The sequence below is a fragment of the Pseudomonas sp. SWRI179 genome (assembly GCF_014268705.1).
Classification (GTDB): Bacteria; Pseudomonadota; Gammaproteobacteria; order Pseudomonadales; family Pseudomonadaceae; genus Aquipseudomonas; species Aquipseudomonas zanjanensis.
On sequence record NZ_JABWRA010000009.1, the window covers coordinates 57,672 to 113,828 of the forward strand.

The following is a 56,157-nucleotide window of genomic DNA, read 5'->3' on the forward strand; positions in this document are numbered from 1 at the left end:
GGCTGGATGGGCAGGAAGAGTTGGCCTTGGCGATTTCGGCGAAATCGGCGCCGGCTTCGATCTGGGCCTTGAGTTCGTTGCACTTGTCTTCGCTGGAAACCAGGATGTGGCGGGCAGTGGCTTTGGCCATGGGGCAAAATTCCTTTCAATGTATTTAAAGGTGTTGAGCCTACCGGATTCATCGACGGGGTGTTGTCAAAATTGCGTCAAAACCTTGGGCCCGGCGATCAAAGGCCGGCTTTGCGCAGGCGCTCGGCGTGGCTCAGGTAAAGCTCTGCGGGGTCTGTTCCCGAGCATGCCTTGCCGCTTCCAGGGTTGATGGCCTCCATGTGGTCCATGGGGTAGTCGGAGCGAATGACCCTGCCCAAGTGCGAACTGAAACGCCCGACCAGGCCGTCGTTCTGCCCGGCTTCGGTGATGAAGTATTCGGAAAAGGCGCGGCAGAAAGCCTGCAAAGGCGCCTGTTCTGTACCCATCGGTTCTTGCAACGTGCCGCTCCATGAGTAGTAGCGCACGCCATTGACCCGCTCCGGTCCGTTCCCGCCCCAGTGCTTCGGCAGGCCCTGGGGGTATTTGTCATTGAAGGCACCAACGCCCTCTGTGGTCATAGCCGCCAGCGCGGCGACGGCGGCCGGCGATAGCTGCGCCTGGCCGTCCAGCAACGAGATGAAGTCAGCGAACAGCGTGGCGACACCCCGTGCCACATGCCCAGGCAGTCGTCCGGGGGTAAGGGCCTTGCGCAGGAAGTCGGCCAGTTCGGAGCCATGGTTGGGGCCGCTGACCGAGGTGACTGAGGCCACTTTGTCAGGTGCCAGCGCGGCGGCATACCGGGCGGCCAGCGCGCCCTGGCTGTGGCCGATCAGGTTGACCCGAGTAGTACCGGTGCCGGCCAGGACCCGATCGATCTGCGCCAGCAATTGTTCGCCTCTGCCCTCGTTGGAGTGGGTGGCCGACAAGTACGGGATGAACACCCGGGCACCGCCTGCGCGTAGGGCCTGTTTGATGCCATGGAAAAGTTCGAAGCCGCCGATCTTGTCAAACCCGAACAACCCATGGACCAGCAGGATGGGAAATTGAGTGGTTGCATTCCGTTGCATGTTCGTACCTTTTTCGAAGAGGTTCACCTTGAATTTGCGACTTCACTCTAATGCAGGCTCATCCTGTGTGGTGTAGGAAGGAACCGCCCTGATCCAGGGAAATCGGAATAAAAAAAGTGGGAATAGTGGGAGGTAACCCGGTGGCGCTCAAAGGTGTAGGAGACCTCCGATAACCATTGTCGTTTGCAGCTACAGGTGCGAGCGCCAAGGACTCACTCCCGCTGTCGCCTTGTCTGGCTGTGGGTTCGCCGCGGGCGGGTTCTAATGGCTCCACCAGGCGCCGTTATCGGAACGGTGCCTTCGTCCAAGGACTGGAGCCTGCACATGATCACCTATCCATCGCTTCAACGAACCCGTTCAATGTCCGAAACCAGGTTGCCGCCACCGGTCCTGGCGGCGGCCAGGGACGGGGTGATCAACCCCGCCTGGCGCAAGGCTGTGATTACCGTCAAGCCGTATCCCATGATGACGTGCGGGGATGAGGTGCTGCTGCGTTGGCACGGCCTCAACAACGATGGCGAACCCTACCGGCATGAAGTGGCCGGGTTCGTCACCGAACGGCAAGTGGGGCGAGACGTCGTGTTCGTCGTACGCGAACCGCATATCGCCGAGCTGGACGGTGGCTCGCTGGAAATCTCCTACCAAGTGACGGGCAAACGGTTGCCGGGCACGCTGGCTTCGGAACACCTGCAACTGGGGATCGGCGATGCAGCGCCGCAACTGCTGCCCGTCATTGCCAACGATGCGGTGGGTAGCAGTCTCGATCCGAGCCGGGTGCCTGAAGGTACCTGGGTGAGCATTCGGCCCTACGCCAGGATGGCGGTCGGCGATCGCTTGATCCTGACGGCCAGCAAGGATTCCAACGTGCTGTGGCGCGATGTGCTGGACATAGAAGCCCACGCGGTGGGGCGTAAGGTATCGCTCTGGATCGATCATTCGTTGATCGCTCCCCATGAAGGGCACGACCTGGCCTTGGTCTATGTGGTCCGGCACGGGCATTCGGTGCGTCGTGCCGAGCCTTTGTCGCTGCACATCGGTCCGCTGCTGCGTCCTGCGCTGAAGGCGCTCCAGATTCTAGAAATGAACGCCGGATGGCTGGAGGTCGACGCCCTGCAAGAAGGGGTGACGATTGTCATCGATGACCCCGGGCTTGAGGCGGGAGAGTGGGTCTGGTTGCAGTGCAATGGCAACTCCGCTTATGTGCTTGAACGCGAAATCACCGAGGCCACGGCAGGTCAATCGCTCAAGTTTGAGATTCCTGCCAGTTATTGGCAGGAACAGCGCGACAGGTCAGTGAGCGTGTTTTATCAGGTCGAGCGTCTGGATGACGTCAGCCAGCGGTCCGAGTGGGTGACGGTCCAGGTCCGCTCCCGCGCGCCAGGCTGACTCAAGGCGTGCGCCGCCTTTGTGGGAGCGAGTTGACCATTAGTCCGGCAGTCGCCCAGGACCAGTTGTGGGAGCGGGCTTGCTCGCGAAGGCGGTCTATCTGTGACGATGATGTTGAATGTGCCACCGTCTTCGCGAGCAGGCTCGCTCCCACAGGGATTTGAGTTGACCACAAGGCCGGCAGTCCCCAGGACCAGTGGTGGGAGCGGGCTTGCTCGCGAAGGCGGTCTATCTGAGACGATGATGTTGAATGTGCCACCGTCTTCGCGAGCAGGCTCGCTCCCACAGGGATTTGAGTTGACCACCAGGCCGGCAGTCCCCAGGACCAGTGGTGGGAGCGGGCGGGCTCGCGCAGGCGGTCGATCTGAGACGATGTTGTTGAATGTGCCACCGTCTTCGCGAGCAAGCCCGCTCCCACAGAAGTTGCGCTCGTTCGCTATTCCATCGGCGTGCTGACAAACGCCTCCAGCCCTTCGGCATAGGCGGTGAACGCGCTGATCGACGGGAATGACTTACCCTGCACCTGGTCCGGTACCACCAGGTGGGTGAAGCTCCAGGCCACCGCCACGGTAATACCGGCCTGATCGAGTGTGCCATCGGTGACCAGTGGCTGTTTCCCCAGTTCCTGCTCTAGCAAGTCATAGGCTGCCGCCAGTTGGCCTTCCACGCGTTCAACCCAGGGGGCGTGTTGGATTTCCGTCGGGCGCAGGTTGCGTTCGTAGTAGATCTGCACCGATTTCTCGCACGCCGCCAGGGCCAGGCCAATCAGGCGCAGGGAGCGCAGCCGCTGCCCACTGTCGACCGGCATCAGGCTTTTACCCGGCGCGGCCAAGGCCTCGAGATAGTCGATGATCAACGTCGAGTCCATCAGCACGTTGCCATCGTCCAACACCAGGGTCGGAGCCTTGACCACCGGGTTGATGCGCTGGAACTGGTCGAAATGCCTGAACACCGAAACGGATTCGTGTTCCAGGGCAACCCCCAGGCACTTGGCGGAAATAGCGACGCGTCGCACATAGGGCGAGTCCAGCATGCCGATCAGTTTCATGACATCTCCTTCAGAAAGTCTTGTGGGTGTTAATCCTCGAACCCGACCTGTTCATGGATTTCATCGACCTTGAGTTCCAACCGGTAAGCCACGGCGATGAACAACGCCTGGCACAGGCACAACGTGGCGCTCAGCGAACGGAAGGCGAACGAGCTGCCTTCGTTCACCAGCAGCACCGCATTGGCCCGCTTGGCCAGGGGCGAGAGGTTGCTGTCGGTGATGATCAGGGTCTTGGCCTGGTGATGCTGGGCGATGCGCAGGCAGTGCTGGGTTTCCTTGCCGTAGGGCGTGAAGCTGATGGCGATGACCAGGTCGTTGGCCCTCACACTGCGCATCTGCTCGCGGTAACTGCCCCCCAAGCCGGACACCAGGTGAATGCGCTTGTTGGTGTGTTGCAGGTTGTAGACCAGGTAGTCGGCAACCGCGAACGAACGGCGTACACCCACCACATAGATGTTGTCGGCGTTGACCACCAGGTCCACGGCCTTTTCGAACGCCTGGTCGTCCAGCTCCAACCCCAGGCGCTCGATGCCCGACAAGGTTGCGTTGACGCATTCGCGGGCCAGGTCGCCACCGCTGGCCTTCTGCGACTTGTTGGCGATCATGCTGCGGATGCGCTGCTGGTAGTTCTGCACCGGGGTGGTCTTGTGGGTGTAGGCCTCGCGAAACAACGCCTGCATTTCGCTGAACCCGCTGAAGCCGAAGCGCTGGGAAAACCGGACGATGGCCGAGGGGTGCACTTCGCATTCCCGGGCGATGTCGCTGATGCGATCCACCATGATCCGGTCACTCTGCTGGCTCATGTAGCTGGCGATGCGTTTGAGCTGGCGCGGCAGGCTTTCGTATTCGTCGGTGATCAGTTGCAACAGGCGCTCGGCATTGATCGGTGGGCTCGGGAGGGCGGGTTCGGACGCGCTCTCGGACGGCGCCGGCAGATCATCGGGGCGGGTCATAGGAAATCCTTCTGGCTTGTTCTTATAGGGCGGCCCAAAAAAGACCGGCCCTCGACAATAGGTTGGCTGGTCGCAGTCTACAGCGTAGGCGCAGGGAAAATCATGGGCGGACAAATGTTGCAGCAGTGCTGAAACGATGCACTGTGCCTGGTTCGCTTGGGTCATAGCGTATTGGAAAAAATATTCCACGTAAAAAATTTATAGAATAATTATTGATTCTTGCCTGCGGCTCGTTTTAGTCTGCATTCACCAACAGCGTTGGCGCCGGTGTCGGCGACAAGCGCAGGCTGATAAAAATAACAGGAGCCAGCATGGGCCAGACTCGTTTTGCCAGTGGGCGTCAATTGGATGTGATCTGCCTGGGACGCCTGGGCGTCGACCTCTATGCGCAGCAAGTCGGCGCGCGCCTGGAAGATGTTTCGAGCTTCGCCAAGTACCTGGGCGGTTCCTCTGCCAACATCGCGTTCGGCACGGCGCGCCTGGGGCTTCGGTCGGCGATGCTGAGCCGGGTCGGGGACGACCACATGGGGCGTTTCCTGGTGGAGTCCCTGGCCCGCGAAGGCTGCGATGTCAGCGGCATCAAGGTCGATCCCGAGCGCCTGACGGCCATGGTCCTGCTGGGGATCAAGGACCGGGAAACCTTCCCTCTGGTGTTCTACCGGGAAAATTGCGCGGACATGGCGCTGCGCGCCGAAGACATCGACGAAACCTTCATTGCCTCCAGCAAGGCCCTGCTGATCACCGGCACGCATTTCTCCACCGATGGCGTCTACCAGGCCAGTATCCAGGCGCTGGACTATGCGCAAAAGCACCAGGTCAAGCGCGTCCTCGACATCGACTATCGGCCGGTGCTCTGGGGCCTGGCGGCCAAGGCTGACGGAGAAACCCGGTTTGTCGCCGACCAGAAGGTCAGCCAGCACGTGCAAGGCATCCTGCCGCGTTTCGACCTGATCGTTGGCACCGAAGAAGAATTCCTCATCGCCGGCGGCAGCGAAGACCTGCTGACCGCGCTGCGCACCGTACGCTCGCTGACGGCGGCGACCTTGGTGGTCAAGCTCGGCCCCCAGGGCTGCACGGTGATCCATGGCGCTATCCCGGCCCGGCTCGAAGACGGTGCGATTTACCCAGGTGTTCGCGTCGAAGTCTTGAACGTACTGGGCGCCGGTGATGCGTTCATGTCGGGCTTTCTTGCCGGCTGGCTGGAAGATGCCAGCGATGAACGCTGCTGTCAGTTGGCCAATGCCTGTGGCGGCCTGGTGGTGTCGCGCCATGCCTGCGCCCCGGCGATGCCGACCCGGGCCGAGCTCGACTATTTATTCCAGAGCCCGGTGCCGATCACCCGGCCCGACCAGGATGTCGTGTTGCAACGGCTGCACCAGGTCAGCGTACCCCGCAAGGCTTGGAAACAGTTGTTCATCTTTGCCTTCGACCATCGCGGACAATTGGTGGAACTGGCCCAGAAGGGCGGTCGCGAGTTGAGCAGCATCGGCGAACTCAAGCAGTTGTTTATCCAGGCCGTGGCGCGGGTCGAGGCCGACCTGCGGCGCCAGGGCATCGAGGCTGACGTCGGTCTGCTGGCCGACCAGCGCTTCGGCCAGGATTCGCTGAACGCTGCCACCGGGCGCGGCTGGTGGGTGGCGCGGCCGGTGGAGGTGCAAGGTTCGCGGCCGCTGGCCTTCGAACATGGGCGTTCCATTGGCAGCAACCTGATCGCTTGGCCACAGGAGCAGATCATCAAGTGCCTGGTGCAATTTCACCCTGACGACGAACCGCTGCTGCGCCTGGAGCAAGAGGCGCAGTTGATGGGGTTGTACAAGGCCTCCCAGGCCAGCGGCCATGAATTGCTGCTGGAAATCATACCGCCCAAGGATCACCCATCACCGCACCCGGACGTGCTCTATCGTGCCCTCAAGCGCCTCTACAACCTGGGTATCTTCCCGGCGTGGTGGAAGATCGAGGCCCAGGGCGCGCAGGAATGGCAGCAGCTCGACGAGCTGATCCAACAGCGCGACCCGTATTGCCGTGGCGTGGTCCTGCTGGGCCTCAATGCCCCGGCCGCCGCGTTGGCCGAAGGCTTTCGCCAGGCCCGTCGGAGCACCACCTGCCGTGGGTTTGCCGTGGGCCGTACGATCTTCCAGGAGCCGAGCCGGGCCTGGCTGGCCGGGGAAATCGACGACGAAACGCTGATCCGGGATGTGCAGGGCAGGTTTGTGGAATTGATCGAGGCGTGGCGCAGTGCTCGTGCTTGATGAGTTAACGCAGATCCAATGTGGGAGCGGGCTTGCTCGCGAAAGCGGTGTGTCAGGCAACATCAATGTTGAATATGCCGCCGCCTTCGCGAGCAAGCCCGCTCCCACAAGTGTTCAGCGTCGTTCTTACTGATTGTGAAAACAATAAAAGGTGCAGCCATGCCCGCTATTCGAATTGGCATCAACCCGATTTCCTGGAGCAACGATGACTTGCCGTCGTTGGGCGGCGAGACGCCGTTGAGTACGGCGCTGAGTGAAGGCAAGGCCATCGGCTACGAAGGTTTTGAGCTCAACGGCAAATTCCCCAAGGACGCCAAGGGCGTCGGCGATGTGCTGCGGCCTTATGACCTGGCGCTGGTTTCCGGTTGGTATTCCAGTCGGCTGGCCCGGCGTTCGGCGGCGGAAGAAATCGACGCCATCGCCAGCCACGTCGAGCTGCTGGCGCAGAACGGCGCGACGGTGCTGGTCTACGGCGAAGTGGCCGACTCCATCCAGGGCCAGCGGATTCCATTGGTCGAGCGGCCGCGTTTCCATACGGATGACGCCTGGCAAGCCTACGCCGACAAACTCACCGAACTGGCGCGCTTCACCCTGTCCCAAGGCGTGCGCCTGGCCTACCACCACCACATGGGCGCCTACGTCGAATCGCCCACGGACATCGACAAACTGATGGCCCTGACCGGCAGCGAAGTGGGCCTGTTGTTCGACTCGGGTCACTGCTACATGGGCGGTGGCGAGCCGTTGCAGGTGCTGCGCAAACACATCGAGCGGGTCTGCCACGTGCACTTCAAGGACGTGCGCAAACCGGTGGTGCAACTGGCCCGCAACAACCTCTGGAGCTTCCCCGACTGCATCATCAACGGCACCTTCACCGTGCCGGGGGATGGCGACATCGACTTCGCCGCATTGCTCGATGTGCTGCTGGCCGCCGACTACCAGGGCTGGCTGGTGGTGGAAGCCGAGCAGGACCCTGCCGTAGCCCCAAGTTATGCCTACGCCAAGAAGGGCTACGACACCCTGCGCGCCTTGCTGAACGAAAGGAGCCCGTCATGAGCCTGTTGATCAAGAGCCAATCCAGCGGCCGGACCATGGTCCAGTTGCCGGCGGGCGAGTTGGAATACGTCGGCTTCGCTGCCTACCGCCTGCGTCTCGGTGAAACCCTGCCAGTGGCCGCCGGGGACAAGGAATTGTGCCTGGTGCTGCTCAGTGGTCGCGCCAGCCTCAAGGGCGAAGCGCCGGGGCAGGGCGCCTTCGATTGGGACAACCTCGGTGATCGCCAGTCGGTGTTCGAGGACAAATCACCTTATGCCGCTTACCTGCCGCCCGGCAGCCAGGCCCAGGTCACCGCCCTGAGCGACGTGCAGATTGCCGTGTGCGCCGCACCGGGTTCGGCGCAAAACAGTCATGGCCCACGGCTGATCCGCCCGGACAGCATGAAGCGCAGCGTGCGCGGCAAAGGCGCCAATACCCGCTATGTCTGCGACATCCTGCCGGACAGCGAACCGGCGCACTCGCTGCTGGTGGTGGAGGTGCGCACGCCGTCTGGGCATTCCTCGAGCTACCCGCCCCACAAGCACGACACCGACGACCTGCCGCACCAGAGTTTCCTCGAAGAGACCTATTACCACCAGGTCAATCCGTCCCAAGGCTTCGTGTTCCAGCGGGTCTACACCGACGACCGCAGCATCGACCAGGCCATGGCGGTGGAGAACAACGACTTGGTGGTCGTCCCCAAGGGCTATCACCCAGTCAGCGTGCCCTACGGGTACGAGTCGTATTACCTGAACGTCATGGCCGGCCCGAAGCGGGTCTGGCAATTCCACAACGATCCGCAGCACAGCTGGCTGCTGGATCTCTGACCCCACACATACGCAGGGAGAACAAGCACGATGAGCGACGCCCCGGTAGTAGGCCATTACATCAACGGTCAGGTGCAGGACAGCGAAAGTCCGCGGTCCAGCAACGTCTTCAATCCGGCCACCGGTGCGGTGCAGGCGCGGGTGGCCCTGGCCGAACCGAGTACCGTCGACGCGGCGGTGGCCTCGGCGCTGGCGGCGTTCCCAGCCTGGTCCGAGCAGTCGTCATTGCGCCGTTCGCGGGTGATGTTCAAGTTCAAGGAACTGCTCGATCGTCACCACGACGAACTGGCCCAAATCATCAGCCGTGAACACGGCAAGGTGCTGTCCGATGCCCACGGCGAGGTCACCCGCGGCATCGAGATTGTCGAGTACGCCTGCGGTGCGCCAAACCTGCTCAAGACCGATTTCAGCGACAACATCGGTGGCGGCATCGACAACTGGAACCTGCGCCAGCCCCTGGGCGTTTGCGCCGGGGTCACGCCGTTCAATTTCCCGGTGATGGTGCCGCTGTGGATGATTCCCCTGGCGCTGGTTGCCGGCAACTGCTTCATCCTCAAGCCTTCGGAACGCGACCCGTCCGCCAGTTTGCTGATGGCCCGCTTGCTGACCGAAGCCGGCCTGCCGGACGGTGTGTTCAACGTGGTCCAGGGTGACAAAGTGGCGGTGGATGCGCTGTTGCAGCACCCGGACATCGAAGCGATTTCCTTTGTCGGCTCCACGCCCATCGCCGAGTACATCCACCAGCAGGGCACGGCCCACGGCAAGCGTGTGCAGGCCCTGGGCGGGGCCAAGAATCACATGATCGTCATGCCCGATGCCGACCTCGACCAGGCGGCGGACGCCTTGATCGGTGCCGCCTACGGCTCGGCCGGTGAACGCTGCATGGCCATTTCCATCGCCGTGGCAGTGGGCGACGTCGGCGACGAACTGATCGCTCGCCTGCTGCCGCGTATCGACCAGTTGAAAGTCGGCAACGGCCAGCAACCCGGCACCGACATGGGGCCCCTGGTCACCGCCGAGCACAAGGCCAAGGTCGAAGGTTTCATCGATGCCGGCGTGGCCGAGGGTGCCCGGCTGATTGTCGATGGCCGAGGCTTCAAAGTGCCGGGGGCGGAGCAGGGGTTCTTTGTCGGGGCGACGCTGTTCGATCAGGTCACTGCCGAGATGAGCATCTACCAGCAAGAGATTTTCGGCCCGGTGCTGGGGATCGTGCGTGTGCCGGACTTCGCCACGGCGGTGGCGTTGATCAACGCCCATGAGTTCGGCAACGGCGTGTCGTGCTTCACCCGCGACGGCGGCATCGCCCGGGCGTTCGCCCGCAGTATCAAGGTCGGCATGGTGGGCATCAACGTGCCGATTCCGGTGCCCATGGCCTGGCATTCCTTTGGCGGCTGGAAGCGCTCGTTGTTCGGCGACCACCATGCCTACGGCGAGGAAGGCCTACGCTTCTACAGCCGCTATAAGAGCGTGATGCAGCGTTGGCCCGACAGCATCGCCAAGGGCCCTGAATTCAGCATGCCGACTGCCCAATAACGCATTTTTCGAATGACTGCCGGAGGGAGAACAACAATGAACAAGCCCCTGCGTTTTGCCTTGAACCGAATGGTTGCCCCGCGCCTGTCACTGCCCGCGTTCATCGACTTGGCCCTGGCGTTGAAAACCGATGCCATCGAGATTCGCAACGACCTGAAGGGTGTCGAGATCGAAGACGGCATGCCGCCGGCTCGCGTCCGTGAATTGTGCGAGGCCCGCGGCATCAAGGTGCTGTCGATCAACGCCCTGTACCCCTTCGATGTGTGGAACGAAGAGCGCCGCGCCCAGGCCGTGCGGCTGGCCGACTACGCCCGCGAGTGCGGCGCCGAGGGGCTGGTGATGTGCCCACTCAATGACCGCGCCGACCCGCGCAGCGAAGCCGAGCGTGCGGCTGGGCTGCGTACTGCCCTCAGTGAATTGGCACCGATCCTGCGCGCCTTCGGCATCTACGGTTTCATCGAACCCCTGGGTTTCGAAGAGTGCTCGTTGCGCCGCAAGCGCACGGCGGTGGAAGCGATCAAGAGCATTGGCGGGCTGGATGTGTTCCGCCTGGTGCACGACACCTTCCACCATCATCTGGCCGGCGAGCAGGAGTTCTTCCCCGAACTGACCGGGCTGGTGCACATCTCCGGCGTCGAGGATGCCCAGGCACCTCTGGCGACGATTCGTGACGGCCACCGGGTGCTGGTGGGCGAGGCCGACATCCTCGGCAATGCCAAGCAGATCGAGGCGTTGCTCAGTGGCGGTTATGACGGTTACCTGTCTTTCGAGCCATTTGCCGAGAGCGTCCATGAGCTGGCCGACATTCGCCAGGCGTTGGGGGCGAGCATGAATCACCTGCAAAGCTCACGGGCCTGAGCCCGTTATCAACCTGATGAAGATCCCCCTTGTGGGAGCGAGCCTGCTCGCGAAGGCGGCAGTACATCCAACATTGATGTGGCCTGACATACCGCTTTCGCGAGCAAGCCCGCTCCCACAGGGGAGTGAGCAAACCGCCAGATTTGCATTCCAGACAAGGTGCAAGCATGACCACAACACGACTGACCATGGCCCAGGCCTTGGTGAAATTCCTCGATAACCAGTACATCGAAGTCGATGGCGTCCAGAGCAAGTTCGTCGCCGGGGTCTTTACCATTTTCGGCCACGGCAACGTGCTGGGCCTGGGCCAGGCGCTGGAGCAGGACAGCGGCGACCTGGTGGTCCATCAGGGCCGCAACGAGCAGGGCATGGCCCATGCCGCCATCGGGTTTGCCAAGCAGCATTTGCGGCGCAAGATCTACGCCTGCAGTTCCTCGGTCGGCCCCGGTGCGGCGAACATGCTGACCGCCGCGGCCACCGCCACGGCCAACCGCATTCCGCTGCTGCTGTTGCCCGGCGATGTCTACGCCAGTCGCCAGCCGGACCCGGTGCTGCAACAGATCGAGCAGTTCCACGACCTGAGCATCAGCACCAACGATGCCTTCAAGGCCGTGAGCAAATACTGGGACCGCATCAACCGCCCCGAGCAATTGATGACCGCCGCGATTCACGCGATGCGGGTGCTGACCGACCCGGCCGAAACCGGCGCGGTGACCCTGGCGCTGCCCCAGGACGTGCAAGCCGAAGCCTACGACTACCCGGATTACTTCCTGCAAAAACGCGTGCACCGCATCGACCGCCGGCCGGCCACCGAAGCGATGCTCGGCGATGCCCTGGCGTTGCTCAAGGGCAAGCGCAAGCCGTTGATCATCTGCGGTGGCGGCGTACGCTATTCCGGCGCCAACGCCGCGCTACAGGCGTTTGCCGAGCGCTTCGAGATTCCCTTTGCCGAGACCCAGGCCGGCAAGAGCGCGGTGGTGTCCAGCCATCCGCTGAACGTCGGCGGTGTCGGCGAAACCGGTTGCCTGGCGGCGAACCTGCTGGCCAAGAAAGCCGATCTGATCATCGGTATCGGCACCCGCTATAGCGACTTCACCACCGCGTCGAAATGGCTGTTCCAGCACCCGGATGTGCAGTTCCTCAACCTCAACATCAGCCCGTGCGATGCCTTGAAGCTCGACGGCGTGCAACTGTTGGCCGACGCCCGCTCGGGCCTGGAGGCCTTGTCGGCCGCGATGGGGGATTATCGTGCCGAATGGGGCGGGCAGGTTGCCGATGCGAAGGCCCAGCTCGACGCCGAAGTGGACCGTATCTACCAGGCGGATTACCAGGCCGAGGATTTCGTCCCGGAAATCAACGACCACATGGACCCGGCGGTGTTTCGCGAATTCATCGAGCTCACCGGTTCCTGCCTGACCCAGAGCCGCGTGCTCGGCACCCTCAACCAAGCCTTGGCGGATGACGCCATCATCGTCGCCGCCGCCGGCAGCCTGCCCGGCGATTTGCAGCGCAGCTGGCGCAGCAAGGGCGTCGACACTTATCACGTCGAGTACGGTTATTCGTGCATGGGCTACGAGGTCAATGCCGCCCTGGGCGTGAAGCTCGCCGAGCCGGACAAAGAGGTCTATGCGTTGGTGGGCGACGGCTCCTACATGATGCTGCATTCGGAACTGGCGACCTCGATCCAGGAGCGCCGCAAGATCAACGTGGTGCTGTTGGACAACATGACGTTCGGTTGCATCAACAACCTGCAAATGGAACACGGCATGGACAGCTTCGGTACCGAGTTCCGTTTCCGCAACCCCGAGACCGGCAAGCTCGACGGTGCCTTTGTGCCAGTGGATTTCGCCATGAGCGCGGCGGCCTACGGTTGCAAGACCTACAAGGTCAAGACGCTGGATGAGTTGCGCGCGGCCCTGGCCGATGCCCGGCGCCAGACGGTCTCGACGCTGATCGACATCAAGGTTCTGCCCAAGACCATGATCCACAAATACCTGTCGTGGTGGCGGGTTGGCGTGGCGCAAGTGTCCACCAGCGCCCGCACCGATGCCGTCGCCAAGACCCTCAACGAACGACTGGCCAAGGCCCGTCAATACTGATTGCCCCAACCCTACGAAAGGAGTTCCAAATGTCTTTGAAGCTGGGCGTCATCGGCACCGGGGCCATCGGCCAGGACCATATCCGTCGTTGCAGCCAGACCTTGCTCAACAGCCAGGTGGTGGCGGTGACCGACATCAACCTCGCCCAGGCGGCGAAGGTGGTGGCCGACTTGAAATTGACCGCCGAGGTCTATCCCGACGGTCATGCATTGATCAAGGCGCCGGACGTGGAGGCGATCCTCGTCACCTCCTGGGGCCCGAGCCATGAAGAGTTCGTGCTGGCGGCAATTGCGGCGGGCAAGCCGGTGTTCTGTGAAAAGCCCCTGGCGGTCACGGCCGAAGGCTGCCGCAAGATCGTCGACGCCGAAGTGGCCCATGGCAAGCGCCTGGTGCAGGTCGGTTTCATGCGTCCGTACGATGAAGGCTATCGCGCGCTCAAGGCGGTGATCGACAGTGGCCAGATCGGTGAACCGCTGATGCTGCACTGCGCCCACCGCAACCCGAGCGTGGGCGAGAACTACAAGACCGACATGGCGATCACCGACACCTTGATTCATGAATTGGATGTGTTGCGCTGGCTATTGGCCGATGACTACGTCTCGGTGCAAGTGGTGTTCCCCCGCAAGACCAGCAAGGCCCTGGCCCACCTGCGGGACCCGCAGATTGTCCTGCTGGAAACCGCCCGGGGCACGCGCATCGACGTCGAAGTGTTCGTCAACTGCCAGTACGGCTATGACATCCAATGCGAAGTGGTGGGGGAGACCGGCATCGCCAAGCTGCCGGAACCGTCCCAGGTGCAACTGCGCAGCGGCGCCAAGCTGTCCAATGCGATCCTGATGGATTGGAAGGACCGCTTCATCGCTGCCTACGACGTCGAGTTGCAGGCTTTCATCGATGGCGTGCGTGCCGGGCAAGTGGGCGGGCCGTCGGCCTGGGATGGGTTTGCCGCGGCGGTGGCGGCGGATGCTTGTGTCGAGGCGCAACAGAGTGGGCAGATCGTCAAGGTCGACTTGCCCGAGCGCCCACATTTTTACGGCTAGATTCATTCTCTGTGGGAGCGGGCTTGCTCGCGAAGGCGTAGTGTCAGTCGCCATCAATGCTGAATGTACCGCCGCCTTCGCGAGCAAGCCCGCTCCCACAAGGGATTTGTGATGAGCAGAGTTCCCGCAGTCATCCGGGAACAAACTGTGGGAGCAAGCCTGCTCGCGATAGCGGTGGGTCAGTCAACACAATGCTGGCTAATTCGCCGCCATCGCGAGCAAGCTCAGCTCCCACAAGGGATTTGTGGTGAGCAGAGTTCCCGCAGTCACCAGGGAACAAACTGTGGGAGCGAGCCTGCTCGCGATAGCGGTGGGTCAGTCAACGCAATGCTGGCTGATCCACCGCCATCGCGAGCAAGCTCAGCTCCCACAAGGGATTTGTGGTGAGCAGAGTTCCCGCAGTCACCAGGGAACAAACTGTGGGTGCGAGCCTGCTCGCGATAGCGGTGGGTCAGTCAACACAATGCTGGCTGATCCACCGCCATCGCGAGCAGGCTCGCTCCCACAGGGCCCGGCGTTATTTCCAGATAAGGAGCTTTCATGCGAATCGGACTAGTCGGCTACGGCAAGGGTGGGCGGTTCTTTCATGCGCCGCTGATCAGCAGCCTGCCAGGGGCTACGTTTGTCGGCGTGGTGACGCGGTCCGCCGAGCGCCGTCAACAATTGGCCAGCGATCACCCGGATGCCCAGGCCTTCGACACCCTCGAACAATTGGTGGCGGCCGGCGTCGATGCGGTGGTGGTGTCCACCCCTTTGGACGGTCGCCCGGCCATTGTGATGCAAGCCATCGAACTCGGCGTGGCGGTGGTCAGCGACAAACCATTCGCCCCTGACGCCGCCCAGGCCGAGGCCATGGTGTTGGCCGCCGAACAACGCGGCGTGCCGCTGAGCGTGTACCAGAACCGTCGCTGGGATTCGGATTTCCTGACCTTGCGCAAACTGCTGGCCTCTGGTGCCCTCGGGCAAATCATCCGTTTTGAATCCAGCGTCGAGCGTTATTCGCCAACGTCGGTGGGCAAAGGCAGCGGCGGCGGGTTTCTGCGCGACCTCGGCAGCCATCTGGTGGACCAGGCGCTGCAATTGTTCGGCCCGGTGGTGCGGGTCTACGCCGAGCTGGATTATCGGCAGCCGGACCAGGTGTTCGACAACGGTTTCTTCATGTCCCTGACCCATGCCAGCGGCGTGATTTCCCACTTGAGCGGCAATTGCGTGCAAAACGCAGCGCGCCCGCGTTTTCGGGTCAACGGCACCCAGGGCTGCTACACCGTCGAAGGTCTGGATGGGCAAGAGGCCCAGGCGCTGGCCGGCTTGAGCCCGGCGACCGAGGGCGAACGCTGGGGGGCGGAAGAACATCGACGCTGGGGCTGGTTCGAACACGGCACCGAGCGCGAGCGAGTGACTTCCGAACGTGGCTGCTGGCTGGCGTTCTACCAACAACTGCAAAGCGCGTTACAGGACGCTGGCCCGCTGCCGGTGGAGGCCCGTGACGCGTTGGCCACCACGCGCCTCCTTGATGCGGCCAGGCAGAGTGCCGAGCAGGGCGAAGTGGTGTGTTTATCCGCGCCTGTGGGGCATGGAATAAAAAACGAATAAAATTCTAAAATCAGTTGATATGGAAAATATTTTCCAATAAAGTCGATTCCAGGTTACCGACAACCCTGTCTGCCTCCCGCCAAGCCAGCCTTGAACGGACGACAGACGAAACAAAAACAAGAAACACAGCTAGGTACCGTCGATGAAAACCTTCAGCCGCTCTGCGTTTCACCTGCCGCATCTGCTGCGCCTGTCCGCAGTCCTCCCCCTGTTCGAATCCCTGTGTATCCAGCGCAAGGGCGCCATGGTCTGTTGCATGCCCGGCGCGCCTATCGTGCGCTTGCCCCGTTCCTGATCCGTCACGCCTTATCCATAAAACCAACAAAAAAGTGGAGAAAGACCGTCCATGAAGACCAAGACCCGTATCGCCTCGCTGGCCCTGTCGTTGATGCTCACCAGCGGCGCTGCCCTGGCGGACCTGAAGATCGGCGTCAGCATGTCCCAGTTCGATGACACCTGGTTGACCTACCTGCGCGAGTCCATGGACAAGAAAGCCAAGTCCTTGCCCGATGGCGTCACCCTGCAGTTCGAAGATGCGCGCAGTGACGTGGTCAAGCAACTGAGCCAGGTGGAAAGCTTCATCAGCCAGAAGGTCGATGCGCTCATCGTCAACCCGGTGGACACCGCCGCGACCCAGCGCATCACCAAGGCCGCGGTGGCTGCCGGTATCCCACTGGTGTACGTCAACCGCCGCCCGGACGATCCGAAATTGCCGGAAGGGGTGGTCACCGTGGCCTCCGATGACCTCGAAGCCGGGCGCATGCAGATGCAATACCTGGCCGACAAGATGGGCGGCAAGGGCGACATCGTGATCCTGCTGGGTGACCTGGCGAACAACTCCACCACTAACCGCACCAAGGGCGTCAAGGAAGTGCTGGCCAAGTACCCGGGCATCAAGATCGAACAGGAGCAGACCGGTACCTGGTCGCGGGACAAGGGTATGACCCTGGTTAATGACTGGCTGACCCAAGGTCGCGAGTTCAACGCGGTGGTGTCCAACAACGACGAAATGGCCATCGGCGCGGCCATGGCCCTCAAGCAAGCGGGTAAAGAGAAAGGCAGCGTATTGATTGCCGGGGTCGATGGCACGCCGGACGGTTTGAATGCCATCAAGAAAGGCCAAATGGCGGTCTCGGTGTTCCAGGACGCCAAGGGCCAGGCCGATGGCTCCATCGACACAGCGGTGAAAATGGCCAAGGGCGAGAAAATGGCGTCCGTCGTGGTGCCGTACCGCTTGATCACGCCGGACAACGTCGATCAGTTCAAGTGACGTTCAACCCGGTCCCACCAAAACAATAAGCAGGCAAGGTTGCAACGCCACCTTGCCGAGGGAGTACCTGATCATGTTCGCTTCAGCGACTGCTTCGAGCGCCCCGGCCATGACTTTCCAGCCGGACGTATTACTTGATGAGCCGTACCTGCTGGAAGTCGTCAATGTCAGCAAGGGCTTTCCCGGTGTGGTGGCCTTGTCCGATGTTCAACTGCGGGTGCGCCCCGGCTCCGTGCTGGCCCTGATGGGGGAAAACGGTGCGGGCAAATCCACCTTGATGAAGATCATCGCCGGCATCTACCAGCCGGACGCCGGCGAACTGCGCCTGCGCGGCAAACCGGTGACCTTCGACACGCCGCTGGCGGCGTTGCAGGCCGGCATCGCGATGATCCATCAGGAACTGAACCTGATGCCCCACATGAGCATCGCCGAAAACATCTGGATCGGCCGCGAGCAGCTCAACGGCCTGCACATGGTCGACCATGGCGAAATGCACCGCTGCACCGCCCGGCTGCTGGAGCGCCTGCGCATCAAGCTCGACCCCGAGGAGCAGGTGGGCAACCTGAGCATTGCCGAGCGGCAGATGGTGGAGATTGCCAAGGCTGTCTCGTATGACTCCGACATCCTGATCATGGACGAGCCGACTTCGGCCATCACCGAAACCGAAGTCGCCCACCTGTTCTCGATCATTGCCGACCTCAAGTCCCAGGGCAAAGGCATCATCTACATCACCCATAAGATGAACGAAGTGTTTGCCATCGCCGATGAAGTGGCGGTGTTTCGCGACGGCGCCTATATCGGCCTGCAACGGGCCGACAGCATGGACGGCGACAGCCTGATCTCGATGATGGTCGGGCGTGAGCTGAGCCAGTTGTTCCCGGTGCGCGAGCAACCCATCGGTGAGTTGGTGCTGTCGGTGCGCGACCTGAGCCTGGACGGCATCTTCAAAGGCGTGTCCTTCGACCTGCATGCCGGGGAGATCCTGGGGATCGCCGGGTTGATGGGCTCGGGCCGGACCAACGTGGCCGAAGCGATTTTCGGCGTGACCCCGAGCACCGGCGGCGAAATCCTCCTGGACGGCCAACCGGTGCGCATCACCGACCCGCACATGGCCATCGAAAAAGGCTTCGCGCTGTTGACCGAGGACCGCAAGCTCAGTGGCCTGTTCCCGTGCCTGTCGGTGCTGGAAAACATGGAGATGGCCGTGCTGCCCCATTACGTCGGCAACGGCTTCATCCAACAGAAAGCCCTGCGCGCCTTGTGCGAGGACATGTGCAAGAAGCTGCGGGTCAAGACCCCGTCGCTGGAACAGTGCATCGACACCTTGTCCGGCGGCAACCAGCAGAAAGCCTTGCTGGCGCGCTGGTTGATGACCAATCCACGCATCCTGATCCTCGACGAGCCGACCCGCGGCATCGATGTCGGCGCCAAGGCCGAGATCTACCGGCTCATCGCCTATCTCGCCAGCGAAGGCATGGCGGTGATCATGATTTCCTCGGAACTGCCGGAAGTATTGGGCATGAGCGACCGGGTCATGGTGATGCACGAAGGCGACCTGATGGGCACGCTCGACCGCAGCGAAGCGACCCAGGAACGCGTGATGCAACTGGCCTCGGGCCTGTCCTGATGCCTTTTGGCTCAGGTAAATAAAGTCGAGCAAAAATGTGGCGAGGGAGCTTGCTCCCGCTGGGGCGCGAAGCGGCCCTGTGTCGGCTCGCAATACGGCCCAGCGGAGCAAGTTCCCTGGCCACGGATCAAAAAAGGTGATTGGCTATGAACGCGATACTGGAAAACAAACCCGCGGCAGCACCGAACAGGACCCGGCGGCGGTTGCCGACGGAACTGAGCATCTTCCTGGTGCTGATCGGCATCGGCCTGGTGTTCGAAATGTTCGGCTGGATCATGCGTGACCAGAGCTTCCTGATGAACTCCCAGCGCCTGGTGCTGATGATCCTGCAAGTGTCGATCATCGGCCTGCTGGCCATCGGCGTGACCCAGGTGATCATTACCACCGGCATCGACCTGTCGTCCGGCTCGGTGCTGGCGCTGTCGGCGATGATCGCCGCCAGCCTGGCCCAGACCTCGGACTTCGCCCGGGCGGTGTTTCCCTCGCTGACGGACTTGCCGGTGTGGATACCCGTGGTGGCGGGGCTTGGGGTCGGGCTGCTGGCCGGGGCGATCAATGGCAGCATCATCGCCATTACCGGCATCCCGCCGTTCATCGCCACCCTCGGCATGATGGTCTCTGCCCGTGGCCTGGCACGCTACTACACCGAAGGCCAGCCGGTGAGCATGCTGTCCGATTCCTATACCGCCATTGGCCATGGCGCGATGCCGGTGATCATCTTCCTGGTGGTGGCGGTGATCTTCCACATTGCCCTGCGCTACACCAAGTACGGCAAGTACACCTACGCCATTGGCGGCAACATGCAGGCGGCGCGCACATCGGGCATCAACGTCAAGCGCCACTTGGTGATCGTCTACAGCATTGCCGGGTTGCTGGCGGGGTTGGCCGGCGTGGTGGCCTCGGCGCGGGCGGCGACCGGGCAGGCGGGCATGGGCATGTCCTATGAGCTGGACGCGATTGCGGCGGCGGTGATCGGCGGCACCAGCCTGGCGGGTGGGGTGGGGCGCATCACCGGGACGGTGATCGGGGCGCTGATCCTCGGGGTGATGGCCAGCGGTTTTACCTTCGTCGGGGTCGATGCCTACATCCAGGACATCATCAAGGGCTTGATCATCGTGGTGGCGGTGGTCATCGACCAGTACCGCAACAAGCGCAAACTCAAGCGCTGATCCGCAAAAGTTGCGACAAAGCGCCACGCCTGACCCGCGTGGCGTTGCCATTTGTCTTCTTAATACAGCAATTGCACCGAATTTCTTGTTATAAACGCACTCCGATGACTGCTAAAAGCCTGTCAGAGAACATTTGAGGGGGTTGTCGGACATTTTCCCTATGTTTTCAGTTGCTGAGGCCTCGACTCGGCCTTAGACTGCCGCCCCTCGTAAATTGAGTGCCGGGTGGCGCTTGCAATAGACGGCGCCTTTCCCGATGAGCGTGGCAGCTGCGCTGCGGGACGCTCCATAATTCGCCTTAATGCACGTTTTTTTATAGAGAAATCAATGACAAAGGAAAAGTTGCTGGCCATGCCGGCGGATGACTACATGAATGCCGAGCAGCTGGCTTTCTTCACCAAGCTGTTGCAGAACATGAAAGTCGAAACCCACGAGCGCATCGAACAGAACCGAATCGCCATTGAGAGCCTGGACACCCCGGCCGACCCGGCGGACGCTGCTTCCGTAGAAGAAGAGCGTACCTGGCTGGTCAACGCCATCGATCGCGACCAGCGCATGCTGCCTCAACTGGAGCAGGCCCTGGACCGTATCAACGACGACAGCTTCGGCTGGTGCGACGACAGCGGCGAGCCGATCGGCCTCAAGCGCCTGCTGATCAGCCCGACCACCAAGTACTGCATCGAAGCCCAGGAACGTCACGAACAGATCGACAAGCACCAGCGTCAGGCCTGATTCGCGTTGTTCAAAAAGATCGCGACCTTTTGACGAAGGCCGCGATCTTTTGCTTTCGCCGGTACCTGTTCGTCTACTCCCGTTGACCTGCTGCAAGAACACGACTAATGGACCATGGATAATGGCTCGGTAGTGGCGTTTAATGCGGTCATAACAACGAGAATGTGGGTGACGAACATGGCGACAGACGGAACGCTGGCGGGTGCGGTGCCGGCCTCGGTAGCCGAAACGAAAGGCGCGGCGCGCTGGCTGACGCCGACCTTGCAGAGCCTGGCCCTGGCCTTGCTGCTGTGCGGCATGGCCTTGGGCGGCTGGTCGCTGTACCTGGGCCTGCCGCTGGTGATGCTGATCGTCTGGTTGCCGCGCCTGCGTTCACGCGTGGCCGCGGCAGCCGCACCCAGCACTGACACCCTGGCCGAGTTGACCCGCGACTTGTCCTACACCACCAGCCATAACGCCCTGTCGGCCGCCGGTGTTGCCTATTCGGTCAAGCAACTGGCCGGCAAGGTCCAGTCCCAACTCGATGCGGCGGCGCAGATCGTCAGCAATGCCGAATCGATGATCGCCACTGAACAGGCCACTTCACAACTCAGCCAGCAAGCCCTGGGCGCCGCCAGCGAGGCCCATCGCAGCAGCGTGGCCGGGCGCAGCGAACTGGTGGAGTCCATCAGCCGCATGCACCAGCTCAGCCAGCGGGCGAATGACAGCCGGGAATTGATCGAAGCCCTGAGCGTACGCAGCGATGAAATCCAGCGGGTCAGCCTGGTGATCCAATCGATCGCCAGCCAGACCAACCTGCTGGCGCTGAACGCGGCCATCGAGGCGGCCCGGGCCGGTGAGCATGGCCGTGGGTTCGCGGTGGTGGCCGATGAAGTTCGCGGCCTGGCCGGGCGTACCGCCGCGGCAACCGGCGAAGTCGGGGTGATGGTGGCCGACATCCAGCAGCGCACCGCCCAGGTGGTGGAGCAGATCCGCCAACTGGCCGCCGACCTGGACAGTGGTGTGCAGCAGGTCGAGCACACCGGCCAGCACCTGGAGAACATCGCCCGCCTTGCAGAAGGGGTTGAAACCCAGGTCGGTGCCATTGCCCAGGGCACTGACACCAATCGCGAACAACTCGACAGCCTGTTCCACGCCATCGAGCAGATGCGCAGCGACCTGTCCATCAGCGACCAGCAGACCCAGCGCCTGGCCGAGGCGGCGGTGCAGATGGAAGGCCAGGCCGAAACCATCAGCGAACGCCTGGCCGAGGTGGGCCTCGACGATTATCACCAGCGGGTCTACGACCTCGCGCGGGAAGGGGCAAGCCAGATCGCCGCGCAGTTCGAGGCCGATATCGACCAGGGCCGTGTCAGCCTCGAGGATTTGTTCGACCGTAACTATCAACCGATCCCCAATACCCAGCCGGCCAAATACCAGACCCGCTTCGACCGCTACACCGACCAGGTCCTGCCAGCGATCCAGGAACCGCTGCTGGCCCGTCACGAGGGCCTGGTGTTTGCGATTGCCTGCACCCAGCAGGGTTATGTGCCGACCCACAATAAGGTCTTCAGCCAGCCGCTGACCGGCGATCCCCAGGTGGACACGCTGAATAACCGCACCAAGCGCAAGTTTTCCGATCGCACCGGGATCCGCTGCGGCAGCCACCAGCAACCGGTGCTGTTGCAGACCTACACCCGGGACACGGGGGAGTTGATGCATGACCTGTCCGTGCCAATCATGCTCAAGGGGCGTCATTGGGGCGGCTTGCGCTTGGGCTACAAACCCGAGAAGCCGCGCTAGGTTTCAATGCTATCGATGTGGCAAGGAAGCTTTTGTGGCGAGGGAGCTTGCTCCCGCTGGGCTGCGCAGCAGTCCCAAAGGCTGACCCCCATCAATCTGCCCCACCGAGGCGGCAGGTCCAAGGGCTGCTGCGCACCCCAGCGGGAGCAAGCTCCCTCGCCACAAGAGCGGTGGTGAATGCTATTAATGGGTCTTGCCGCTACTTGCCGTCGTGCAGGCGCACATTCAGTTGGTCCACCAGCACCGCTTCTTCGCCGTCGGCGAGCAGCCATTCCTGGAGCAGCTCTTTCTGCTGGTCCGACCAGAAATCAGCCTCCACCAGCTTGATTTCCGCGGGCAGTGGGTGGGCCACGATAAAATCGTCAATGGCCTGGCCATCGGAGGGCAGGCCGAGTTGGTCGAACAGGGTCTTGAGGTCGTGGGAAGGCTGTTCCATGGAAGTCTCCTCTGGTCGGCGCCGTCATGGCGCGTCGGTGCTTCCTTTATCTGAGGCAAGCGCTTATCAGGAGTTCGATTGGAATCAGGCTTTCAAGGCGCCTTCGTCCACGGCGGCCTTCAGCGCCCTGGCTGCTTCCCTGGCGGCCTCGGCGGCGACTTGCGAAGTCTTGAACCAGCGATCCTTTTCCACCTGGTGGCAAGTGACAGTGGTCAACGGTGGTTTGGCACGCATTACAATGACCGCTTGGAACTCGCCTTCGACTTCCCTGGCCTCGCCCCGGATAAAAAATTCGCCAATATCAAATTCCGTCACGTCGCGCCTGCTCCTCAAAATCATTATGGGTGCGCGATCCGCCATTGGACGACGATCTTCGCTGGACGGGCAGTATGGCAGCAGTTGCCCGTCGGCGGCTGAGTTAAGTCATGGACGAAGGCATTCAGGCGCTCTGTTCGAGACGCCTGGCCAGGTGACAGGCCTCGTTATGGTCGGTTCGGAATCCTCTTACACGTCCAGTCGATGTTTCTTCTATATGAAAAAAACACTTGCCGGCCAGGACTACCCGGTAACGCGGTTGAATCAACGAAATTGACAGGCGATCGACACCGTCAAAGCTGTTGGCTGCTCCAGCGATGCATGGGGCGAAGGGGTGGGTCAGGGGAGGGAAAGCGATCATTATGAATTCCTTTTCATGATTTACCGACGAATTGCCGGCGACTTCGAGTAGTCTCCACGCCTTGAGCTGCTCTAGAATCGGCAGAGCCGTGTGGACGGTTGCGCCTATCTAAAGCAATTTTTTTTGGGCTCGATGTCAGAAAAATGCTTTTTTAAGTGAGAAATTTCCCTAAAGTTAGTAGTCCCATCTTTTCCGATGCTCAGAGTGGCGTTTTCCTTCAGCCTCTGGCGACTCCCCGGGAAAGACGGCGAGAGCGGCAACCTTTAGTCTGCTCTTGGCCCGGGACAGGGCGCGCCGTTCATTTCGAATTTCAGTGACAGGTCCATTACGACATTACAGTCGGTACGGGTTCTCGTGGTCCGTCCTTTGCGCGGGGCGGGTCTTTTTCAAAGATGGGGATGTTTCCTTGGCAGTAAGTAATCTCGACATGCATGCGTTATTTGTACTTGGTGACCTGCGGGCAAAACTGGTCAAACAATTCCAGTCACGTTTCGTCTACATCACCGAGCAGACCGCCGAAGGTATTTATGTTGCCGAAATCGACACCGAATCGGCCCTGGTAGTCGATGACAAACCCAGGCTGGAGCTCAAGGTCGGTGATCATTTTCGCGCGGCGGTATTGCCCAGTCGCGAAGGCGGCAAGTTTGAAATCCGCTTTCGCGAAATCAAGCTGACGGTCTATGGCCTTGGCGATTACGCCTTCGTCACGACTCCCGGTGGCCAGGCCATCCTGTTCAAGGAAGGCCACAGCGTAGTGACCGTGTTCGCGGCCAATGAACAGCTGCAGGAAGGCTTGACCAAGACCTTGAAAGCGGTAACCGCCAAGGCCGCCAAGTGGCGCAAGGGCGAACTGGTCACTTTCAAGGCCAGTGAGTGACCGTTTCGGCGCCTGTGCACCCAAACCGCTGACAGTTTCGCAAGATCTCGCTGGAACCTCGGCTACAGTCAATTGACTGAACTATTCAGGGGCTTGCGTTTCGTTACGCAGGGCCGTTCAGGAATTGCTGTTATCTGGCACGAGGTGCAAAGCATGAGACGAGTTCGACAGTGGCTGGCTGCCTGGGCCACCTTCGCTGTGTTGGTTTCACCCCTTCCGGCGTCGGCCGCCACAGCGCCGATCCACTTTGCCGACTTGAACTGGGAAAGCGGCAGCCTGATCACCGATATCCTGCGGGTCATCGTCGAAAAGGGCTATGGATTGCAGACCGACACCTTGCCCGGCACCACCATCACCCTGGAAACCGCCCTGGCCAATAACGATATCCAGGTGATCGGCGAGGAGTGGGCCGGCCGCAGCCCGGTGTGGGTCAAGGCCGAGGCCGAAGGCAAGGTGGTCGCCTTGGGCGATACGGTCAAAGGCGCGACCGAAGGCTGGTGGGTGCCCGAGTATGTCATCAAGGGCGACCCGGCCAAGGGCATCAAGCCCCTGGCGCCAGACCTGCGCAGCGTCGAGGACCTGGCGCGCTACAAGCACGTGTTCAAGGACCCGGAAAGCCCCGACAAGGGCCGCTTTCTCAACAGCCCCATCGGTTGGACCTCCGAGGTGGTCAACAAGCAGAAACTCAAGGCCTATGGCCTGTCCGACAGCTACGTGAATTTTCGCAGCGGCTCGGGGGCGGCGCTGGATGCGGAAATCAGCTCGACGATCCGCCGGGGCAAGCCGATCCTGTTTTACTACTGGTCGCCCACGCCGCTGCTCGGGCGCTTCAAGCTGGTGCAGTTGCAAGAGCCGCCTTTCGATGCCGAGGCCTGGAAAACCCTGACCGACGCCGACAACCCCAACCCGAAGCCGACCCGCTCGCTGGCCTCGAAACTGTCGATTGGCGTCTCCGCACCGTTCCAGAAGCAATACCCGGACATTGCCGAGTTCTTCAGCAAGGTCGACTTGCCCATCGAGCCGTTGAACAAGGCCCTGGCCGACATGAGCGAGAAACGCACGCCACCCCGTGAAGCCGCCGAAGCGTTCCTCAAGGCGCATCCACAGGTCTGGCAGGCCTGGCTGCCCAAGGACGTCGCCGACAAGGTGTCCGCCGGTCTGTAGCGAGTACGTCAGTCAATTGAACAGTTGATCCTGGGCAAGTCGTCATTCGCTGAAAACTGGCAACCTGCGCCCGTCCAGCGAAATGCCAAATTCGAGCTAGGATGATTGTTCAACCTTTTTGAGGAGGCTGGCGAATGACGCTTTTATTGGCTCGGTCGCTGGTCGCAGTGTTTGCGACCATCAGCTTGATTCATTTGTATTGGGCCCTGGGCGGGCGGTGGGCGGCCCTGGCGGTGGTGCCCCAGGTGCCGGTGAAGCAGGGGGACGCGTTGCGACCGGCGTTCGACCCCTCGGGCTGGCTGACGTTGCTGGTGGCCCTGGCGCTGCTGATGATTGCGCTGCTGGTATGCCTGCGGGTCGGCCTGCTCGCCCAGCCGGTCACCCATCGGGCGTTGCAGTGGCTGATCAGCGCGATTGCCTTGCTGATGTTCGCCCGAGCCATTGGCGAGTCGGAGTTGGTGGGTTTCTTCAAGGAGGTCAAGGGCTCGACCTTCGCCAGGCTCGACACCTGGATCTATTCGCCGTTGTGCGTGGTGCTCGGGGCCGGGTTGTTGACGGTGGCGTGGGCCTGATTCAAGCCGTCACCCGGCCGAACACAGTTGTGGCGAGGGAGCTTGCTCCCGCTGGAGGGCGCAGCCCTCCTAAAAAGCTGAACACAAGTCAGCCTGACCCATCGAGGTGACAGGTCCAAGGGCTGCTGCGCACCCCAGCGGGAGCAAGCTCCCTCGCCACAAAAGCTGTACCGGCTCGAGATACCTGTCAGTCGGTTCGGCGGCTGCTCACTTCGGCCGGCACATCATCCCCCGCCATGCGCTTGCGGAACAGTGCCGCCCGGGCCAGCAGCAGGGTGGTCACCGGTACCGTGATCGATAGCAGGATCGGGATCAGCCAGGCGTGCAACACCGGCCCGGACTTGAGCGCCGAAAAATAGATGATCGAGGCCAATGCCACGCACCAGGCGCCCAATGTGGAGGCCAGGGCTGGTGGGTGCATGCGCTGGAAATAATCCTTCAAGCGCACCAGGCCGATCGCCCCGGCCAGGGCGAAAAAGCTGCTGAGTACCAGCAGGATCGCCACCGGGATTTCCACCCACATCGACAGTTCGCCGGTCATTCGATCACCTCGCCACGCAACAGGAACTTGGCCAGGGCAAACGAGCCGACAAAGCCGAACAGGGCGATCAGCAGCGCCGCCTCGAAATAGGTGTCACTGGCATATCGGATGCCCAGCACCAGCATCATCAGCATCGCCACGATGTACAGGTAGTCCAGGGCCAGTACCCGATCCTGGGCCGACGGGCCCTTGAACAGTCGCCACAGGGTCAACACCATCGCCAGGGAGAGCAGGAACAGGCTCAACAGGATCGCATTGGACAGCAACGGGCTCATTCGAAAATCTCCATCAAGGGGCGCTCGTAGGTGGCCTTGAAGTGCGCGATGAATGACGCCTCGTCCGGCAGGTCGAACACGTGCAGCAACAGGATGCTGCGATCCAGGGCCAGTTCCGACCAGACGGTCCCGGGAACCACCGTGGTGATCATCGACAGCGCGGCCAGGCCGTTGGCATCGCGCAGGTCCAGCGGCACCTTGATGAATCGCGAGCGAGGCGGGCGGCGGGCGGCGTTCAGCACCCCCCAGGCCACCGCCAGGTTGGACACCAGCACGTCGCGGCCCACCAGCAGGAACAGGCGCAACACCACCCACGGCCGGCGGATACGGATGGGCCGTGGGCGCAGCGGACGCATCAGCAACGGCGCCAGGAACCCCAATGCAGCACCCATCAGCAGATGGCCGGCGCTGACGGACACGTTCAGCACCAACCACAGCAGCCATAACGCCAGGGACAACCACGGGGCGGGAAACAGGCGCTTCATGGCTGTACCTCCCGCAACGCGGCGCGGGCTTCGGGGTTGGGCACGGCGCGGGTGGCGAGTACCGACATCACGTAATGTTCCGGAGTGTTCAGCGCGTCGGCGGCCGACTGGGTATAGCGCAGCAACGGCTCGGCCTTGAAGGTCAGGGCGATGCCCAGGCCCAGCAGTACGACGATCGGCAGGCATTCGAACGGCCGCAGCAACGGTGACGGGCGTTCCTGAGGTGTCCAGAAGCGTTGGATGCCCAGGCGCGAGAAGGCGATCAGTGAGGCCAGCCCCGACAGGATCAGCAGCGCCAACAAGCCCCACGCCTGGCTCGACACCGGCGCCCCGGCACTGGCGCCGAATCCTTGGGGATTGAGCAAGGCGCTCAACAGGCTCAGCTTGCCGATGAACCCCGAGAGCGGCGGCATGCCGATGATCAACAGCGCACAAAAGATAAAGCTCAAGCCGAGGAAGGCCATGGTCCAGGGAATCACTTGGCCGACCACGGCTTTCTGCTCGTCATCGAGGTTGATGCCCTTGGGCGGCTGCAAGGATTCCAGCGGCCGCGGCAAGGTGTCGAAGTCGTCGTCCAGGGACAGTTCATTGGCCGAGCGCGAACGTTCGATCAGCTCCGCCAGCAAGAACAGCGCGCAGAGCGCCAGGGTCGAGCTCACCAGGTAGAACAGCGCCGCGCCCACCAGGTTCGGTTGGGCGAAGCCGATGGCCGACAACAGGATCCCCGCCGAAACCAGGATGCTCAGGCTCGCCATGCGCTCCAGGCGTTGGGCCGCCAGAATCGCGATGGCGGCGCAGACGATGGTCGCCATGCCGCCATAGACCAGCCAGTCGGCGCCGAAATACGCCGAGGCGCCGGCCTGGCCGGAGAACAGCAGTGTCCACAGGCGCAGGATCGTGTAGACGCCGACCTTGGTCATGATTGCAAACAGCGCCGCCACCGGTGCGCTGGCGGCGCTGTAGGCCGGCACCAGCCAGAAGTTCAGCGGCCACATGCCGGCCTTGGCCAGGAACGCCACCGCGAGGATGCCGGCGCCGGCGTGCAACAAGCCGCGGTCGGCCTCCGGCACCAGCGGGATCTTCAGGGCCAGGTCGGCCATGTTCAACGTGCCGGTGACGCCGTAGATCAGCGCCGCGCCGATCAGGAACAACGACGAGGCCAGCAGATTGATGGAAATGTAATGCAGGCCCGAGGACACCCGCGCCCGGCCCGAACCGTGCAGCATCAAGCCATAGGAAGCCGCCAGCAGCACTTCGAAGAACACGAACAGGTTGAACAGATCCGCGGTCAGGAAGGCGCCGTAGAGGCCCATCAGCTGGATCTGGAACAACGCATGGAAACTGGCGCCGGCGCGGTCCCAGCGGGCCATGGCGAAGAGCAGGGCGCTGACGCCGATGATGCCGGTCAGGACCAGCATCAGCGCCGACAGGCGATCGACCACCAGGACGATGCCGAACGGCGCCTGCCAGTTGCCCGGCAGGTACACACCAATGGACGCGGGCAGGGCCTGGTCCTGGGTCCAGCGCAGCAACAGCACGGCGATGCCCAGGCCCAGCAGGCTGGACAACAGATTGATCCGGGCCTTGAGCGGGCGGTGCTTCTCGCCCAGCATCAGCATCAACGCGGCGGTCAGCAGCGGCAGCAGGATGGGCGCGGCGATCAGATGAGGCGTCAACATCATTCCTTGGGCTCCCGACCGTCCACGTGGTCGGTACCGGTCAGCCCCCGGGAGGCCAACAGCACCACCAGGAACAGCGCGGTCATGGCGAAGCTGATCACGATGGCGGTCAGCACCAGTGCCTGGGGCAGCGGGTCGGTGTAGTGCAGCAGATCCTGGGGCACGCCGTCCTTGATGATCGGCTCCTTGCCGATGAACAGGCTGCCCATGCTGAAGATGAACAGATTGACGCCGTAGGACAGCAGGCACAGGCCCATGACCACCTGGAAGGTCCGTGGCCGCAACACCAGCCAGACACCCGAGGCGGCCAGTACGCCGATTGCGATTGCGATGACTTCTTCCATCAGGCGGTGGCTCCTTTGACGGCGGCGACGGGTTTGGGTTGCAGGCCCGGTTTATGGGCCCGGACCGACTGGTGCGCCAGGGCGGTGAGGATCAACAGGGTGGAACCGACCACCACCGCGTACACGCCGATATCGAAGAACAGCGCGCTGGCCAGGTGGATATCCCCCAGCAGCGGCAGTTCGAAATGCCAGGTGTGGGTGGTCAGGAACGGATACCCCACGGCCATCGCCCCCAGGCCGGTGGCGGTGGCGAACAACAGCCCGGTGCCCATCCAGCGCAGCGGTCGCAGGCTCATTTGCGCCTCGACCCACTGAGTGCCGGCGACCATGTATTGGAGGATGAACGCGACGGACATCACCAGCCCGGCCACGAAGCCGCCACCGGGTTGATTGTGGCCGCGCATGAACAGGTAGAACGACACCACCAGGGCGATCGGCAGCAGCAGGCGCACCAGCACCGACGGCACCATCATGAAACCCAGGGCGGTATCGCTGGCATGGCGCGGGTTGACCAGGTCGGTGACCACGTCCGGCGCCAACAGGCGCTGTTGCGCCGGTAGCTGCATGCTTTCCTTCGGTGGACGGAAGCGTCGCAACAGGGCGAACACCGCCAGGGCCACCGCCACCAGCACGGTGATTTCCCCCAGGGTGTCGAAGCCCCGGAAATCCACCAGCATCACGTTGACCACGTTGCTGCCGCCGCCTTCGGGCAAGGCACGGCTCAAGTAGAACGACGAAATGTCGTTGGGCGTCTGCCGCGTGAGCATCGCATAGGACAACAGCGCCATGCCGCCGCCGACGGCGATGGACAGCAGCAAGTCCCGCACGCGCCGGATACGCGCCCGCCGCTCGCTGTTGGGCAGCGGCGAGACGTCCTCGATCCGCCGTGGCAGCCAGCGCAGGCCCAGCAGGATCAGCACCGTGGTGACCACCTCCACCACCAGTTGCGTCAAGGCCAGGTCAGGGGCGGAGAACCAGACGAAGGTCACGCAGGTCATCAGGCCGCAGACGCTGACCATGGTCAGGGCCGCGAGCCGGTGATACTTGGCCTGCCAGGCCGCGCCCAGGGCGCAGGCGATCGCCAGCAGCCACAGGGTCACGAAGACGATGGAGCCGGGAATCTTCGGCCGGTCGCCCCAGGCCAGCGTGCTGTGCAACATCGGGATAAGCCCGGCCAATACTGCCGCCAGCACCAGGAAAAACAGTTGGGCTTGCAGGCGCCGGGTGCTGATCCTGCGCTCCAGTCGCCGGCCCTGGCGCATCATCAACACCAGGCAACGCTCGAACAGCCGCTTGCCGCTGAGGCGACCGATCAACGGCGGCCGGTTGATGTGGCCTTGCTTGAATTGTTTGCGCAGCAGCAGGTACAAGACGATCCCCCCCGACATTGCCACAAGGCTCATGATCATCGGCGCGTTCAGGCCATGCCAGATCGCCAGGCTGTACTCCGGCAGCGGACCGCCCACCACGGGCAGCGCGGCGGCGGCCAGCAACGAACCCACCACCTGGGCGGGGAAAATCCCCACCAGCAGGCAGGTGAACACCAACAGCTCAACCGGTGCGCGCATCCAGCGTGGCGGTTCATGGGGCGTCAGGGGCAAGTCGGTGGCGGTGGGACCGAAGAACACGTCCACGGTGAAGCGCAGGGAGTAGGCGACGCTGAACGTCCCGGCGAGGGTGGCGATGATCGGCAGCGCCAGCTCGACCCAGGCCGTGGCGGAAATAAATACGGTCTCGGCGAAGAACATTTCCTTGGACAGGAAACCATTGAGCAGCGGCACCCCGGCCATCGCAGCGCTGGCCACCATCGCCAGGGTCGCGGTGAACGGAATCAGCCGCACCAGGCCGCTGAGCTTGCGAATGTCCCGGGTGCCGCTTTCGTGGTCGATGATCCCGGCGGCCATGAACAGCGACGCCTTGAACGTGGCATGGTTGAGGATATGGAACACCGCCGCCACGGCCGCCAGTGGACTGTTCAGGCCCAGCAGCAGGGTGATCAGCCCGAGGTGGCTGATGGTGGAGTAGGCCAAAAGACCCTTGAGGTCATTCTGGAACATCGCGCAGTAGGCGCCCAGCAGCAACGTACAGGCTCCCGCGCCGCTGACGATGTAGAACCATTCTTCACTGCCCGACAGCGACGGCCATAACCGCGCCAGCAGGAACACCCCGGCCTTGACCATGGTCGCCGAGTGCAAGTAAGCCGACACCGGCGTGGGGGCGGCCATGGCGTGGGGGAGCCAGAAATGAAAAGGGAACTGGGCGCTTTTGCTCAATGCGCCGATCAGGATCAACGGCAACAGGATGGGGTAGAGGGCATGGGCACGGATCAGGTCGCCGGCGGCCAGGACCTTGTCCAGGTCATAGCTGCCCACCACATGGCCGAGCAGCATCACCCCGGCCAACAGGCAAAGCCCGCCGGCGCCGGTCACCATCAAGGCCATATAGGCACCGCGTCGAGCGTCGGCGCGGTGATGCCAGTAGCCGATCAGCAGGAACGAAAACAAGCTGGTCAGTTCCCAGAAAAACACCATCTGGATCAGGTTGCCGGAGATCACCAACCCGAGCATGGCGCCCATGAACGCCAGGAAAAAGGCAAAGAAGCGTGGCACTGGATCGTCCGGCGACATGTAGTAGCGGGCGTACAGCGACACCAGCGTGCCGATGCCCAGCACCAGCAACGAAAACAGCCAAGCAAAACCGTCCAGGCGCAGCACGAAATCCAGGCCCAGGCTGGGCAGCCATGTGTAGCGCTCGGTGATCACGCCACCGTCGGCGATCTGCGGGTACAGCAAGGCCACCTGAACCGTGCCGGCCAGGGCGACGAGGCCGGCCAGCAGTGATTCGGCGTTACGGGCGTTATGCGGCAGCAGCGCCGCGACACAGCTGCCGATGAAGGGCAAAAGCAATAGAACTATCAGTGACATAGGCTTCTATTCGGCGGAAGGTTGTGAGGGATCATACGTGGCGTATTCCCGATCACCAACCGCGAGGGTGTCGCAGAATCCTACAGGGTAGGTGGAGTTTTCTGACTTTGCGTTGTTTGGGCAGGGGGCACCGCTCAGGAATCAGCGCGCGTATTGGAGTCGCTGGGGCGAGGTCCTGCGCAATGTCGCGCTTTATCCCTGTGGCGAGGGAGCTTGCTCCCGCTGGGCTACGCAGTAGCCCCGAAACCATTCACCCGGGTGTGTCAGGTTGATTGCATTCGGCTTCCTTGGGGCCGCTGCGCAACCCAGCGGGAGCAAGCTCCCTCGCCACAGGTCCAATCACCATCGCAGGTAACCGGCCTCACTGCTCGCGCTCAAGCCCCTCATCCACTTCGACAACACCTTTGCTGCGGGTCTTCAGCTCACTGACAATCACCGCCGCTACGATCAGCGCCGCGCCGAACAATGCGATCGCCGGCAGCCGCTCGCCCGCCAGGCGCCCGGCGATGCCGGCCCATACCGGCTCACCGGCATAGATCAGCGTGGCGCGGGTCGGCGAGACGCTTTTCTGCGCCCAGTTCATCGCCACCTGGATCGCGGCGCTGGCGGCCCCCAGGCCCACGGCGCTGGCCAGCAGCAGCATGGAGAAATCCGGGATCGCTTCCTGGGTCGGCACCACCATCAGGAACGCCAGCACCGCCGTGCTCGCCAGTTGCACCACGGTCACTCGGCGCACATCGACCTGGCCGGCGTAGGCGCTGATCAGGATGATTTCGGCGGCAATCGCGATGGCGCTGATCAGCGTGGCGATTTCACCGGGGCTGAAGTTCAGCGAGGCCCCGGCCGGACCGGACACCAGCATCAGCCCAGTGAACGCCAGCATGATACCGATGCTCGGCATCAAGCCTGGCCGCCGGCCCAGCACCAGCCATTGCAACAAGGGCACGAACGGCACGTAGAGTGCAGTGATGAACGCCGACTGGCTGCTGGGGATGGTTTGCAGGCCGACGGTCTGCAAACCGTAGCCGAGCATGATCGCCACGCCGATGAAGCACCCGGCCTTGAGTTCGAACAGCGTCAGTTCACGCAGATGCCGCCAGGAGAACAGCGCGACAAACGCGGCTGCGGCAGCGAAACGCAGGCCTACGAAAAACATCGGCCCGCTGACCGTCATGGCGTGCTGCACCAACAGGAAAGTCCCGCCCCAGATCATGGTAATCAGCACCAGCACGCATTCGGCCTTGCTGAACCTTGAGAAACGGGAGGAAGCTTGGGGGGAATTCACCGATGCCATGACCTTGCGCGCCACTTGAGGCGGACGCACAATGCGCCCGAAGTTGGGCAGTATAATGCGCAACCCTGCCATGTGAGCAATATAGTGCACAAAGAATCCGGCCAGCGGGCCTCCGTCCTGCAACACGTCAGCCAGAACGTCCGTCGTCTGCGGCATGCCGCCGAACTCAGCCAGGCGGCGCTGGCCGAGTTGTCGGGGGTCAGTCGGCGGATGCTGGTGGCCATCGAGGCCGGCGAAAAGAACGTCAGCCTGACGACCCTGGACCGGGTCGCCGAAGCCCTCGATGTCGCCTTCAGCGACTTGATCCAAGCCCCCGAAGCCCGCGACTCGAGCCGCATCAACGAACTGGTCTGGGCCGGTGTGATCCCGGGCAGCAAAGCTGTGTTGCTCGCCAAGGCCACCGCCAGCCGTGAGGTAGAACTCTGGGAATGGCGGCTGGAGCCAGGCGAGCATTACCATTCCGAGTGCGACGCAGATGGATGGAGCGAACAACTTTATGTATTCGAAGGCTGCCTGACGTTGCTGCTGGGCAGCGAAGAGCGTCGCATAGGCGTTGGAGAGTTCTTCATGTTCGCCAGCAACCAGCCCCATGCCTATCGCAACGATGGCTCGGTGGCGACGCGGTTTGTGCGCAATGTGGTGATTTGAGTCCGCCACTCATTTAGGCACCTGTCAACTCTGACAGTAGTTTCATGTGAATAGGATCCGTAGTCTTTTATTGGCGGTGGATGAAGTGATAGTCCGTCGCTTGTAAATTCTATTATCACCGAGGATCTAAAAATGAACGCTAAAGAAGAAATCAGAACTTATCGGATGTCCAAATTTCTTCCAAAACCAAGCATTGAGGGTGCGATAAATGGGACGGTGCCGCCCGAAATTGTTAGAGGTTTTACTGTTACTGCTGGCCTCCCTCCAAAAACCGGCTTAGGGGAAATGCTCGAATGTGACATGTTTTTCGAAGGGGGGATGTTTAGGTTCACAACGTGGATCAATAATGAGCACGTGGAGGCCGGCAAGGTGAGTTGGAGCTTAGGAAGTAGTATCAACCCCCTACCTGTGGGTTCGCAGGTGTCGTTGGTTTCCCGGATATCTCAAGATGACCCAATTAGCTCCGACATACAGACCTATAAGGTTGTTGCAAGCTGATTGGACGCGGCGATTGAGGCTGGTTAGAGCCCCTGGGGCAGTTGTCAGCTAGCAGAAAATTGGGCAGAGTCGTTACTGGCTTCGCTCAGCTATCGCCAATGTCTCGGCCCTCAGACCCTGCATGAAGTGAACTGCTTTATAACCAGCTTCCGAAAAATCAGGCAAGACAGTAAGGTGGCTCATCTCATTGGAACTCGCACCGTGCACGTGGCCGATGACGAGTAATCGATGAGGCGTTTACTGTTTTTATGGAAGCGTTCAATGAAAAATGACTCGACTGCGCTCGCGCCACCTCTCGCCGACATCCTCATCATCGGCGGGGGCCTGAGCGGTGCCATGCTGGCCGCGCAGCTGCTGCGCCTGCCGGGCCGGCGCGAGGTGCTGATCGTCGAGCCGCGTAGCGAGTTGGGACGGGGAGAGGCCTACAGCGCCGTAGAGCTGGGCCATACCTTGAATGGCAACGCGGCCCGCATGAGTGTCGATCCGGACAACGCCGATGACTTGACCCAATGGCTCACCGCGTTCATTGAGGCCGGCGGCTGGCCCGATTCGGATCAGCAGCACGTGCCCATCAGCGAGTTGTTTCCACCCCGGGGGATGTTTGGCCTCTATGTGCAACAACGCCTGGCCGAGGCTCGCGAGCTGGGCGCACGCAACGGCTCGACCGCCGAGCACGTGCGCGGCGAGGCCGTGGACCTGCGGCTTGCCGACGACGCCGTGATGGTGACGCTGGACGACGGCCAACGCTTGCGTGGCCGTCTAGCCGTGCTGGCCACCGGCATGTTTCCGGCGGCGCGCACCCCGCAGACCGAATCCAGCGGCTTGAACGCCGCAGCCCTCGATCCTTGGGACGTCGCTGCGATGCGCCAGCTCGATCCGCGGTCCACGGTGCTGATCATCGGCTCGGGACTGACCATGGTCGACGCCGTGGTGTCGCTGGAACAGGCCGGGCATCGCGGGCCGATCGAAGTGTTTTCCCGCCATGGCCTGCTGCCCCATGTGCGCCGCCAGCCACCCGCCTGGGTGGATTTCCTCGCCGAAGATCATAGCCTGCGTTCGCCACGCCAGTTGATGCGCGCCCTGCGCGAGCAATGCCGGCAGGCCCAAGCTCAAGGGATCGACTGGCAGGCGCCGCTGGACACCGTCCGCGCGCACATCGGGCGCTTGTGGAACCAGGCCAGCGATGTGCAGCGCCGGCAATTCGTGCGGCATGTGCGGCCATGGTGGGAGAGCCATCACCATCGCTCGCCGCCGTTGAGCGCGGAACTGGTGGCGCGCCTGCATGGGGAAGGGCGATTGCGGATTCAGGCGGCGTCGTTCAAGGGACTGGCAGCGTCTGGCGAAGGATCGGTAGCGATCAATATTCGTCGACGAGGCGAGGCTGGATTGGAAGTGGTGCAGGGCGCCGCGTTGATCAACTCCAGTGGCATTGAATATGACTGGCGTCGTGTTGCGCGACCGTTGCCGCAACAGTTGCTGGCTCGAGGATTGATCCAACCGGGGCCGTTGGCTTTGGGCATCGCCGCGCGTGCTGATGGTGCGGTGCTGGATGCCCAAGGCGAACCGGCCAGCCGCCTGTTCGCCATGGGCCCGCCGCTGCGGGGGATGTGGTGGGAAAGCACGGCGGTGACTGATGTGGCGAGCCAGGCCAAGGCGTTGGCGGGGCGATTGGTTGAACTGCAAACCCTTCTCTAGGTTGAACACAGTCCCTCTGTGGCGAGGGAGCTTGCTCCCGCTGGGCTACGAAGTAGCCCCAAAACCATTCACCCTGGTGTGTCAGATTGATTGCATTCAGCCTCTCTGGGGTTGCTGCGCAACCCAGCGGGAGCAAGCTCCCTCGCCACAGGAGCCGTTTACATGAGCGGTTTGCTCAGCAAGTTATAGCTCGTTGACCTTGACCCAGCGCTCCTCCCGTGCCGCAACGCGAATTGCCGCCGCCAATCGCTCCACTTCCCAGGCCTCTTCGAAATCCGTCCCGCCGGCGCCTTCGCCGGCCAGCGCCATGATCAGTTCCTGCACTTCCAATGTCTTCAATTCGTTGTAGCCCAACTGGTGCCCGGCAGCCGGGCTGAACGCGGCATAGCCGGGCAGATCCGGGCCGGCCAGCAAACGTTGGAAGCCGGGCTGGCCGGCGCGGCACAGGCGAAGTTCATTCAACCGTTCCTGATCGAACGCCAGGGTGCCAAGGGTGCCGCTGATCTCGAAACTCAGGTGATTCTTGTAGCCGTGCTTGAGCCAACTGCTGCTCACCGTGCCTCGGGCGCCATTGGCGAAACGCAGCAGCCCATGGACTTGATCATCCACGGCGATGGCCCGCTGTTCGGCATTGCCGGCGCTGGCAGGGCGTTGGTGGTGCACGGTCTGGCTGTCGGCACAGACGGCCTCGACATCGCCCAACAAGTGCCGGGCCATAGCGAGCAAGTGGCTGCCCAGGTCCGCCAGCGCGCCACCGGCATGGCTCGCTTCGCAGCGCCATGACCACGGTGAGGTCGGATCGGCCATGAAATCTTCGCTGAATTCACCCTGGAAACTGATGATCCGCCCCAGTTCGCCGCGCTGGATCATGTCCCGCGCCCATTGAATCATCGGGTTGTGCTGGTAGTTATAGCCGACCCGCGTCACCACCCCGGCGGCTTTGGCCGCCTGGCGCATCTGCCCGGCCTGTTCCAGGGACACCGCCAACGGCTTTTCACAATAGACTGGCTTGCCCGCCGCCAACGCGGCCATGGCCATCGGGAAGTGCAGGTGGTTGGGGGTGGTGATGGCGACCAGGTGAACCTTCGGGTCGTCGATCAGCTGTTGCCAGTCGCTGTGGGCCGTCTCGAACCCCCAGCTCTGGGCGCATTGCCGGGCACGCTGCGGATCGGCGTCGGCCAGGGCCGCCAGTTTCAGGTTCAAGGGGAGGTCGAACACCGCCTTGGCATTGTGGAACGCCAAGGCATGGGCGCGGCCCATGAAGCCGGTGCCAATCAGACCGATGCCGAGTTCACGCATGAGAAAGAGCCCTTTTTGAGTTTTTATTTTCAGAAGGGCTCTTTATGGAATAAATATTCGCTAATTGCAAATATTGGAATAAATATTCATTTCCGTGATTGCTGAAGATCCCTTTGTGGGAGCGGGCTTGCTCGCGAATGCGGTGTGTCAGTCGCAGCTGTATTCACTGATCCACCGCATTCGCGAGCAAGCCCGCTCCCACAGGGGATCTTCACGGGTCTGCCATGGGACTCACTGTCAGGACAGAAACCCACCATCCACATTCAACGCCACGCCCGTGGTGTAGCTCGACGCATCACTGGCCAGGTACAGCACCGCGCCGGCCATTTCGCTCGGGTCAGCCACGCGCTTGAGGGGGATCTGCGCCAAGGCGGTCTTCAGGATGGCGTCGTTCTTGACCAGTGCCGAGGCGAACTTGGTGTCGGTCAGGCCCGGCAACAGGGCGTTGCAGCGGATGCCGAACTGCGCGCACTCCTTGGCGAAGACCTTGGTCATGTTGATCACCGCAGCCTTGGTCACCGAGTAGATGCCCTGGAAGACCCCTGGCGAAATACCGTTGATCGACGCCACGTTGATGATGCTGCCGCCGCCGTTCTCGCGCATCAGCTTGCCGGCTTCCACCGACATGAAGAAGTAGCCGCGGATGTTCACGTCCACGGTTTTCTGGAACGCACCCAGGTCGGTGTCCAGGACGTTGCAGAATTGCGGGTTGGTGGCGGCGTTGTTCACCAGGATGTCCAGGCGCCCGAACTGTTCGCGGATGCCGGCGAACACCTGGCTGATCTGCTCCATTTCACCGATGTGGCAGGCGATGGCGGTGGCCTTGCCGCCGGCGGCGATGATCGCATCGGCCACGTGCTGGCAACCGTCGAGCTTGCGGCTGGACACGATCACATGGGCGCCTTGCTGGGCCAGCAGTTTGGCGATGGCCTCGCCGATGCCGCGGCTGGCGCCGGAAACGAAGGCGATTTTACCGTCGAGGTCGAACAACTGGGTCTTGGACATGCTGTTTCCTTGTTATGAGGGCGCTCAGAGCGTGGATTTAGCGATGACCTGCAGGCTCATCTGCTCCAGCAGTTTGTTCATCTGAACGAACTGCGCGAAGCGTTTGTCCTGGGTCTGGCCGTGGAAGAAGCGGTAGTAGATCTGCTGGACGATACCGGCCAGGCGGAACAGGCCGTAGGTGTAGTAGAAATCGAAGTTGTCGATGCGGATCCCTGCGCGCTCGGCGTAGTAGTCGACGAACTCACGGCGGGTCAACATGCCCGGCGCGTGGCTGGGCTGGCGGCGCAACAGTTGTACCGGCGCCGGGTCTTCGGCTTCGATCCAGTAGGCGAGGCTGTTGCCCAAATCCATCAACGGGTCGCCAAGGGTGGTCAGCTCCCAGTCCAGCACCCCGATGATCCGCATCGGATTTTCCGGGTCGAGGATCACGTTGTCGAAGCGGTAGTCGTTGTGGACGATGCTCGACGTCGGATGGTCGGCGGGCATCTTGTCGTTGAGCCAGGCCTTGACCGCTTCCCACTTCGGCGCGTCAGGGGTCAGGGCCTTTTCGTAGCGGTCGCTCCAGCCACGGATCTGCCGGGCCACGTAGCCTTCGGGCTTGCCCAGGTCGGCCAGGCCGCAAGCGTTGTAGTCGACGCGGTGCAGTTCGACGAGGCGGTCGATGAAGCTCTTGCACAGCGCTTCGGTGCGCTCGGCGTCAAAACCCAGCTCCGGCGGCAGCTCGGCGCGCAGGATGATGCCCTTGACCCGTTCCATCACGTAGAACTCCGCGCCCATCACCGACTCGTCGGTGCAGTGCACATAGGCTTTGGGGCAGTACGGGAAAGCATCGCGCAATTGGTTGAGGATGCGGAACTCACGGCCCATGTCATGGGCGGACTTGGCCTTGTGGCCGAACGGCGGCCGGCGCAGGACGAACTCCTGTTCGGGGTATTCCAGCAGGTAGGTCAGGTTCGACGCGCCACCGGGGAACTGGCTGATCTTCGGCAGGCCAGTCAGGCCGGGAATGTGGGCCTTGAGGTACGGGTCGATCAGGTTGGCATCGAGTTCTTCACCGTCGCGCACGCGGGTGGACTGATCAGTAAACGCCATACTTATCCCTTCTGCTTATTTTGGAGGCCATCGATCATTGGCTAATCTAATGGCGCGTGGGAGGCGTCACAAGCACGCCAGGGTCTTATAGGTTAGCGTGTTGCCGGATAATCAGCGGGCTTGATGCATGGCGGCGTGCGCGTTGGATGGGGGCGAGCTAAGGTTTTGGGGTCTGTCGCTTTCAAAGGAGCAACCGCGATGGGATGCCCGCAAGTCTGTGGCACCGCGACCCTTCAATGCAGCTTCGGCGCAGCCCCGGCGGTGCTCAATGTGCTGCCGGTCAATCGCCTGCTGACCGGCGGGATGCCGGCGGCGAACATCATGGATCACATCCCGCTGGTGAACATCACTACCTTCGGCATGTGCATGAGCCTGGCAAACCCCACCGTGGCCGCCGCCACCGCAGCGGCCCTGGGCGTGCTGACTCCCATGCCCTGCATCCCGGCCACCGCCGCCCCGTGGATCCCCGGCGGCGCCCCGACCCTGTTGCTGGGCAACATGCCGGCCATCGACGCCAACAGCACCTTGATGTGCACCTGGGCCGGGGTGATCAAGATCGTCGTGCCGGGGCAGGTGCAGATGTTGATTCCCTGACAGGCGATCTTGCAGGCATTGCACTGACCCTGTGGGAGCGAGCCTGCTCGCGATAGCGGTGGATCAGTTTGCAGTGATGTTGACTGGGCCGCCGTCATCGCGAGCAGGCTCGCTCCCACAAAGGAGTGTTCCACAAAGGGATCTGTGGCAGGCGCTTACCCTCGCTTCACTGTCTGGCCGACTCGATCTCAAGCATTGGCATGGGTCAGCCCGGTCAAAGTGTCCGCAATGGCTTTCGTGCGTTGTGCCGTGCCTTCGGTGGTCCGGCTCGAGTCTTCCAAGGCATCGAGCATTTCTCGCAAGGCGCTCACAGCGACGGACTGGTCTTCGATCTGTTGGGCGACCCCTTGGATCTCCGTCGAGAGCAGATCAATGTCCACACCGATTTCCGCCGCATTCTTGCGGGTAATCTCCGCCAGCTTGCGGACCTCATCGGCCACCACCGCAAACCCTCTGCCCATTTCACCGGCCCGCGCGGCCTCGATGGCGGCGTTGAGGGCCAACAGGTTGGTCTGACCGGCGATTTGCTGGATGACCTGGACAATCGACTGAATGCGCAAACTCGAACTGGCGAGCGCACGGGCGCCGACCACCGCTTCACCCGCTTGTGTGGCCAACTGCTCGACGGTCGTGCCGGCCTGCTCGGCGACGCCGTGTTGCCGGTCGATCGTGCCCGTCAGGTCATCCATCGACAGGTGCAGCTCGCCGGAGTAGTGCTTGATCTGCGTCGCCATCTGCGCCTGTTGCTGGCTGGCCTGCGCCAATACCTGGCCCAGGTCCGTCAGGCCGTCGAACACCGGCAGGATCGTCGGGTCCAGGCCGCGGGTGTCCAAGGCGCTGCTGAAATCATTCAGCTTGAACGCCTTGATCTGCTTGACCACCACATGGTTCAGCCCCGCCAATTTCTTGATCTGGCGGCGCAGGAAAAACGCCTTGAACTCGCCATAGTGGGCGATGAAGTTGTCGACGTACTCATCGACAAAACCGGCGCCCTTGGTGACCCTGAAGAAGAAAATCGCCGTGAGCGTCTGGTTCAGGTTCAGGCCGAGGATTTCACCAAACGTCGAGAAACCGGCCAACGGTACATCCCCGAAAATACCGGTCATGCTGCCCAGGTCGCTGCTGTTGTTGAGCCGACGCAGGATGCAGTCATTGAGAATAGCGGCCACCGGCTGGCCGCCTTTGCCCTTGAGGAATTTCTCGTAGTCGAGTCGGGTCGCCTCGCGCAGGGGCGTGCGCTTGACCATCACCAACTCTTCGCCAGGCGCCACGTCGCAGAACAGCTGGATGATCTGCTGTTGATGGTCGATGCGGGCTATGGAACGCACGAACAATTCTTCGCCCACGCGAATGGCAAATGAATAATCGGCCAGCTTCTTCTCCAATGCCTGGGCACTGCACTCGAATGCATCGCACAGCGCCTGGACCATGCTCTTGATGTTCCCCCGGCTGTCGATGACCTGGTCGATGGTGCGGTCTTCGACCGACGCGGTCAGCACGCTGAACGTCAACCCCGCCGGTTGGAAATTCTGGCTCTTGAACACCCCGAAGCGCACGTCCGCCGCGGTTTTCAAGAAGACAATCTGCGCATGGTTCTGGTAACTGCGCTGCCCATCACTGATCAGGGTCTTCTTGAAATCAGCCTTGCCACCGGCCGAGCCGCCGACGAACAGGCAGGGGAAGCGTCCAGACTCATACAGCGCTTCCATAAAGAACGACTCGGAGGCCGAAAGACCATCGAACACCACATAGGCCAAGGTATCGCGATGATCAATGGGCGTGCGCACCTGCGCCTGCTTGATGTTATTCACCAACCGCGTGATTCGCTCACGCATGGCCAAGCGCTTGCCGCCACCGCGAATGTCCTCGCACTCCAGCGGCACCATCACCACCTCGGCCGACACAATCACACTGGCGTCAAACAACTGCAGTACTACCCGATCCCAGGTTTCGCCGGTTTGGCAATACAGCGTGTTCGCAGCGTTGCACAGTTCACCCGAGGTCGTGCATAGGCTGATGGTGCTGTGGGCGAAGCGCTTCTTGATCTTGGCGGCGACCTGGTCGATGTCCAGGTGAGGGGAGATGAAACCGGTGATCAGTACTGGGGTGATACGTAGGTTGGCCAGCGTTTGGTCAAGTTCACCCGAAATGCAGGCCACGCTGACCGTCCCTTGAGTGCGGGTTCGGGCTTTGTTGAAGAGGTTCGCTAGGTTCATGGCTGGACTCGGTTGAGCGCGACGTGATGCGTACGAGGGATGCGTGGGAGTCCTTTCGCTGTAGCGGTCACGGCTGAGGGGGGCTTGTGTGGGCGTGAGCTTGTGCTATTTGCGGGGAGGGTCCATAGGGGCTTTTGGTTGGGGTTTACTAGGTCTGTTGGCCAGCGACTTTCGTATGGGTGCCAGGGGAGGGCGATGAAAAAACAGTCCCTGACCTCTAGACGAAAAAATGGCAGCCGCTATGCTTCGGTGATGGCCTCTTGCTACTTGTTATGGCCGCCAAAGCAATCCTAGGCGCGAGAGGGAATCCCCCTTCATGAGCATCGGTGATAAGTATGAGGCGAGTTTCTGAGGGGATTGAAAAGCTTCACTTTACGGAGTCACGGTTAAGTAGCCCTTTAACGGAAGGAAGAACTTTGTCTATCCCTGTATATGGGGTTCTTCCGATGGCCGGACATCCGTTGATGGCCGACGGTCCGCGATTGCCATCCGGAAAGCTGGTGTTTCGAGGTGTTGTTACATCAAAAAGGAGTTTGACCGAATACATCGGAGATCCCAAAGAGCCGGACGGCTTTAAGGATGAATATTTAATAGGGCATTTACCTCCTTTAGCAAGTGGTTCTGGTGACTGCCGAATGTATATTTTTGAGGGTTTGTTTGAGGAACCCGTTGCGTGGGTTGATTGTGATGTTTTAGCGGAGTCTTTTGAGTTAATGGTTGATGAGTGAAAGGAGGTTGGGTAAGGCGGGAGCAGGCCATGTTTCTGGGAGGGTAAATGAATATTTTGAATGTTAGAGGAGTTGCTATAGTCAATGGTGCTCTCTCGAGCGTTAGGTTGGTTGAGTTGCAAGGAGGTTTTCACGTGCAACTGCCAGACGCTTATGTGCAGATGCTTAATTCGGCAGATGGTTTTTCATTGCAAAATGGTGTGATCTTATATTCTTCTAGTGAGCTTGTTGAAAGGAATAAGACCCTGGAGGTGGATAAATATGCCTCAGCCTATCTTGCTATAGGTGACGATAGTGGTGGCCGTTCTATAATGCTTCCGCTTGCAGGTAAAGGCGTCTACCTAGTGGATCAAGGCAGTATGGATTCTGATGAATTTAAAAGGATCGGTATGTCGTTAACTGATTGGATTACTGACGGGTGTGTGATTTAACTATGTTGGGTGGGGGCTGTAGTGATTACACGGAAACAGAGAAGACAAAAAAGCAGTTAAGGATGATAAGTATGGTAACGGCAGGTTGGCAGTTTAGTGATCCTCCGAACGTCGCGGTCGTTGCAAGCCAGAAAATAGTTTTATCGGGTGGCTGGATAGCGTATGTTTCGCATGATAGCGATGATGGTGCTTGGCAGTTTCACTCCAGTCAATCGGAGCCTGTCAGCGAAGAAGATGCAATGGTAGTGAGTTTGCAAAGCATTGTGATGCTCGACCCAACCGTTATTGAGCTGGCTGATCTTCCGCTTGGATGGCATGCGTGGCGGAGCTCTAAGTCAAGTGTTTGGCAAAGAAAGATGATGTAAGGGGGGCAAGGATAGGTCGAGATTTGAATTCACCTGTAATTGGTTCGTTTCATAATCGTGATCTGTTCCTGGGAATAAATTATGACGAGTGATGAGTTGTGTGAATGCGCAAAGGCCGTTTCAACAAAAGCGGGTTTTGTCGATTTTGTTGAGATATTAAGCCGGGATTATGTAAGTAATCGTGACGAGTGGCAGAACGATACTTTGGATCAGTTTCTTTTGGGGCTCTCAGGTTTCGCAAATGACATGGGTGGATATTACAAAAATATGGGGGAAGCTGTTGATGTTGAAAAAATAACTTGGCGGATTGCTGCGGAAATGTTAATTGCTGCTACTGTTTACGAGGGGTAGCGGATCCTCGGGGGGGGGCTATATTCCTTATGTTTCTGCTGTTGGGAAAGCTTGCTTGAGCATCCAGCGCCGACTTAAATCTGCTCTATTTCGATACCATGAGTCTTGTGATGGAGTGGAGTTGTTTTAAGTGCTCAGCATCCATCCAGAAATAATTTCGGAAAAGTATGGTGAGTACCCTGACGTTCATCGATTGATAGATCTTAGGGTAGGGGAGCGAGGTTTTCGAGTTTGCCGTCAAATATCATAGGGTGAGTTAATAACTCTGGTTTCTATTGAAGAGATATTTGATATGCCAGGAGTTCCACTTTGGTTGACGGGAGAGAAATTGGTGCTGTGGGCTATAGATGAAAAGGAAAGTCCGTCAGACGAACCAACTGATTGGAGTAGGTATTGTTAGCTATGAAATATCATTTGACAGAGGGGGAGTTCAATGACCCAGCTGAATCCGAGATCCTCAATGACCTCTCGACTCACTCGGGTATGGCACTTCCAAAAAGTTATATCGACTTTCTCAAACAGCATAATGGTGGCGAGGGTTTCATAGGCGAGAATTACATTGTTTTTTGGAGTGCAGAGGAATTGGCCGACTTCAATCGGGAGTATGAAGTAGAAGTCTATGCTCCGGGCATCTTCTTGTTCGCTTCGAGCGGAGGCGGCGAGGGGTATGGCTTCGATACCGATGACGCAGCGATGCCGATAGTGCGCATCCCGTTTATAGGCATGGATCGGCGGTATGCCGAAACGCTAGCCTACGATCTCCCCGATCTATTTGCTCGGTTGGCAAACGAGGATGAATAAGCCAGGGCGCCCCAAGGGAATGGAGTTGTTCGAGATCGTACCGGTCATTTTAGGTGGCGATCCAATAAGCCCAGAAAACAAAACATGGTTGACGAGGCAACAGCATTTTGAAGCTGTGCGCTATTGGAATCAAGTTGTCAGCGGTAGGCGAAAGGAGCAGGGGTAACAATAGCGGATACTGTAGAAAATGTGAACTGCTCCAATGTTTTTTAAAGTTGACAATATGGAAGATCGGAGATTGACGCATGTATGATATTTTTCGCAGTTCTTTCTCCGAGGATTATCGTGTAGTCGATAAAGGCCTGACTGCTCTGGATATTAAAGGCGACGCTTATGGGGTGTCTGAACTGATGTCGGAGTTTGGAGGGTGTTCATTTGATAGAGCATTATATCGAGTGATGGCGCCTAGCTCGATTAGTGAGTGGAACCAAGTCATTGAATATGCGTTCCCCAATTTCGATGGGCGTGTGCAATGCTTTGCTTACGATTGGCTAGGTTGCATATTTGCGCTGGATTCAGGTCGGTTGGAAGGGGGGCATTCTGGAGTTGTTATGTTTGAGCCAGGAACCGGAGAGGCGCTAGAGATTCCCTGCAATATCGTGACTTTTCATAACGAAGAATTGATGGAGTTCCGAGAAGAGGCTTAGCTGTTAGCTTCCATATTCAATGGCTAGCTCAAGGTGCTGCTCCTAGCTATGAAGACTGTATCGGCTATAGGGTGCCATTGTTTCTCGGTGGTAAGGATGTTGTCGACAACCTAGAGGTTTCAGACCTTGATGTCTACTGGACATTAAAAGGCCAAATAATTAGGAAAACGAAGGAGCTTCCTCTAGGTTCATTGGTGGCGAATATTGTGCTTACTGATGAGAGGGAAGGAGGGTAGAGCCACGTTTCTATTCTGGCGAAACCTTTATCTTTTGACTTGACGCATATTGGGGAGTCTATGGTGAATCTGATGAGGCTAACAATGCGGTCGAGAATCTTGATGGTGTCTTCAATAGATGCTGAAGTAGCTAATAAGATAATGCCTTAAAAATATTCCCAATCTGTTGCGAGTGAGAGTAGAGTGGTGTCGAAAATTTTATCTATATTTCTACACGTCATTAAAGTGTCGATTTTGCCACTGGCGTTGTCTAGTTGTTCTCTGATAGAAATGGAACAAGTTTTTTTTGACGAGCTTCGTATCGAAAATAAGCTGGCGGTACCAATAGCCTATTGCAACGAATTCGATGCTACGACCTGTTCTGAGGTAGTCCAGAGCGGCAGAAGCTACAGCGTAATTTTCGTTTCGCACGTTGATAATGACAGTGACGAAGAGAGGTTAGAATCATTTGATCGTCAAAACATTAAGGTCTGTGGAAAGGTCCTCGATATCAAGCTGATTCGCTCAGTGTCGCCAATAGTCAATCGTGACAAGGACCATTCCGAGATCATCATCGATAGGGCAGTAAGCGATAAATTTTGTCAAGGGTAAACGGGGGGCAGACCCTGAGGGACCCCGGCTGTCAATTGTTGGAAACTAATCGTTTCTGGAGGTTGAATTCAATGCAATATGTAAATCTGCTTGGCATGCACCCTAGCTGCGTGGAACTGCGACCATTTGCGAAAAGATTCTTCGATGCCCTAGACGTCAGTGATGGGGAAGAGCGCGAGAGCAGTAATTACATTGATGGTTATTATTTTAAGGGTTCCCTTGGTGGCATGACTTTCTCCGTCGCTATTTCAGACGAAGATGCGCATGAAAACGTACCGTACTGGATTCACATTTCAGCGGACTTGGTCACACCTGAAGCTCTGGAAGATGCGGTTTCCCAGTTGATTCGAGATAAGGTACTTCCAATGGGATTTCAGTTGGTCCGTATTGTTAACTTCGGCAAGCGAGGTGAGCTGCGAATTGACTACTGACATGTCAAGCGTGATAAAGATAAGATAATATTGTTATTGGTAGCGTTGTGATGACGGATTTTGCCGATGGCGAGATTTTCAGATTGGATCACGGTGACCAACGCACTTGAGAAGTCAGAAGGCAACAGAAAGATAGGGCTCTAATAAATGAAGTTTACAATGAGCGTAGTCGAAAAATTTGAGTTGTCAGATGGAGTTACGATCGTCGCTTGTAAAGGCTGTAACTCCAATGTTGATGTTATCGGAAAACGATTTTATCCGGTTTCTGGTGATAAGGTTCGACAGCCTCTGACGATAGTTTGTGAGCGTAAGATGCTAAATCAACAATCGAATCTTGATCAAAAGGCTTTTGAAATAAGAGATGTTGTGGATCTGACGCAAGAAGAGGCAAGAAGTGGCGGTTGGCAGTTGGTCGTAGAATAAGATCAAGAGGGCTTAACGGGGGGGCAAAATTCTGGCTCACTTGAAGTAGTGCTATTAACGCTTTGTTGCGTTCTTTAAAGGCTAAATAGAATGCTAGCGATTGTCGGGTAAAAGCATTACGCACAAGTAGATTCTGAGTTTGGCGATAAAAATTATCTGTTTTGAGGGTTGGCTGGGTGAGTTCTCCAAATATTTTTTGGCTTGAGCGAAGATGATAATTCAATGAGGTTGATTTATCGTCTTGAGCATGACTTGGAAAGAGATCACGAAAGAGTATCGTTGACTCAAGCTTTAACATTGGATAAAACTCGCCCGCTTATAGGGCTTAAAGGAACCTATGGGCTTTTTGGATCAGTAGATTGGTGGGATAGCATCCGCCAAGGACAAATGCCACTGTTATTCGTTTCTGGCGTCATTTTGCGGGCTTATGTTGCGGGGCAAGATAAGCATCAAGCAAATAATATGCTTGATTTAAAGCTAGAAGACGGCTCGGTGCGAGCTGTTGGTATTTATGTCAACGACAGGGAAGACGTTCGGTTGTTTCGGTCTGGTTACAAAGCTAGTGTTGTGTATGCGTTAGATGAATTGAAACAACAGCCGGCTTCTGATGGTAGTGTGAATTATTCGAAGGTTGCATTGGAGATGGCGGTTTCGTTGCAGTCTGTTATATAGCGAAAGCCAGTTGGCAGCTTTGGGGCAGTGCGGGCAGATCAAGTCTTCTGATGTATTTTGATTGACTGAAACAGTAGGGGAATAGAAAAGGGTGCTGTCTCTTCTGGAGTTGACTAAGTTTTTGGTCCGACTTGTACGAAAGGACTCTCCATATGCCACGCAGAGCATGCGTCTCGATGCCTGGCGTATCCTTGCGTTCAGTTCTATGGGGCAACGAGGCATATTTGTTCCGAACGGTGATAGCTTGAATGGGTGGAAGCCATGGTGATGAAGAGGTTGATGAGCTTGGATGAAATGGAGCCAATCGCTAAGGAGGCTACGCGTCTGGCGTTAAGTGAGTATCCGGAACCGTCGAAAGAGGATCAGTCCAATTGGACGCTAGGGAAATTCGAAACTGAGGGCGAGGGCGTGTTTGAAATATACATACCTTCCGAGCAGCCGTTGGACGCAAAGGTGATTAGTCGATCCCGAGTTGATCGCAAGACTGGGGCGGTCAACGTCGAGGTCTTCCTGAAGAGTTAGGCTCTGTACGAAAAGGAATGTTGCAAACACGGCATAGCACAAGCTAACGAGACCATCGCAGCATAACTTTTCGCGAGCTTGTCGAGGCGTGTGACGATGCAGCGGCTTTATTTCAGCCAGCCGAACATGTGTTCGATGATGTTTCGCGGCCGGTATTTTGGCCGATACAACAAGCTAGGCAGGCCGGGCTTGGTTTTGCATTTCATGGGCCGCAGAGGGATTATCGGCTGCATCCGGTAACGGTCACAGTAGCGACTCAGAGCTTCAGCATTGTAGGTTCTGGGGATCCCTTAGGAACAGACCACGTTTTTCGGTAATCGTGGTCTATCCCCGGTTTCCTTTACAGAAATTTGTCTAGCGGCACAAAATATGAACGATCTATTGCGAGTGAGAGCGATGTCAAAAATCTTATCTATATTTCTAAACGTCATTAAGATGTCTTGTCCGCCGCTCGCGTTGTCTGGCTGTTTTCTGATGCCGGACTTGGAACAGGTTTTTGTAGACGAGCTACGTATTAAGAATAATCAGGAAACGCCAATAATTTATTGCAATGAGTTTGATGCTACGAGCTGTTTTAAGGTGATCCAGAGTGGCGGAACCGAGAGTGTAATGTTCTATTCGCATGTCGATAGTGACGAAGAAAACTCAGAGGCATTCGACCGTCAAAAAATTAAGATCTGTGGAAAGGTCCTCGATATCAAGATGATTCGCACCGTGTCCCCAGTGGTCAAGTATGACAAAGCCCATTCAGAGATCATCATTAACAGAGCGGTAAGCGATAAATTTTGTCAATAGGGGAGGACATGGGGATAAACCCTGAGGGCTTAGTGTCCCCGGTTTCCGCTGGTCGATTGGAGATCCAAGATGAGCACCGTCGTACCGTAGCCGCTAAGAAAGCAGGTTTGAATAAAATTTCGGTTCTTGTATGGGAGTGATGTCATGAAGGGGAAATATCAGGCCGCTTTCATTCTTCCTGAAGGGGCAAGAAAAGAGTTGGGTCAGGATGGATGGGAGTTTGAGACGAGCAATCGTTTGCCGTTAGAGTTTAAAGAATGTCTGATTGATAGCTTGGGGTTGAGCTTTCTGAGTGAAAAACTTGAGATCGAAATTTATTCAGGTTTTGAGTTGGAGGTTTCTTTTTTCTACGATGTTGATCAGCAAATTGAGTTTGTTTATATAAAAGTTTATGGCGATGGATGGCCTAGCACTCTAAGTGTAATCAGGGATCTAAAATTGGCCGGGGCATGGGAACTGTTTGTTCCCGATAAAAAAGGAGAAACGGGGACAGACCACGTTTTCTGATGAAATTGAAGCAATGATCGGGCGGGGAGCTCAGTGAGGCCGACCGGGGCACCCGGAAAGCGATGCTGTCTTGGTTTGGAAACGTAGTCTGTCTCCGTTTTTTCCTTAGGTAGAGGCGTAAAGGTGGCGATAGTTTTTATTATTCCTTTTCATGTTCGGCCGCTTGAGTCGTCAATCATGCCGTCCGATTTTTCTGGGGCATATGTAAGTTGCTATGCGTCTGGAATTGATTATGTTGATGCTACTCAGAAAGCGCTAAAGCGGCTCTCTGATGATGGTCTGTATCCAATTGAAATTTTGGAGCCAATCCATGAGATGAACTCTGGAGACTGGTTCGAACACATAAAAGAGCAGTGGGTAGATCACTTTGAGTCTATGCCAACGCAGCTTGAGTTTGAAGAGGCGATGCAGAACAACAAAGTGGTATATGGGCCTTTTGGTTCATATTCCTAGCAGTGGAGCTTCTGGAGGTAGTAGTTTTTTTGCTTCATCCATCTGCTGATTAATTACAAGTGAATTGATCTTGTGGGCCAGTGGTGTTACGTCAGTAATCCGCTGAATCCATTCTTCGGTATATAAAAGGACGGCCTCTTGGCTGAGGCCTATCTGGATGGCGCGATACGGCAGTGGTTGCAGTAGTAGATTGCGCTCTGGGTCCCACTGAACACGTACCGAGGAGCGGCTTTTGAGTTGTTTCCATTCCTCGTGGCTCATGTTAGGTTCAGAATGGCTAGAGCAGCTATGTGCCAGTGCCCACTCGAAACCTTCGCGGGTTATGTCGATGGCAAGGATGCGTTTTTGGCCTTCGTCCTTGAATCCCCAACCGGCGCGATACATCATCCACAGAAATGATGGCTTAATCCACGTCATGCGCTCCATTTTAAAGGGAGGCGAAACAAACGTTCCGCGTGTTAACGCACTGTCGGCAATAGCATCGGAATAGGCTTGATAAACACGAATGGTTTTATCGTCATAAACAGCGCGGATTTGTTGGAGAGCGGTTTGATACATTGTTTTTTCCTCGCTGTAAGTCATCGGTTTGAAAGGTCTTTTTATGAGGGCGCCGCGGATGAAGGGAGCGGTCGTGCATGATCAGCCAAGGATACTCCTATGGAGAAAGCCTGAAGACCCCTCGGCTGGGAATGGGGCCTCTCTACGGTAAACCAAGGAACCACCACCATTCGTTCCCGCCAGGCAGGAAAAATGGAAGTAGGCCGCATTTTCTGATGAAATTGAAGCAAAGATTGGACGGCGAGCTCAACGAGGCCGTCCGGGGCGCCTGGGAAAGCGATTACTGTCTTAATTTAGAAAACGTGGTCTATCTCCGTTTCCCCCCGGCTGCCTAACCAGAGTCTCAAAAATAGGATGGAAAAAATGTCTCCGTTCAAGATACTGATTGGGTTGGGTTTGATGAGTTGGTCGACACTTGTTTTTGGGTTTAGAAGGGGGTGGGTAAAGAGAGAGGACATTTTTGATTACGCTGTCAATCAGCTTGTGAGTGGCAGTCATGCTAGTAATGAGAATGTCGCTATCATTGCCGGGGGGGAGGATTTAAGTGATGATGAGCTTATTGGTCTGATTTCAACGTTAGAGAGCACAAGTAGGGCTTCAGACGTAGATAAGTGGCGACTGGGATTCTTATTATGGATAGAAGCATTAGATGGCTCTTACGAAGAGAAGATAAATTTCCTTCAGGAAGCTTATGCGGATTTTGACTACCCAGAGGATATGTCTTCTTGCAGCTTATATTCTCAAGATGAGATTCCTCCGCTTTTAGCAATGCGTGATGTTGTGGCTGCATTGAAAGAACGGTTTTTGCTTGGGAGAAGCGGGGCAGACCACGTTCTCTGATGAAGTTGAAGCAATTATCGGACGGAGAACTCAGCGAGGCCGGCCGGGAGGTGCAGCGCAGCGATTGCTGTCTTGGTTTTTGGAAATGTGGTCTGTCGCCGTTTACTCGCAAAAACTGGTGAAATGAATTTGATGAAATACTACGAAGCCGATAGCGTTAGGATAAAATTTGACCGATTAATTGCGAGTGAGAGCGATGTCAAGAATTTTATTTGTATCTCTAAGCGTCCTTAGAATATTGGGTTTGCCGCTGGTGTTGTCTGGTTGTTTTCTGGCACAGAACTTGGAGGAACAAGTTTTTTTATACGAGTTGCGCATTGTAAATAAACTTGCAGTGCCAATAGCTTACTGTGAAGACTTCGAAGCTGCGTCTTGTCCTAACGTGGTCCAGAGTGGAGGAAGCGAGCGAGAAATTTTCAGTTCGCATGTCGAAAATCGCACTGATGAAGAGACGCTAAGGTCATTCAATCGCCAAAAGATCAAGATCTGTGGGAAGCTCGTTGAACTCAAGCTAATCAGCTCAGTTTCACCGGTAGTCAAGCATGACAAAGATCATTTCGAGATCATCATCGACACTTCGGTGAGCGATACGTTTTGCCAGTCGGAGGTATCAGGATAACGGGGGACAAATCCTGAGGGATCACCATAAATCTGCTCCAATACCTGTGCCTCTTGATGTACCCCTGCTCGCAACGCGTGCTCAAGCCTCTCAAAGGTGCTTCGAGAATTTGAGCTGCGTCCGCAAAACGTGTCTGTCCCTGATGGACTGCGAGCATTGGGGCTCGTGTAGGAAACTTCTGAAAATCCCACCAAAAGCACTATTCTATTCCTAAGCCTCTCGCCGAAGGTTTTCTGTCGCGTTACGCTCTGGATGTCGCTGCACATTCAGCGACCGGGCTTGGTAACCCGGTGGAATAAGGCGTAACAGTGCACAGACAGGATTGCAGGCTTTCAGGCCTGCGATTTTGTTTTATGGCAGCTGTGCGTGGGACGTCTTCTGACGTGCCGGTTCCTTGATTCCCCGGTTTACCAACCTGCGCACAGCTGCCACCCATTCGCTTGGTAACGGATGCGGCAGCTCTTCGAATCAAGGGAGTTGAACAATGCATATCAATAGATCAAAAAAACGGCCTCATCTGCTCCGCAGCTCTGTATCGCGGTCCTGCTGCATCTCAGTCAGTGGAGATCGCAAATGACCGAACGATCAGAAGCAAAAACCGTCGGCCACACCCCATTTCATTATTGCTCCGACCGTCCGCTGTTCCGCGTTAACGGCGGTGTCCCGTTAACGAAGTAACGAAGGTAGGACTGAAAAATATGGCCTTTTACATTGAAATGGACAAGATTGCTGATACCGAGGAGTACGTTGACTACTCTTTTGGGCGGGGTGCGGATGTTGGTGTTCTTAGGCTAAACAAAGTGCGGGGAACGCTAACGGTACTTGCTGCGTGCCCATTAGACCAAGACGGAGAATGGATGCAGAGGGCAAGCATGAAATTAGCGAGGCTCTGGAAGGAAGGTATATATCCTGAAAAAACTCAATGGGCCTCGTAAGTCAGGGGGCGCGGGGGCAGCCTATGAGGGGGGCGATTTATTTACTGAAATCAAGAAGTTGGAATTTCTGCAAAGACCTGCAAGAGTCGGTAGCCGTGTATCGCTGGCAAACCGTTTTTTTGCAGAGCGGGAGTTGGCGAGTTTGTTTGCGAAGACGTCTGCACATTCAGCATCGAGGCGAACTGATCCACCGCTTTCGCGAGCAGGCTCGCTCCCACAGGGGGCTGTATTGGTCAGAAAACTGAGGTTCACCGCCGATCCAGTGTGGGAGCGAGCCTGCTCGCGATGATGTCGGCACATTCAGCATCGATGTTAGCTGATCCACCGCTTTCGCGAGCAAGCCCGCTCCCACAGGGCCTCAGCCCAAATCCCCAGCCGCATGCCGCTCCGGCACCTGGCTCGCTTCATCGCCCCACGTGCGGTTGACCCGCTGCCCACGCTTTACGGCCGGGCGCTTGGCGATCTCTTCCGCCCAGCGCTGCACATGGGTGTACTCGTGAGCACTCAGGAATTCGGCGGCGCCGTACACGTTGTTGCGCACCAGTTGCCCATACCAGGGCCAGACCGCGATGTCGGCGATGGTGTAGTCATCGCCGGCCAGGTATTGGCTTTCGCCAAGGCGGCGGTCCAGGACGTCGAGTTGGCGCTTGGCTTCCATGGTGAAGCGATTGATCGGGTATTCGAGTTTCTCCGGCGCGTAGGCGTAGAAATGCCCGAAGCCACCGCCCAGGTACGGTGCAGAGCCCATCTGCCAGAACAGCCAATTCAGGGTTTCGGTGCGACCTGCCGGGTCGGTGGGCAGGAGGGCGCCGAATTTTTCCGCCAGGTACAGCAGGATCGAACCGGACTCGAAGACACGGATGGCGGGTTCCACGCTGCGGTCCAGCAGGGCCGGGATCTTGGAGTTGGGGTTGACCTCGACAAAGCCGCTGGAGAACTGATCGCCCTCGTTGATGCGGATCAGCCAGGCGTCGTACTCCGCGCCCGCATGACCCAGCGCCAGCAGCTCCTCCAGCAGGATGGTCACCTTCACGCCGTTGGGCGTGGCCAGGGAGTAGAGCTGCAGCGGGTGCTTGCCAACGGGCAAGGTTTTTTCGTGGGTCGGCCCGGCGACCGGGCGGTTGATGCTGGCGAAATGGCCGCCAGACGGGGCGTCGTTTTTCCAGACCTTGGGCGGAACGTAGGACGCTTTACTCATCGGGACATACCTCATCGTTGCTTGCGGTGTGATCCCCCAGAGTCTACCGCTGTTCGTTCATGATTCGTGCGACTTCACCGGATGCCTTGAGTTTTTCGAAAGCGAGTTGGGCCTTGGCGACGACTTCATCCGGCGTGCTCAGGCTGAAGGCCAGGTGGACCCTGTGGGGTTGTTCGTCGAGGGTATAGACCTCTTCCAGCGAAGTGAAATCCACCTGGGCATCCTTGCTCATCAGGCGCGCGGTATTCTCCGGCATCGGCAGTAACTGGATCTGGCGATTCAGCAGTTTTTCAAAGTTGTCGTGGTTGTTGGCCGAGATGACCAGCCGGGTGAATCCACGTTGTTGCAGGTAGATCTGCTTGGCGTCGTTTCGCACCACGCCGATGCTGTACTGCTTGGCTTCTTCGAGGCTGTTGACGGCGATGTCTTTATTGTCGCGCAATTTATAGAGCCGGCTCGCCACGCGATGTATTTCACCCACCCATTTGAATAATTGTTCGCGGGCCGGGGTGCGGTCCAACGGGAAGATCAGCACGTTGGGCTCGTGCAGCGCCTTTTCGTAGGCCCGGGCCCATGGGTACAGCGACAGGCTGTAATCGGTGAGCTGCGCGCTTTTCAGCGTTTCTTCGGCGATGCGAATGCCCGGCCCGATGACCTTGTCGTCACGCTGATGGGCGTACAGGGAGTCTTCGGTCACGACTTCGATCGTGTCGGCGTGGCTGTGCAGGCTGATCGAGGCGAGTAGCAAGCACGAGCAGAGTATCAGGCGATAGTGCATAGATAGACCTCATGGCGCGCGAGAGTAATTACAGGGCGACGCGGTCGCGTCCCTGGTGTTTGGCCCGGTACAGCGCCTGGTCGGCGCGTTGCAACAGTTGATCGAAATGGTCCATGGTCTGCGTGTCCAACTCGGCGACGCCGATGCTCACGGTGACGAAAGGTGAAACCTTGGAACCGCTGTGGGGCAGCTCACGTTCCGCCAGGCTGGCGCGCAAGCGTTGGGCGGCTTCGCAGGCTTGGGCCGCGTCGACGTTGGGCAGGACCACGACGAACTCTTCGCCGCCTACGCGGGCGGTCAGTTCGCCTGAGCGGCCGAACACAGTGCGCAGGGTTTCGGCGATCTCTTTCAGGCACAGGTCGCCCTGCATGTGGCCGTAGGTGTCGTTGTAGATCTTGAAGAAATCGACGTCGCACATGAGCACGGCCAGCGGGGTGTTGTGGCGGATCGCCCGGCGAAACTCGATCTCCTTCAATTCGTCGAAATAGCGACGGTTGGCCAGGCCCGTCAAGGCATCGTGACGGGACAGCGCTTCAAGCGACTGGTTCGCCGCCTTCAGTTCCGCGGTGCGTGCCTCGACCAGTTCGGCCATTTGATCGCGGCTGGCGGCCAAGGCCAGTTCGTCCGAGTGTTGGCGTTCGAGGTGCGCGCGCAGATTGTCCTGGAG

General features: G+C 59.1%; 55 protein-coding genes and 2 pseudogenes (2 of these 57 running past the window's edge). 35 read left to right on the top strand and 22 right to left on the bottom strand.

Annotation, left to right across the window (positions count from 1 at the left end; translation table 11 throughout):
- Window positions 1-130: the beginning of a peptidylprolyl isomerase gene (locus HU767_RS07315; protein ID WP_186710432.1), read on the bottom strand. Its footprint begins 152 nt before the window's first position; only the first 130 of its 282 coding nucleotides appear in the window; the start codon lies at window positions 128-130; the stop codon falls past the left edge of the window.
- A 97-nt stretch (window positions 131-227) separates the two neighbouring features.
- Window positions 228-1,097: a triacylglycerol lipase gene (locus HU767_RS07320; protein WP_186729048.1), complete on the bottom strand. Its 870-nt coding sequence runs from the start codon at window positions 1,095-1,097 to the stop codon at window positions 228-230.
- Window positions 1,098-1,457: 360 nt separating this feature from the next.
- Between HU767_RS07320 and HU767_RS07325 the strand changes: the two genes are divergently transcribed.
- Window positions 1,458-2,483 carry a hypothetical protein gene (locus HU767_RS07325; RefSeq protein ID WP_189674291.1) on the top strand — a complete coding sequence of 342 codons (1,026 nt, stop codon included), beginning with the start codon at window positions 1,458-1,460 and terminating at the stop codon, window positions 2,481-2,483.
- Window positions 2,484-2,919: 436 nt separating this feature from the next.
- Here the strand turns inward: HU767_RS07325 and HU767_RS07330 are convergent, their stop codons facing one another.
- Both HU767_RS07330 and HU767_RS07335 read right to left on the bottom strand, forming a co-directional pair.
- Window positions 2,920-3,531, bottom strand: coding sequence for a glutathione S-transferase (locus HU767_RS07330; RefSeq protein WP_186729050.1), 612 nt, complete (start codon window positions 3,529-3,531; stop codon window positions 2,920-2,922).
- 29 nt (window positions 3,532-3,560) lie between these two features.
- Entirely contained in the window at window positions 3,561-4,484 is a 924-nt protein-coding gene (locus HU767_RS07335) for a MurR/RpiR family transcriptional regulator (protein ID WP_003202885.1), read from the bottom strand.
- 311 nt (window positions 4,485-4,795) lie between these two features.
- Here HU767_RS07335 and iolC point away from each other — a divergent pair, with 311 nt between their 5' ends.
- The 14 genes from iolC (at window position 4,796) to HU767_RS07405 (ending at window position 22,295) form a co-directional block, all read left to right on the top strand.
- Window positions 4,796-6,733, top strand: a complete 1,938-nt coding sequence (iolC, locus tag HU767_RS07340) for a 5-dehydro-2-deoxygluconokinase (protein ID WP_186729052.1) — start codon at window positions 4,796-4,798, stop codon at window positions 6,731-6,733.
- A 159-nt stretch (window positions 6,734-6,892) separates the two neighbouring features.
- Window positions 6,893-7,786, top strand: coding sequence for a myo-inosose-2 dehydratase (gene iolE, locus HU767_RS07345; protein WP_186710422.1), 894 nt, complete (start codon window positions 6,893-6,895; stop codon window positions 7,784-7,786).
- Window positions 7,783-8,592: a 5-deoxy-glucuronate isomerase gene (iolB, locus tag HU767_RS07350; RefSeq protein ID WP_186710421.1), complete on the top strand. Its 810-nt coding sequence runs from the start codon at window positions 7,783-7,785 to the stop codon at window positions 8,590-8,592. Before iolE ends, iolB begins: the two co-directional genes overlap by 4 nt.
- A 30-nt stretch (window positions 8,593-8,622) precedes the next feature.
- Window positions 8,623-10,125, top strand: a complete 1,503-nt coding sequence (locus HU767_RS07355) for a CoA-acylating methylmalonate-semialdehyde dehydrogenase (RefSeq protein WP_186710418.1) — start codon at window positions 8,623-8,625, stop codon at window positions 10,123-10,125.
- Between the two features lie 36 nt (window positions 10,126-10,161).
- Complete coding sequence (locus HU767_RS07360) at window positions 10,162-10,983, top strand: TIM barrel protein (protein ID WP_186710416.1); 822 nt, start codon at window positions 10,162-10,164, stop codon at window positions 10,981-10,983.
- A gap of 167 nt (window positions 10,984-11,150) precedes the next feature.
- Entirely contained in the window at window positions 11,151-13,082 is a 1,932-nt protein-coding gene (gene iolD, locus HU767_RS07365) for a 3D-(3,5/4)-trihydroxycyclohexane-1,2-dione acylhydrolase (decyclizing) (RefSeq protein ID WP_186729054.1), read from the top strand.
- A gap of 29 nt (window positions 13,083-13,111) precedes the next feature.
- Window positions 13,112-14,122, top strand: coding sequence for a Gfo/Idh/MocA family oxidoreductase (locus tag HU767_RS07370; RefSeq protein ID WP_186710412.1), 1,011 nt, complete (start codon window positions 13,112-13,114; stop codon window positions 14,120-14,122).
- Between the two features lie 540 nt (window positions 14,123-14,662).
- On the top strand, window positions 14,663-15,715 hold the full coding sequence (locus HU767_RS07375) for a Gfo/Idh/MocA family oxidoreductase (protein ID WP_186710410.1): 1,053 nt from the start codon (window positions 14,663-14,665) through the stop codon (window positions 15,713-15,715).
- A 142-nt stretch (window positions 15,716-15,857) separates the two neighbouring features.
- Window positions 15,858-16,010, top strand: a complete 153-nt coding sequence (locus HU767_RS07380; protein ID WP_186710408.1) for a hypothetical protein — start codon at window positions 15,858-15,860, stop codon at window positions 16,008-16,010.
- Between the two features lie 51 nt (window positions 16,011-16,061).
- Entirely contained in the window at window positions 16,062-16,985 is a 924-nt protein-coding gene (locus HU767_RS07385) for a sugar ABC transporter substrate-binding protein (protein WP_186710406.1), read from the top strand.
- Between the two features lie 73 nt (window positions 16,986-17,058).
- Entirely contained in the window at window positions 17,059-18,612 is a 1,554-nt protein-coding gene (locus tag HU767_RS07390) for a sugar ABC transporter ATP-binding protein (protein ID WP_186729056.1), read from the top strand.
- Between the two features lie 146 nt (window positions 18,613-18,758).
- The gene (locus HU767_RS07395; RefSeq protein WP_186710404.1) at window positions 18,759-19,781 is read left to right on the top strand and encodes an ABC transporter permease; all 1,023 of its coding nucleotides are present in this window, start codon (window positions 18,759-18,761) and stop codon (window positions 19,779-19,781) included.
- A gap of 327 nt (window positions 19,782-20,108) precedes the next feature.
- Entirely contained in the window at window positions 20,109-20,513 is a 405-nt protein-coding gene (locus tag HU767_RS07400; RefSeq protein WP_003202859.1) for a TraR/DksA C4-type zinc finger protein, read from the top strand.
- Between the two features lie 177 nt (window positions 20,514-20,690).
- On the top strand, window positions 20,691-22,295 hold the full coding sequence (locus HU767_RS07405) for a methyl-accepting chemotaxis protein (protein ID WP_186729057.1): 1,605 nt from the start codon (window positions 20,691-20,693) through the stop codon (window positions 22,293-22,295).
- Window positions 22,296-22,494: 199 nt separating this feature from the next.
- Here the strand turns inward: HU767_RS07405 and HU767_RS07410 are convergent, their stop codons facing one another.
- Together HU767_RS07410 and HU767_RS07415 are read right to left on the bottom strand one after the other, a co-directional pair.
- Window positions 22,495-22,731: a DUF2789 family protein gene (locus HU767_RS07410; protein ID WP_186729059.1), complete on the bottom strand. Its 237-nt coding sequence runs from the start codon at window positions 22,729-22,731 to the stop codon at window positions 22,495-22,497.
- A gap of 84 nt (window positions 22,732-22,815) precedes the next feature.
- On the bottom strand, window positions 22,816-23,046 hold the full coding sequence (locus HU767_RS07415) for a hypothetical protein (RefSeq protein ID WP_186707341.1): 231 nt from the start codon (window positions 23,044-23,046) through the stop codon (window positions 22,816-22,818).
- Window positions 23,047-23,834: 788 nt separating this feature from the next.
- On the opposite strand from HU767_RS07415, the gene HU767_RS07420 reads away from it, so the two are divergent.
- The 3 genes from HU767_RS07420 (at window position 23,835) to HU767_RS07430 (ending at window position 26,020) form a co-directional block, all read left to right on the top strand.
- Complete coding sequence (locus HU767_RS07420) at window positions 23,835-24,284, top strand: hypothetical protein (RefSeq protein WP_053122788.1); 450 nt, start codon at window positions 23,835-23,837, stop codon at window positions 24,282-24,284.
- Between the two features lie 153 nt (window positions 24,285-24,437).
- The gene (locus HU767_RS07425) at window positions 24,438-25,448 is read left to right on the top strand and encodes an ABC transporter substrate-binding protein (RefSeq protein WP_186729061.1); all 1,011 of its coding nucleotides are present in this window, start codon (window positions 24,438-24,440) and stop codon (window positions 25,446-25,448) included.
- A gap of 134 nt (window positions 25,449-25,582) precedes the next feature.
- The gene (locus HU767_RS07430; protein WP_186707343.1) at window positions 25,583-26,020 is read left to right on the top strand and encodes a DUF3995 domain-containing protein; all 438 of its coding nucleotides are present in this window, start codon (window positions 25,583-25,585) and stop codon (window positions 26,018-26,020) included.
- 187 nt (window positions 26,021-26,207) lie between these two features.
- On the opposite strand, the gene HU767_RS07435 is transcribed toward HU767_RS07430, so the two are convergent.
- The 7 genes from HU767_RS07435 to HU767_RS07465 form a co-directional block, all read right to left on the bottom strand.
- Window positions 26,208-26,561, bottom strand: coding sequence for a Na+/H+ antiporter subunit G (locus tag HU767_RS07435; RefSeq protein ID WP_186707344.1), 354 nt, complete (start codon window positions 26,559-26,561; stop codon window positions 26,208-26,210).
- On the bottom strand, window positions 26,558-26,836 hold the full coding sequence (locus tag HU767_RS07440; protein ID WP_018612749.1) for a K+/H+ antiporter subunit F: 279 nt from the start codon (window positions 26,834-26,836) through the stop codon (window positions 26,558-26,560). Before HU767_RS07440 ends, HU767_RS07435 begins: the two co-directional genes overlap by 4 nt.
- Window positions 26,833-27,321 (bottom strand): Na+/H+ antiporter subunit E, encoded by a 489-nt coding sequence (locus HU767_RS07445; RefSeq protein WP_186707345.1) that lies wholly within the window; start codon window positions 27,319-27,321, stop codon window positions 26,833-26,835. Before HU767_RS07445 ends, HU767_RS07440 begins: the two co-directional genes overlap by 4 nt.
- Window positions 27,318-29,003 carry a monovalent cation/H+ antiporter subunit D gene (locus HU767_RS07450; RefSeq protein WP_186729063.1) on the bottom strand — a complete coding sequence of 562 codons (1,686 nt, stop codon included), beginning with the start codon at window positions 29,001-29,003 and terminating at the stop codon, window positions 27,318-27,320. Before HU767_RS07450 ends, HU767_RS07445 begins: the two co-directional genes overlap by 4 nt.
- Window positions 29,000-29,344, bottom strand: coding sequence for a Na+/H+ antiporter subunit C (locus HU767_RS07455; RefSeq protein WP_003202835.1), 345 nt, complete (start codon window positions 29,342-29,344; stop codon window positions 29,000-29,002). The genes HU767_RS07450 and HU767_RS07455 overlap by 4 nt, the downstream gene beginning before the upstream one ends.
- A complete protein-coding gene (locus HU767_RS07460) occupies window positions 29,344-32,268 on the bottom strand; it encodes a monovalent cation/H+ antiporter subunit A (RefSeq protein WP_186729065.1) in 2,925 nt (974 codons plus the stop codon). Before HU767_RS07460 ends, HU767_RS07455 begins: the two co-directional genes overlap by 1 nt.
- Window positions 32,269-32,629: 361 nt before the next feature.
- Window positions 32,630-33,634, bottom strand: a complete 1,005-nt coding sequence (locus HU767_RS07465) for a DMT family transporter (RefSeq protein WP_186729137.1) — start codon at window positions 33,632-33,634, stop codon at window positions 32,630-32,632.
- A 12-nt stretch (window positions 33,635-33,646) separates the two neighbouring features.
- On the opposite strand from HU767_RS07465, the gene HU767_RS07470 reads away from it, so the two are divergent.
- The 3 genes from HU767_RS07470 (at window position 33,647) to HU767_RS07480 (ending at window position 36,403) form a co-directional block, all read left to right on the top strand.
- The gene (locus HU767_RS07470; protein ID WP_186729067.1) at window positions 33,647-34,210 is read left to right on the top strand and encodes a helix-turn-helix domain-containing protein; all 564 of its coding nucleotides are present in this window, start codon (window positions 33,647-33,649) and stop codon (window positions 34,208-34,210) included.
- A 132-nt stretch (window positions 34,211-34,342) separates the two neighbouring features.
- Entirely contained in the window at window positions 34,343-34,708 is a 366-nt protein-coding gene (locus HU767_RS07475) for a hypothetical protein (protein ID WP_186729068.1), read from the top strand.
- Between the two features lie 261 nt (window positions 34,709-34,969).
- A complete protein-coding gene (locus HU767_RS07480; RefSeq protein ID WP_186729070.1) occupies window positions 34,970-36,403 on the top strand; it encodes an FAD/NAD(P)-binding protein in 1,434 nt (477 codons plus the stop codon).
- A 183-nt stretch (window positions 36,404-36,586) separates the two neighbouring features.
- Here HU767_RS07480 and HU767_RS07485 read toward each other — a convergent pair whose 3' ends face one another.
- From HU767_RS07485 to HU767_RS07495, 3 genes are all read right to left on the bottom strand, one after another.
- The gene (locus HU767_RS07485; protein WP_186729072.1) at window positions 36,587-37,702 is read right to left on the bottom strand and encodes a Gfo/Idh/MocA family oxidoreductase; all 1,116 of its coding nucleotides are present in this window, start codon (window positions 37,700-37,702) and stop codon (window positions 36,587-36,589) included.
- Between the two features lie 237 nt (window positions 37,703-37,939).
- Complete coding sequence (locus tag HU767_RS07490; RefSeq protein ID WP_025213231.1) at window positions 37,940-38,707, bottom strand: SDR family oxidoreductase; 768 nt, start codon at window positions 38,705-38,707, stop codon at window positions 37,940-37,942.
- A gap of 24 nt (window positions 38,708-38,731) precedes the next feature.
- On the bottom strand, window positions 38,732-39,799 hold the full coding sequence (locus HU767_RS07495) for a phosphotransferase family protein (RefSeq protein WP_186729074.1): 1,068 nt from the start codon (window positions 39,797-39,799) through the stop codon (window positions 38,732-38,734).
- A 198-nt stretch (window positions 39,800-39,997) separates the two neighbouring features.
- Here HU767_RS07495 and HU767_RS07500 point away from each other — a divergent pair, with 198 nt between their 5' ends.
- Window positions 39,998-40,393, top strand: coding sequence for a DUF4280 domain-containing protein (locus tag HU767_RS07500; protein ID WP_003202818.1), 396 nt, complete (start codon window positions 39,998-40,000; stop codon window positions 40,391-40,393).
- Between the two features lie 188 nt (window positions 40,394-40,581).
- On the opposite strand, the gene HU767_RS29045 is transcribed toward HU767_RS07500, so the two are convergent.
- Window positions 40,582-42,609 (bottom strand): methyl-accepting chemotaxis protein, encoded by a 2,028-nt coding sequence (locus HU767_RS29045; RefSeq protein ID WP_186729077.1) that lies wholly within the window; start codon window positions 42,607-42,609, stop codon window positions 40,582-40,584.
- Between the two features lie 416 nt (window positions 42,610-43,025).
- On the opposite strand from HU767_RS29045, the gene HU767_RS07510 reads away from it, so the two are divergent.
- The 9 genes from HU767_RS07510 to HU767_RS07550 all read left to right on the top strand — a co-directional run bounded on the left by HU767_RS07510 (window position 43,026) and on the right by HU767_RS07550 (window position 48,285).
- Entirely contained in the window at window positions 43,026-43,337 is a 312-nt protein-coding gene (locus HU767_RS07510; protein WP_186707353.1) for a hypothetical protein, read from the top strand.
- Window positions 43,338-43,384: 47 nt separating this feature from the next.
- The gene (locus HU767_RS07515; protein WP_225917563.1) at window positions 43,385-43,768 is read left to right on the top strand and encodes an SMI1/KNR4 family protein; all 384 of its coding nucleotides are present in this window, start codon (window positions 43,385-43,387) and stop codon (window positions 43,766-43,768) included.
- 71 nt (window positions 43,769-43,839) lie between these two features.
- A complete protein-coding gene (locus HU767_RS07520; protein ID WP_186707354.1) occupies window positions 43,840-44,133 on the top strand; it encodes a hypothetical protein in 294 nt (97 codons plus the stop codon).
- An 81-nt stretch (window positions 44,134-44,214) separates the two neighbouring features.
- Window positions 44,215-44,484: a hypothetical protein gene (locus tag HU767_RS07525; RefSeq protein ID WP_186707355.1), complete on the top strand. Its 270-nt coding sequence runs from the start codon at window positions 44,215-44,217 to the stop codon at window positions 44,482-44,484.
- Window positions 44,485-44,886: 402 nt separating this feature from the next.
- On the top strand, window positions 44,887-45,285 hold the full coding sequence (locus HU767_RS07530) for an SMI1/KNR4 family protein (protein ID WP_186707356.1): 399 nt from the start codon (window positions 44,887-44,889) through the stop codon (window positions 45,283-45,285).
- Between the two features lie 245 nt (window positions 45,286-45,530).
- Window positions 45,531-45,932 (top strand): hypothetical protein, encoded by a 402-nt coding sequence (locus tag HU767_RS28680; protein ID WP_202894652.1) that lies wholly within the window; start codon window positions 45,531-45,533, stop codon window positions 45,930-45,932.
- 898 nt (window positions 45,933-46,830) lie between these two features.
- The gene (locus HU767_RS07540) at window positions 46,831-47,190 is read left to right on the top strand and encodes a hypothetical protein (RefSeq protein ID WP_225917564.1); all 360 of its coding nucleotides are present in this window, start codon (window positions 46,831-46,833) and stop codon (window positions 47,188-47,190) included.
- A 159-nt stretch (window positions 47,191-47,349) separates the two neighbouring features.
- Complete coding sequence (locus HU767_RS07545; RefSeq protein ID WP_186707358.1) at window positions 47,350-47,613, top strand: hypothetical protein; 264 nt, start codon at window positions 47,350-47,352, stop codon at window positions 47,611-47,613.
- Between the two features lie 222 nt (window positions 47,614-47,835).
- A complete protein-coding gene (locus tag HU767_RS07550; protein WP_033028100.1) occupies window positions 47,836-48,285 on the top strand; it encodes a hypothetical protein in 450 nt (149 codons plus the stop codon).
- 518 nt (window positions 48,286-48,803) lie between these two features.
- On the opposite strand, the pseudogene HU767_RS07555 reads toward HU767_RS07550, so the two are convergent.
- Window positions 48,804-49,088: pseudogene (locus HU767_RS07555) on the bottom strand (IS5/IS1182 family transposase); the annotation flags it as partial.
- A 658-nt stretch (window positions 49,089-49,746) separates the two neighbouring features.
- Here HU767_RS07555 and HU767_RS07560 point away from each other — a divergent pair.
- Together HU767_RS07560 and HU767_RS07565 are read left to right on the top strand one after the other, a co-directional pair.
- On the top strand, window positions 49,747-50,109 hold the full coding sequence (locus HU767_RS07560; RefSeq protein ID WP_186707359.1) for a hypothetical protein: 363 nt from the start codon (window positions 49,747-49,749) through the stop codon (window positions 50,107-50,109).
- 177 nt (window positions 50,110-50,286) lie between these two features.
- Window positions 50,287-50,562, top strand: coding sequence for a hypothetical protein (locus tag HU767_RS07565; protein ID WP_186707360.1), 276 nt, complete (start codon window positions 50,287-50,289; stop codon window positions 50,560-50,562).
- On the opposite strand, the gene HU767_RS07570 is transcribed toward HU767_RS07565, so the two are convergent.
- A complete protein-coding gene (locus HU767_RS07570; RefSeq protein WP_225917565.1) occupies window positions 50,551-51,144 on the bottom strand; it encodes a DUF4291 domain-containing protein in 594 nt (197 codons plus the stop codon). The two genes, HU767_RS07565 and HU767_RS07570, sit on opposite strands and share 12 nt — an antisense overlap.
- Window positions 51,145-51,483: 339 nt before the next feature.
- On the opposite strand from HU767_RS07570, the gene HU767_RS07575 reads away from it, so the two are divergent.
- Window positions 51,484-51,960 carry a DUF2247 family protein gene (locus HU767_RS07575; RefSeq protein WP_186707361.1) on the top strand — a complete coding sequence of 159 codons (477 nt, stop codon included), beginning with the start codon at window positions 51,484-51,486 and terminating at the stop codon, window positions 51,958-51,960.
- A 1,192-nt stretch (window positions 51,961-53,152) separates the two neighbouring features.
- A pseudogene (locus HU767_RS07580) lies at window positions 53,153-53,254 on the top strand (DUF3077 domain-containing protein); the annotation flags it as partial.
- A gap of 618 nt (window positions 53,255-53,872) precedes the next feature.
- On the opposite strand, the gene yghU reads toward HU767_RS07580, so the two are convergent.
- The 3 genes in view from yghU to HU767_RS07595 are tightly spaced (at most 43 nt apart) and all read right to left on the bottom strand, a layout consistent with a single transcriptional unit that may run on beyond the window.
- Complete coding sequence (yghU, locus tag HU767_RS07585; protein ID WP_186729079.1) at window positions 53,873-54,712, bottom strand: glutathione-dependent disulfide-bond oxidoreductase; 840 nt, start codon at window positions 54,710-54,712, stop codon at window positions 53,873-53,875.
- A gap of 43 nt (window positions 54,713-54,755) precedes the next feature.
- On the bottom strand, window positions 54,756-55,490 hold the full coding sequence (locus tag HU767_RS07590; protein WP_186729081.1) for a transporter substrate-binding domain-containing protein: 735 nt from the start codon (window positions 55,488-55,490) through the stop codon (window positions 54,756-54,758).
- Window positions 55,491-55,518: 28 nt separating this feature from the next.
- Window positions 55,519-56,157: the final stretch of a diguanylate cyclase gene (locus HU767_RS07595; RefSeq protein WP_186707365.1), read on the bottom strand. It continues 705 nt past the right edge of the window; the window shows 639 of its 1,344 coding nt (coding positions 706-1,344); its start codon lies off the right edge, out of view; it ends in the stop codon at window positions 55,519-55,521.

Bases quoted from the DNA above. Each gene is read 5' to 3' on its own strand.
- HU767_RS07320 (WP_186729048.1), bottom strand. From the start codon at position 1,097: ATGCAACGGAATGCAACCACTCAATTTCCCATCCTGCTGGTCCATGGG.
- HU767_RS07325 (WP_189674291.1), top strand. From the start codon at position 1,458: ATGTCCGAAACCAGGTTGCCGCCACCGGTCCTGGCGGCGGCCAGGGAC.
- HU767_RS07330 (WP_186729050.1), bottom strand. From the start codon at position 3,531: ATGAAACTGATCGGCATGCTGGACTCGCCCTATGTGCGACGCGTCGCT.
- HU767_RS07335 (WP_003202885.1), bottom strand. From the start codon at position 4,484: ATGACCCGCCCCGATGATCTGCCGGCGCCGTCCGAGAGCGCGTCCGAA.
- iolC (WP_186729052.1), top strand. From the start codon at position 4,796: ATGGGCCAGACTCGTTTTGCCAGTGGGCGTCAATTGGATGTGATCTGC.
- iolE (WP_186710422.1), top strand. From the start codon at position 6,893: ATGCCCGCTATTCGAATTGGCATCAACCCGATTTCCTGGAGCAACGAT.
- iolB (WP_186710421.1), top strand. From the start codon at position 7,783: ATGAGCCTGTTGATCAAGAGCCAATCCAGCGGCCGGACCATGGTCCAG.
- HU767_RS07355 (WP_186710418.1), top strand. From the start codon at position 8,623: ATGAGCGACGCCCCGGTAGTAGGCCATTACATCAACGGTCAGGTGCAG.
- HU767_RS07360 (WP_186710416.1), top strand. From the start codon at position 10,162: ATGAACAAGCCCCTGCGTTTTGCCTTGAACCGAATGGTTGCCCCGCGC.
- iolD (WP_186729054.1), top strand. From the start codon at position 11,151: ATGACCACAACACGACTGACCATGGCCCAGGCCTTGGTGAAATTCCTC.
- HU767_RS07370 (WP_186710412.1), top strand. From the start codon at position 13,112: ATGTCTTTGAAGCTGGGCGTCATCGGCACCGGGGCCATCGGCCAGGAC.
- HU767_RS07375 (WP_186710410.1), top strand. From the start codon at position 14,663: ATGCGAATCGGACTAGTCGGCTACGGCAAGGGTGGGCGGTTCTTTCAT.
- HU767_RS07380 (WP_186710408.1), top strand. From the start codon at position 15,858: ATGAAAACCTTCAGCCGCTCTGCGTTTCACCTGCCGCATCTGCTGCGC.
- HU767_RS07385 (WP_186710406.1), top strand. From the start codon at position 16,062: ATGAAGACCAAGACCCGTATCGCCTCGCTGGCCCTGTCGTTGATGCTC.
- HU767_RS07390 (WP_186729056.1), top strand. From the start codon at position 17,059: ATGTTCGCTTCAGCGACTGCTTCGAGCGCCCCGGCCATGACTTTCCAG.
- HU767_RS07395 (WP_186710404.1), top strand. From the start codon at position 18,759: ATGAACGCGATACTGGAAAACAAACCCGCGGCAGCACCGAACAGGACC.
- HU767_RS07400 (WP_003202859.1), top strand. From the start codon at position 20,109: ATGACAAAGGAAAAGTTGCTGGCCATGCCGGCGGATGACTACATGAAT.
- HU767_RS07405 (WP_186729057.1), top strand. From the start codon at position 20,691: ATGGCGACAGACGGAACGCTGGCGGGTGCGGTGCCGGCCTCGGTAGCC.
- HU767_RS07410 (WP_186729059.1), bottom strand. From the start codon at position 22,731: ATGGAACAGCCTTCCCACGACCTCAAGACCCTGTTCGACCAACTCGGC.
- HU767_RS07420 (WP_053122788.1), top strand. From the start codon at position 23,835: ATGCATGCGTTATTTGTACTTGGTGACCTGCGGGCAAAACTGGTCAAA.
- HU767_RS07425 (WP_186729061.1), top strand. From the start codon at position 24,438: ATGAGACGAGTTCGACAGTGGCTGGCTGCCTGGGCCACCTTCGCTGTG.
- HU767_RS07430 (WP_186707343.1), top strand. From the start codon at position 25,583: ATGACGCTTTTATTGGCTCGGTCGCTGGTCGCAGTGTTTGCGACCATC.
- HU767_RS07435 (WP_186707344.1), bottom strand. From the start codon at position 26,561: ATGACCGGCGAACTGTCGATGTGGGTGGAAATCCCGGTGGCGATCCTG.
- HU767_RS07440 (WP_018612749.1), bottom strand. From the start codon at position 26,836: ATGAGCCCGTTGCTGTCCAATGCGATCCTGTTGAGCCTGTTCCTGCTC.
- HU767_RS07445 (WP_186707345.1), bottom strand. From the start codon at position 27,321: ATGAAGCGCCTGTTTCCCGCCCCGTGGTTGTCCCTGGCGTTATGGCTG.
- HU767_RS07450 (WP_186729063.1), bottom strand. From the start codon at position 29,003: ATGATGTTGACGCCTCATCTGATCGCCGCGCCCATCCTGCTGCCGCTG.
- HU767_RS07455 (WP_003202835.1), bottom strand. From the start codon at position 29,344: ATGGAAGAAGTCATCGCAATCGCAATCGGCGTACTGGCCGCCTCGGGT.
- HU767_RS07460 (WP_186729065.1), bottom strand. From the start codon at position 32,268: ATGTCACTGATAGTTCTATTGCTTTTGCCCTTCATCGGCAGCTGTGTC.
- HU767_RS07465 (WP_186729137.1), bottom strand. From the start codon at position 33,634: ATGGCAGGGTTGCGCATTATACTGCCCAACTTCGGGCGCATTGTGCGT.
- HU767_RS07475 (WP_186729068.1), top strand. From the start codon at position 34,343: ATGAACGCTAAAGAAGAAATCAGAACTTATCGGATGTCCAAATTTCTT.
- HU767_RS07480 (WP_186729070.1), top strand. From the start codon at position 34,970: ATGAAAAATGACTCGACTGCGCTCGCGCCACCTCTCGCCGACATCCTC.
- HU767_RS07485 (WP_186729072.1), bottom strand. From the start codon at position 37,702: ATGCGTGAACTCGGCATCGGTCTGATTGGCACCGGCTTCATGGGCCGC.
- HU767_RS07490 (WP_025213231.1), bottom strand. From the start codon at position 38,707: ATGTCCAAGACCCAGTTGTTCGACCTCGACGGTAAAATCGCCTTCGTT.
- HU767_RS07495 (WP_186729074.1), bottom strand. From the start codon at position 39,799: ATGGCGTTTACTGATCAGTCCACCCGCGTGCGCGACGGTGAAGAACTC.
- HU767_RS07500 (WP_003202818.1), top strand. From the start codon at position 39,998: ATGGGATGCCCGCAAGTCTGTGGCACCGCGACCCTTCAATGCAGCTTC.
- HU767_RS29045 (WP_186729077.1), bottom strand. From the start codon at position 42,609: ATGAACCTAGCGAACCTCTTCAACAAAGCCCGAACCCGCACTCAAGGG.
- HU767_RS07515 (WP_225917563.1), top strand. From the start codon at position 43,385: ATGAATATTTTGAATGTTAGAGGAGTTGCTATAGTCAATGGTGCTCTC.
- HU767_RS07520 (WP_186707354.1), top strand. From the start codon at position 43,840: ATGGTAACGGCAGGTTGGCAGTTTAGTGATCCTCCGAACGTCGCGGTC.
- HU767_RS07525 (WP_186707355.1), top strand. From the start codon at position 44,215: ATGACGAGTGATGAGTTGTGTGAATGCGCAAAGGCCGTTTCAACAAAA.
- HU767_RS07530 (WP_186707356.1), top strand. From the start codon at position 44,887: ATGAAATATCATTTGACAGAGGGGGAGTTCAATGACCCAGCTGAATCC.
- HU767_RS28680 (WP_202894652.1), top strand. From the start codon at position 45,531: ATGTATGATATTTTTCGCAGTTCTTTCTCCGAGGATTATCGTGTAGTC.
- HU767_RS07540 (WP_225917564.1), top strand. From the start codon at position 46,831: ATGCAATATGTAAATCTGCTTGGCATGCACCCTAGCTGCGTGGAACTG.
- HU767_RS07545 (WP_186707358.1), top strand. From the start codon at position 47,350: ATGAGCGTAGTCGAAAAATTTGAGTTGTCAGATGGAGTTACGATCGTC.
- HU767_RS07550 (WP_033028100.1), top strand. From the start codon at position 47,836: ATGAGGTTGATTTATCGTCTTGAGCATGACTTGGAAAGAGATCACGAA.
- HU767_RS07560 (WP_186707359.1), top strand. From the start codon at position 49,747: ATGAAGGGGAAATATCAGGCCGCTTTCATTCTTCCTGAAGGGGCAAGA.
- HU767_RS07565 (WP_186707360.1), top strand. From the start codon at position 50,287: ATGCCGTCCGATTTTTCTGGGGCATATGTAAGTTGCTATGCGTCTGGA.
- HU767_RS07570 (WP_225917565.1), bottom strand. From the start codon at position 51,144: ATGACTTACAGCGAGGAAAAAACAATGTATCAAACCGCTCTCCAACAA.
- HU767_RS07575 (WP_186707361.1), top strand. From the start codon at position 51,484: ATGTCTCCGTTCAAGATACTGATTGGGTTGGGTTTGATGAGTTGGTCG.
- yghU (WP_186729079.1), bottom strand. From the start codon at position 54,712: ATGAGTAAAGCGTCCTACGTTCCGCCCAAGGTCTGGAAAAACGACGCC.
- HU767_RS07590 (WP_186729081.1), bottom strand. From the start codon at position 55,490: ATGCACTATCGCCTGATACTCTGCTCGTGCTTGCTACTCGCCTCGATC.